The organism is uncultured Polaribacter sp. (assembly GCF_947503875.1).
Taxonomy (GTDB): domain Bacteria; phylum Bacteroidota; class Bacteroidia; order Flavobacteriales; family Flavobacteriaceae; genus Polaribacter.
In genome coordinates this window covers 345,187-402,857 of the sequence record NZ_CANNFH010000001.1, presented here as the reverse complement: position 1 = coordinate 402,857, position 57,671 = coordinate 345,187, and the positions used below count along the sequence as shown (strand labels likewise).

General features: G+C 30.6%; 48 protein-coding genes (2 of these 48 only partly in view). 25 read left to right on the top strand and 23 right to left on the bottom strand.

Annotation, left to right across the window (positions count from 1 at the left end; all coding sequences use genetic code 11):
- Positions 1 to 331 carry the 3' portion of a molybdopterin cofactor-binding domain-containing protein gene (locus Q0684_RS01810; protein ID WP_299012317.1) on the top strand. The gene continues 1,883 nt to the left of window position 1, outside the view, so only the last 331 of its 2,214 coding nucleotides appear in the window; its start codon lies beyond the left edge, outside the window; it ends in the stop codon at positions 329 to 331.
- A 51-nt stretch (positions 332 to 382) separates the two neighbouring features.
- Here Q0684_RS01810 and Q0684_RS01805 read toward each other — a convergent pair whose 3' ends face one another.
- On the bottom strand, positions 383 to 2,044 hold the full coding sequence (locus Q0684_RS01805) for a SulP family inorganic anion transporter (protein ID WP_299012316.1): 1,662 nt from the start codon (positions 2,042 to 2,044) through the stop codon (positions 383 to 385).
- 56 nt (positions 2,045 to 2,100) lie between these two features.
- The gene (locus tag Q0684_RS01800; protein WP_299012315.1) at positions 2,101 to 2,697 is read right to left on the bottom strand and encodes an NUDIX domain-containing protein; all 597 of its coding nucleotides are present in this window, start codon (positions 2,695 to 2,697) and stop codon (positions 2,101 to 2,103) included.
- A 7-nt stretch (positions 2,698 to 2,704) separates the two neighbouring features.
- Here Q0684_RS01800 and pyrE point away from each other — a divergent pair, with 7 nt between their 5' ends.
- Positions 2,705 to 3,346 (top strand): orotate phosphoribosyltransferase, encoded by a 642-nt coding sequence (gene pyrE, locus Q0684_RS01795; protein ID WP_299012314.1) that lies wholly within the window; start codon positions 2,705 to 2,707, stop codon positions 3,344 to 3,346.
- Positions 3,347 to 3,358: 12 nt separating this feature from the next.
- On the top strand, positions 3,359 to 3,748 hold the full coding sequence (locus tag Q0684_RS01790; protein WP_299012313.1) for an SRPBCC family protein: 390 nt from the start codon (positions 3,359 to 3,361) through the stop codon (positions 3,746 to 3,748).
- Here Q0684_RS01790 and Q0684_RS01785 read toward each other — a convergent pair.
- Positions 3,745 to 4,476 (bottom strand): biotin--[acetyl-CoA-carboxylase] ligase, encoded by a 732-nt coding sequence (locus Q0684_RS01785; protein WP_299012312.1) that lies wholly within the window; start codon positions 4,474 to 4,476, stop codon positions 3,745 to 3,747. The two genes, Q0684_RS01790 and Q0684_RS01785, sit on opposite strands and share 4 nt — an antisense overlap.
- Positions 4,477 to 4,563: 87 nt before the next feature.
- Here Q0684_RS01785 and rsfS point away from each other — a divergent pair, with 87 nt between their 5' ends.
- The 9 genes from rsfS (at position 4,564) to Q0684_RS01740 (ending at position 15,014) form a co-directional block, all read left to right on the top strand.
- Positions 4,564 to 4,932, top strand: a complete 369-nt coding sequence (rsfS, locus tag Q0684_RS01780; protein ID WP_299012311.1) for a ribosome silencing factor — start codon at positions 4,564 to 4,566, stop codon at positions 4,930 to 4,932.
- A 30-nt stretch (positions 4,933 to 4,962) separates the two neighbouring features.
- Complete coding sequence (gene ftsH, locus Q0684_RS01775; RefSeq protein ID WP_299012310.1) at positions 4,963 to 6,951, top strand: ATP-dependent zinc metalloprotease FtsH; 1,989 nt, start codon at positions 4,963 to 4,965, stop codon at positions 6,949 to 6,951.
- Positions 6,952 to 6,973: 22 nt separating this feature from the next.
- Positions 6,974 to 7,558: an LUD domain-containing protein gene (locus Q0684_RS01770; protein ID WP_299012309.1), complete on the top strand. Its 585-nt coding sequence runs from the start codon at positions 6,974 to 6,976 to the stop codon at positions 7,556 to 7,558.
- A gap of 1 nt (position 7,559) precedes the next feature.
- The gene (locus Q0684_RS01765) at positions 7,560 to 8,354 is read left to right on the top strand and encodes a CDP-archaeol synthase (RefSeq protein WP_299012308.1); all 795 of its coding nucleotides are present in this window, start codon (positions 7,560 to 7,562) and stop codon (positions 8,352 to 8,354) included.
- A gap of 3 nt (positions 8,355 to 8,357) precedes the next feature.
- Positions 8,358 to 9,014 (top strand): phosphatidylserine decarboxylase family protein, encoded by a 657-nt coding sequence (locus Q0684_RS01760; protein ID WP_299012307.1) that lies wholly within the window; start codon positions 8,358 to 8,360, stop codon positions 9,012 to 9,014.
- Between the two features lie 3 nt (positions 9,015 to 9,017).
- Positions 9,018 to 9,284: an acyl-CoA-binding protein gene (locus Q0684_RS01755; protein WP_299012306.1), complete on the top strand. Its 267-nt coding sequence runs from the start codon at positions 9,018 to 9,020 to the stop codon at positions 9,282 to 9,284.
- 4 nt (positions 9,285 to 9,288) lie between these two features.
- Positions 9,289 to 9,900 carry a YceI family protein gene (locus tag Q0684_RS01750; RefSeq protein WP_299012305.1) on the top strand — a complete coding sequence of 204 codons (612 nt, stop codon included), beginning with the start codon at positions 9,289 to 9,291 and terminating at the stop codon, positions 9,898 to 9,900.
- A gap of 167 nt (positions 9,901 to 10,067) precedes the next feature.
- The gene (locus Q0684_RS01745) at positions 10,068 to 14,837 is read left to right on the top strand and encodes an Ig-like domain-containing protein (protein ID WP_299012304.1); all 4,770 of its coding nucleotides are present in this window, start codon (positions 10,068 to 10,070) and stop codon (positions 14,835 to 14,837) included.
- Between the two features lie 15 nt (positions 14,838 to 14,852).
- Positions 14,853 to 15,014: a hypothetical protein gene (locus Q0684_RS01740; RefSeq protein ID WP_299012303.1), complete on the top strand. Its 162-nt coding sequence runs from the start codon at positions 14,853 to 14,855 to the stop codon at positions 15,012 to 15,014.
- A gap of 184 nt (positions 15,015 to 15,198) precedes the next feature.
- Here the strand turns inward: Q0684_RS01740 and Q0684_RS01735 are convergent, their stop codons facing one another.
- Both Q0684_RS01735 and Q0684_RS01730 read right to left on the bottom strand, forming a co-directional pair.
- Entirely contained in the window at positions 15,199 to 16,071 is an 873-nt protein-coding gene (locus Q0684_RS01735) for a TIGR01777 family oxidoreductase (protein ID WP_299012302.1), read from the bottom strand.
- Positions 16,072 to 16,140: 69 nt separating this feature from the next.
- Complete coding sequence (locus tag Q0684_RS01730) at positions 16,141 to 18,765, bottom strand: zinc-dependent metalloprotease (protein WP_299012301.1); 2,625 nt, start codon at positions 18,763 to 18,765, stop codon at positions 16,141 to 16,143.
- Between the two features lie 211 nt (positions 18,766 to 18,976).
- Here Q0684_RS01730 and Q0684_RS01725 point away from each other — a divergent pair, with 211 nt between their 5' ends.
- Together Q0684_RS01725 and Q0684_RS01720 are read left to right on the top strand one after the other, a co-directional pair.
- Positions 18,977 to 20,101: a VWA domain-containing protein gene (locus Q0684_RS01725; protein ID WP_299012300.1), complete on the top strand. Its 1,125-nt coding sequence runs from the start codon at positions 18,977 to 18,979 to the stop codon at positions 20,099 to 20,101.
- Positions 20,102 to 20,446: 345 nt separating this feature from the next.
- Positions 20,447 to 21,910, top strand: coding sequence for a magnesium chelatase (locus tag Q0684_RS01720; RefSeq protein WP_299012299.1), 1,464 nt, complete (start codon positions 20,447 to 20,449; stop codon positions 21,908 to 21,910).
- An 81-nt stretch (positions 21,911 to 21,991) separates the two neighbouring features.
- Here the strand turns inward: Q0684_RS01720 and Q0684_RS01715 are convergent, their stop codons facing one another.
- The 4 genes from Q0684_RS01715 to Q0684_RS01700 are packed head-to-tail and all read right to left on the bottom strand — an operon-like array spanning position 21,992 to position 27,079.
- A complete protein-coding gene (locus tag Q0684_RS01715) occupies positions 21,992 to 24,184 on the bottom strand; it encodes a PepSY domain-containing protein (RefSeq protein ID WP_299012298.1) in 2,193 nt (730 codons plus the stop codon).
- Between the two features lie 10 nt (positions 24,185 to 24,194).
- A complete protein-coding gene (locus Q0684_RS01710) occupies positions 24,195 to 24,689 on the bottom strand; it encodes a DUF2271 domain-containing protein (RefSeq protein ID WP_299012297.1) in 495 nt (164 codons plus the stop codon).
- Between the two features lie 10 nt (positions 24,690 to 24,699).
- A complete protein-coding gene (locus tag Q0684_RS01705; RefSeq protein WP_299012296.1) occupies positions 24,700 to 26,172 on the bottom strand; it encodes an ankyrin repeat domain-containing protein in 1,473 nt (490 codons plus the stop codon).
- A gap of 4 nt (positions 26,173 to 26,176) precedes the next feature.
- Positions 26,177 to 27,079 (bottom strand): DUF6607 family protein, encoded by a 903-nt coding sequence (locus Q0684_RS01700; protein ID WP_299012295.1) that lies wholly within the window; start codon positions 27,077 to 27,079, stop codon positions 26,177 to 26,179.
- Between the two features lie 135 nt (positions 27,080 to 27,214).
- Between Q0684_RS01700 and Q0684_RS01695 the strand changes: the two genes are divergently transcribed.
- Together Q0684_RS01695 and Q0684_RS01690 are read left to right on the top strand one after the other, a co-directional pair.
- A complete protein-coding gene (locus Q0684_RS01695; protein ID WP_299012294.1) occupies positions 27,215 to 29,221 on the top strand; it encodes a TonB-dependent receptor in 2,007 nt (668 codons plus the stop codon).
- Positions 29,222 to 29,260: 39 nt separating this feature from the next.
- Positions 29,261 to 29,881, top strand: a complete 621-nt coding sequence (locus Q0684_RS01690) for an HmuY family protein (RefSeq protein ID WP_299012293.1) — start codon at positions 29,261 to 29,263, stop codon at positions 29,879 to 29,881.
- 170 nt (positions 29,882 to 30,051) lie between these two features.
- Here Q0684_RS01690 and Q0684_RS01685 read toward each other — a convergent pair whose 3' ends face one another.
- The 3 genes from Q0684_RS01685 to Q0684_RS01675 form a co-directional block, all read right to left on the bottom strand.
- On the bottom strand, positions 30,052 to 30,621 hold the full coding sequence (locus Q0684_RS01685) for a hypothetical protein (RefSeq protein ID WP_299012292.1): 570 nt from the start codon (positions 30,619 to 30,621) through the stop codon (positions 30,052 to 30,054).
- Between the two features lie 112 nt (positions 30,622 to 30,733).
- Positions 30,734 to 31,534 carry a M23 family metallopeptidase gene (locus Q0684_RS01680; protein WP_299012291.1) on the bottom strand — a complete coding sequence of 267 codons (801 nt, stop codon included), beginning with the start codon at positions 31,532 to 31,534 and terminating at the stop codon, positions 30,734 to 30,736.
- Between the two features lies 1 nt (position 31,535).
- Positions 31,536 to 32,861, bottom strand: coding sequence for a M28 family metallopeptidase (locus tag Q0684_RS01675; RefSeq protein ID WP_299012290.1), 1,326 nt, complete (start codon positions 32,859 to 32,861; stop codon positions 31,536 to 31,538).
- A gap of 748 nt (positions 32,862 to 33,609) precedes the next feature.
- Here Q0684_RS01675 and Q0684_RS01670 point away from each other — a divergent pair.
- Positions 33,610 to 34,350 carry a DUF6733 family protein gene (locus Q0684_RS01670; protein WP_299012289.1) on the top strand — a complete coding sequence of 247 codons (741 nt, stop codon included), beginning with the start codon at positions 33,610 to 33,612 and terminating at the stop codon, positions 34,348 to 34,350.
- 301 nt (positions 34,351 to 34,651) lie between these two features.
- Positions 34,652 to 35,410, top strand: a complete 759-nt coding sequence (gene yaaA, locus Q0684_RS01665; protein WP_299012288.1) for a peroxide stress protein YaaA — start codon at positions 34,652 to 34,654, stop codon at positions 35,408 to 35,410.
- Here yaaA and Q0684_RS01660 read toward each other — a convergent pair.
- Positions 35,407 to 36,273, bottom strand: coding sequence for a Brp/Blh family beta-carotene 15,15'-dioxygenase (locus Q0684_RS01660; protein ID WP_299012287.1), 867 nt, complete (start codon positions 36,271 to 36,273; stop codon positions 35,407 to 35,409). The two genes, yaaA and Q0684_RS01660, sit on opposite strands and share 4 nt — an antisense overlap.
- A gap of 108 nt (positions 36,274 to 36,381) precedes the next feature.
- Between Q0684_RS01660 and Q0684_RS01655 the strand changes: the two genes are divergently transcribed.
- Positions 36,382 to 37,122, top strand: coding sequence for a bacteriorhodopsin (locus Q0684_RS01655; protein ID WP_299012286.1), 741 nt, complete (start codon positions 36,382 to 36,384; stop codon positions 37,120 to 37,122).
- Positions 37,123 to 37,252: 130 nt separating this feature from the next.
- Here the strand turns inward: Q0684_RS01655 and Q0684_RS01650 are convergent, their stop codons facing one another.
- The 3 genes from Q0684_RS01650 to Q0684_RS01640 form a co-directional block, all read right to left on the bottom strand.
- Positions 37,253 to 38,560, bottom strand: a complete 1,308-nt coding sequence (locus Q0684_RS01650) for a hypothetical protein (RefSeq protein WP_299012285.1) — start codon at positions 38,558 to 38,560, stop codon at positions 37,253 to 37,255.
- Positions 38,561 to 38,773: 213 nt separating this feature from the next.
- Positions 38,774 to 40,198, bottom strand: a complete 1,425-nt coding sequence (locus Q0684_RS01645) for an L-serine ammonia-lyase (RefSeq protein WP_299012284.1) — start codon at positions 40,196 to 40,198, stop codon at positions 38,774 to 38,776.
- Between the two features lie 92 nt (positions 40,199 to 40,290).
- Positions 40,291 to 40,632: a DUF2853 family protein gene (locus Q0684_RS01640; protein WP_299012283.1), complete on the bottom strand. Its 342-nt coding sequence runs from the start codon at positions 40,630 to 40,632 to the stop codon at positions 40,291 to 40,293.
- 247 nt (positions 40,633 to 40,879) lie between these two features.
- Here Q0684_RS01640 and dnaK point away from each other — a divergent pair, with 247 nt between their 5' ends.
- The 4 genes from dnaK (at position 40,880) to Q0684_RS01620 (ending at position 46,721) form a co-directional block, all read left to right on the top strand.
- Complete coding sequence (gene dnaK, locus Q0684_RS01635; protein ID WP_299012282.1) at positions 40,880 to 42,787, top strand: molecular chaperone DnaK; 1,908 nt, start codon at positions 40,880 to 40,882, stop codon at positions 42,785 to 42,787.
- 838 nt (positions 42,788 to 43,625) lie between these two features.
- On the top strand, positions 43,626 to 44,909 hold the full coding sequence (locus Q0684_RS01630) for an NAD(P)/FAD-dependent oxidoreductase (RefSeq protein WP_299012281.1): 1,284 nt from the start codon (positions 43,626 to 43,628) through the stop codon (positions 44,907 to 44,909).
- Positions 44,910 to 45,580: 671 nt separating this feature from the next.
- Positions 45,581 to 46,045 carry a GyrI-like domain-containing protein gene (locus Q0684_RS01625; protein WP_299012280.1) on the top strand — a complete coding sequence of 155 codons (465 nt, stop codon included), beginning with the start codon at positions 45,581 to 45,583 and terminating at the stop codon, positions 46,043 to 46,045.
- A 253-nt stretch (positions 46,046 to 46,298) separates the two neighbouring features.
- Positions 46,299 to 46,721: a DUF2141 domain-containing protein gene (locus Q0684_RS01620; RefSeq protein ID WP_299012279.1), complete on the top strand. Its 423-nt coding sequence runs from the start codon at positions 46,299 to 46,301 to the stop codon at positions 46,719 to 46,721.
- A 61-nt stretch (positions 46,722 to 46,782) separates the two neighbouring features.
- Here the strand turns inward: Q0684_RS01620 and Q0684_RS01615 are convergent, their stop codons facing one another.
- The 5 genes from Q0684_RS01615 to kynU form a co-directional block, all read right to left on the bottom strand.
- A complete protein-coding gene (locus Q0684_RS01615; RefSeq protein ID WP_299012278.1) occupies positions 46,783 to 47,871 on the bottom strand; it encodes an amidohydrolase family protein in 1,089 nt (362 codons plus the stop codon).
- Between the two features lie 87 nt (positions 47,872 to 47,958).
- Entirely contained in the window at positions 47,959 to 48,486 is a 528-nt protein-coding gene (locus tag Q0684_RS01610; protein WP_299012277.1) for a 3-hydroxyanthranilate 3,4-dioxygenase, read from the bottom strand.
- A gap of 335 nt (positions 48,487 to 48,821) precedes the next feature.
- Positions 48,822 to 50,228: an NAD(P)/FAD-dependent oxidoreductase gene (locus tag Q0684_RS01605; protein ID WP_299012471.1), complete on the bottom strand. Its 1,407-nt coding sequence runs from the start codon at positions 50,226 to 50,228 to the stop codon at positions 48,822 to 48,824.
- Positions 50,229 to 50,500: 272 nt separating this feature from the next.
- Positions 50,501 to 50,839: a hypothetical protein gene (locus tag Q0684_RS01600; RefSeq protein WP_299012276.1), complete on the bottom strand. Its 339-nt coding sequence runs from the start codon at positions 50,837 to 50,839 to the stop codon at positions 50,501 to 50,503.
- A gap of 334 nt (positions 50,840 to 51,173) precedes the next feature.
- Positions 51,174 to 52,463 (bottom strand): kynureninase, encoded by a 1,290-nt coding sequence (gene kynU / locus Q0684_RS01595; protein ID WP_299012275.1) that lies wholly within the window; start codon positions 52,461 to 52,463, stop codon positions 51,174 to 51,176.
- 91 nt (positions 52,464 to 52,554) lie between these two features.
- Here kynU and Q0684_RS01590 point away from each other — a divergent pair, with 91 nt between their 5' ends.
- Positions 52,555 to 53,745 (top strand): SH3 domain-containing C40 family peptidase, encoded by a 1,191-nt coding sequence (locus Q0684_RS01590; protein WP_299012274.1) that lies wholly within the window; start codon positions 52,555 to 52,557, stop codon positions 53,743 to 53,745.
- 291 nt (positions 53,746 to 54,036) lie between these two features.
- Here the strand turns inward: Q0684_RS01590 and serA are convergent, their stop codons facing one another.
- Both serA and Q0684_RS01580 read right to left on the bottom strand, forming a co-directional pair.
- Complete coding sequence (serA, locus tag Q0684_RS01585) at positions 54,037 to 55,929, bottom strand: phosphoglycerate dehydrogenase (protein ID WP_299012470.1); 1,893 nt, start codon at positions 55,927 to 55,929, stop codon at positions 54,037 to 54,039.
- A gap of 136 nt (positions 55,930 to 56,065) precedes the next feature.
- Complete coding sequence (locus Q0684_RS01580) at positions 56,066 to 56,890, bottom strand: hypothetical protein (protein WP_299012273.1); 825 nt, start codon at positions 56,888 to 56,890, stop codon at positions 56,066 to 56,068.
- 187 nt (positions 56,891 to 57,077) lie between these two features.
- Here Q0684_RS01580 and gcvP point away from each other — a divergent pair, with 187 nt between their 5' ends.
- On the top strand, positions 57,078 to 57,671 hold the 5' end (the start) of the coding sequence (gene gcvP, locus Q0684_RS01575) for an aminomethyl-transferring glycine dehydrogenase (RefSeq protein WP_299012272.1). It continues 2,292 nt past the right edge of the window; the window shows 594 of its 2,886 coding nt (coding positions 1-594); its start codon is at positions 57,078 to 57,080; the stop codon falls past the right edge of the window.

The window sequence follows — 57,671 nt, the reverse complement described above, 5'->3', positions numbered from 1 at the left end:
GAGTATAGACTGTGGTTTGGCATTAAATAAAGACAATATTAAAAATCAGTTAGAAGGAGCCGCAATTTTTGGAATGTCTTTAGCTTTGTTTGGTAAAATTTCTACAGAAAACGGTGCTGTGCAACAAAACAACTTCTATGATTACCAAATGACACGCATGAAAGACGCACCAAACATTCATGTAAATATTTTAGATAAAATGCAAGAACCACCAACAGGAGTTGGCGAGCCTGGTGTACCTGTAATTGCACCTGCCATTTGTAACGCTATTTTTAATGCAACTGGCAAACGCTACAGAAGTTTACCTTTAATCGATGAAGGTTTGGTATAAACAAAAAAATCCAAGATTTTCATCTTGGATTTTTAGTATATCTAAATTAATTTAAAACTTGTATTCTCCCAAAGGTTTTGGAAATTCTTCTGGATTTGCTGCCAAATGATAACGAGGATCGTCAATATCCTCTACAATAATATCTTTAAAAATAGGACTAGATTTATATAACAACAATTTACAGTCTTCACTTAAATGTTTTAAAGTGATTTTTTTTCCTGCTTCATGGTATTTACCTACCAAACCAAAAATAGCTTCTATTGCAGAATGATCTGAAATACGCGCCTCTACAAAATCAATTTCCACATTTTCTGGATCTGTTTTTACATCAAATTTTTCGTTAAAAGCAGTAATACTTCCAAAGAAAAGTGGTCCCCAAATTTCATAAATTTTAGTTCCGTCTGCTTTGTAACGTTTTCTAGCTCTAATTTTCTTAGCATTTTCCCAGGCAAAAGCTAAAGCAGAAATAATTACACCCACAAAAACAGCAATTGCTAAATCGTAAATTACAGTAACCGAAGAAACCACAATTAAAACAAAAGCATCTGATTTTGGTATTTTCTTTAAAATTCTAAAACTAGACCAAGCAAACGTTTCTATAACCATCATAAACATTACGCCAACCAAAGCTGCAATAGGTACTTGCTCTATTAATTTATCTGTAAAAAGAATAAAGGTTAATAAAGTTAAAGCCATCATTATTCCAGATAAACGTCCTCTACCACCAGCATTAATATTAATTACGGTTTGTCCAATCATTCCACAACCACCTGTACCTCCAAAAAGACCGCTTAAAATATTTCCTGCACCTTGTGCAACACATTCTCTATTTCCGTTTCCTCTAGTTTCTGTAAGTTCATCTACTAAATTCATAGTCATTAAAGACTCTATTAAACCAACAGAAGCTGCTAAAAATGCATAGGGTAAAATAAACATTAAAGTATCCATATTAAATGGCAAATTACTCCAAAGATCTGTGTTTGGTGTTGGAAATTCGCCTTTTAAACCTGTACCACCACCTTCAATAATATAAGAACCAACTGTTGAAACCTCTATACCGGAAAAAACAACAACTAAAGTTGTAACTAAAATTGCCGTTAAAGCAGCAGGTATTTTTTTTGTAAGTTTTGGTAGTAACCAAATAATTGCCATAGTTAACCCTACTAAACCTAACATAATATACAATTCTGTACCTTGCATAAATGTACTTACATACTCTTTTACACCTTCTGAAGAAACTTGTAAGCTCTTGTGTGAAAACATTTTTACTTGTGCCCAAAAAATAACGATTGCTAATCCGTTTACGAAGCCCATCATAACAGAATGAGGAATTAAACGAACAAACTTTCCTATTTTTAAAACTCCGGCTAAAATCTGTATCACTCCCATTAAAATAACGCACGCCATTAAATAAAAGAAACCCATATTGTCTATTGGTGTATCAAAAAGCATCCCTTTTGTGTGGCCTTCTGCAATCATCGTTACAAAAATAACAGCTACAGCACCTGCCGCACCAGATATTAAACCTGGTCTACCACCAAAAACAGCTGTAATTAAACCGATGATAAACGCACCCGAAAGCGCCATTAATGGATCTATTTGTGCCACAAAAGCAAAGGCAACTACTTCTGGAATCATAGCTAATGATACTGTAATACCTGCTAAGACATCATCTTTTGCGTTGGGTGTAATTTTTTTAATAAACTCAGTCATAATATTTTGGTGATCTTTTTTACAAGTCGGCAAAGATAGAATGTTTTTCGAGAAAACTACATTTTTAGGTAAGTATCATAAACCAATTCTATGTTCTTGTAAGAATTTTGCAAAGCTTTTGTAATTTCTGCTGTACTTTTAAAACCAACTTCTGTAATACCTTCCTCTAACTGAGGAATTAATTTACCTTTAAAATTAGAACTCATTAAAAACCAAAAGGTTTCTTTCAATTTAATTTTCTCTTCAAAATAAACGTGATAAGTAGTTATTAAAGACGCTATTAATTTTAAATTCTGAATACCACACTCCTCTTCTACTTCCCTAACCGCTGTTTCTTCTATTGCTTCTCCTTTTTCGATTCTTCCTTTAGGTAAATCCCAAGTACCATTTCTAAAAATAAAAAGGACTTCTTTTTTATCATTTAGCACCAAACCACCAGCAGCAGAAACAACTTTTATATTCTGTAACAACTGTTGCCAACCTGCATCCAAATCTTGCACATACAAGTTTACTCCTTCTAATAAATTATTCTTTAATTTATATACAATTTCTTCGAATACAATATTTTTAAGAATATAAACAGGAAAGTTATTATCTTTTTGTTGAGAAGAAGTAACAATTATTGGTTTATCATTTACAAAAACTTTATACATTTGCGCTATGATTTTGAACAAAGATACTGCAAAAAAAACTGCTGAACTTTTACTGCAAGTAAAAGCGATTAAGTTGAACCCTAGTGAGCCTTTTAATTGGGCTTCTGGATGGAAATCTCCCATTTATTGCGACAATAGAGTTACACTTTCTTACCCACCTGTGCGTGTTTTCTTAAAAGAAGAAATGGCTAAAATAGTAGAAAAAGAATATGGCAAACCAGACGTTATTGCTGGTGTTGCAACTGGTGCAATTGCTATTGGTGTATTAGTGGCGCAAGAATTAGGCGTACCTTTTATATATGTAAGGCCAGAACCAAAAAAACACGGACGTAAAAACCAGATTGAAGGTCATTTAGAAAGTGGACAAAATGTGGTTGTTATAGAAGATTTAATTAGCACAGGAAATAGTAGTTTAAATGCAGTTGATGCATTAAAAGAAGCGGGCGCAGTTGTTAAAGGTATGGTGGCTATCTTTTCATATGGTTTTGATATTGCTAGAGAGAATTTTAAAACTAAAAATTTAGATTTAGTTACATTAAGCAACTACAACAACCTACTAGAACAAGCTTTAGATAGCAACTACATTTCTGAGAAAGAAGTTTTGTTATTACAAGAATGGCGAGAAAGCCCAAGCACTTGGCAACAATAAAAATAGATAAAAATGAATATTGAAGGAAGTACAGTTACTCTGCATAAAACGCAGGAAGAAACATTTAATTTTTTTAGTGATTTAAATAATTTTGGAAAAATTATGCCCGAAAACATCAATAAATTTGAAGTTGATGGCGACTCTTTTCTTTTTGGACTGCCAGGTATGCCAGAAATTAGATTGGTATTAAAAGACAAAACACCTTTTTCTAGTATTATCTTAGGTGCTGCTAGTAGCAAATTACCTTTTACTTTGGCTGCAGATTTTAATGCAATAGAAACGAATAAAACAAGTGTTACTTTAAAGTTTGATGGTGAGTTTAATGCAATGATGGCAATGATGATTAAAAAACCATTAACCAAATTTGTAACTACATTAACAGAAAATATTGAAAAAATTTAAAGGAAGGCGATTTCCTTAATTCCGTATTCTTTTATCATACCATTCTCTAACTCTATTTGAAGTTTTCCTGAATGGGATACACCAACAATTATCCCCATAAACACAACATTGTTGCTATCTTTAAACATAGTGGCAGTGTTTTTTTTATATAGATTGTTCATGTATTTATTTTCTAACAACTTAAACCTTTTAGCATTTAATAAAGTTATATTTTCTTGTATTTTTTTTATCAATTTATGTAAAAGTAAATCCAAATTAAATTCTTTATTAGCAATTAACTTTAAAGAACTTACTTTATTTAATTTTTTTGAAAATCCTGTTTGGTTTACATTTAAGCCAATACCAACAACAGACGATCGTATTTTTACACCCTTAAAATTATTTTCTAGTAATACTCCGCATATTTTTTGATTTGCTGACAGAATGTCGTTAGGCCATTTAATTTTTAAATTAGGTATATTTTCTTTCTCTAAAACATCAAAAATAGCAGCGGAAATGGCAAAATTTAAAAAATTTGCATTTCGTAATAATAGATCTGAGAAATAAATTAAAACACTAAATGTTAAGTTTTTATAAGGTTCAGAAAGCCAAACACTGTCTTGTTGCCCTTTGCCTTTTAGTTGCATATCTGTAACTATAACCGTAAAGTTTTCTAAGGTCATATTCTTTTCTAATTTCTTTAAAAAAGAATTAGTAGAATCCGTGGCATTAAGTTTGATTATTTTCAACTGTTAAATAAAGTGTAAAGTAGTTTAATAATACGCAAAATAATGATAAAAAAACAATAACTTTGCGTTTAAATTAGAATTAAATTAATGATTAATAAACAAGTAAGCTCAGACGATTTAATCGCTGTTATTATTCAAGGAATTGAAGAAGTTAAAGGAGAAGATATTCAATTACTAGACTTACGAGAAATAGAAAATACCGTGTGTGATTATTTTATAATTTGCTCTGGTAATTCTAACACACAGGTAAACGCAATTTCTGGTTCTGTACAAAAGTTGGTAAGTAAGCAACTTAAAGACAAGCCATGGCATATAGAAGGGCAAGGAAATTCTGAATGGATTTTAATGGATTATGTAAACATTGCAGTGCATGTTTTTCAGAAACACATTAGAGAATTTTATGACATCGAAAGCCTTTGGGGTGATGCAAAAATTACACAGATTACACCAGCTTAAACAATTATTTAAAAAAGTTATTGATTAAAAATGAACAAATCTAATAAAGAAAATAGCAACAACAATATACCTAAATTTAAATTTAATGCGTATTGGATTTACGGCGCAATATTTTTATTAATAATTGGTTTTCAGTTTTTTAGCAGTGGAGACTTAGCAACTAAAAGCATTTCTAAAAATGAATTTGCTGAAGTGTTAAGAGAAAATGATATTCAAAAAATTATTGTTGTAAATAAAAACATAGCACAGATTTTTATTAAAGATGAGGCTATGAAAAAAGCCAAATATCAAAAACTTAAAAACTCTGCTTTTTACAGACCAGGAGCTTCTCTTTATGAATATAATTTTGGAGATCTTCAAAACTTTGAAAATGATTTAGAGAAAGCTAGAGCTGAAAACGATTTAAGCTTCGATTTAAAAAACGAGAGTCAAACCAGCATGTTTGACACTATCTTAGGACTTTTACCATTCATCATACTTATTGCTATTTGGTTGTTCTTTATGAGAAGAATGTCTGGTGGTGGCGCTGGTGCAGGAGGTGGTGGACAAATATTTAGCATTGGAAAATCTAAAGCTAAATTATTTGATAAAGACACTAAAGTAAAAACAACTTTTGAAAACGTAGCCGGTTTAGAGGGTGCAAAAGAAGAAGTACAAGAAATTGTAGATTTCTTAAAAAATCCAGAGAAATATACATCTTTAGGAGGTAAAATACCAAAAGGCGCATTATTAGTAGGTCCTCCAGGAACTGGTAAAACTTTATTAGCCAAAGCAGTAGCAGGAGAAGCTGGTGTTCCTTTTTTCTCTTTATCTGGTTCAGATTTTGTAGAGATGTTTGTAGGTGTAGGTGCTTCTAGAGTTAGAGATTTATTTAAACAAGCAGCACAAAAATCACCTTCTATTATTTTTATTGATGAAATTGATGCTATTGGTAGAGCAAGAGGTAAAAATAGCATGACAGGTGGAAACGATGAACGTGAAAACACGTTAAACCAATTGTTAACGGAAATGGACGGTTTTGGCACAGATACCAATGTAATTGTTATTGCTGCAACAAACAGAGCAGATGTTTTAGATAGTGCTTTAATGCGTGCAGGTAGATTTGACAGACAAATTTATGTAGACCTTCCTAATATTAACGAAAGAAAACAAATTTTTGAAGTTCACATTAAACCTCTTAAATTGGCTGATGATGTTAATTTAGAATTCTTAGCACAACAAACTCCTGGTTTTTCTGGGGCAGATATTGCAAATATGTGTAACGAGTCTGCACTTATTGCGGCAAGACAAAGTAAAAAATCTATACATCACCAAGATTTTTTAGATGCTGTAGATAGAATTGTAGGTGGTTTAGAAAAGAAAAATAAAGTAATTACACCTAAAGAAAAAAAGGTAATTGCTTTTCATGAAGCAGGTCATGCTACCATAAGTTGGATGTTAGAACATGCTGCACCTTTGGTAAAAGTTACTATTGTACCTAGAGGACAATCTTTAGGAGCTGCTTGGTATTTGCCAGCAGAAAGAATGATTGTACAAACAGAACAAATGTTAGATGAAATGTGTGCTACTTTAGGAGGTAGAGCCGCAGAAAAAATTATCTTTAATAAAATTTCTACAGGAGCGTTAAGTGATTTAGAAAAAGTTACAAAACAAGCAAGAGCTATGGTAACCGTTTACGGTTTAAATGATGAGGTTGGAAACATAACCTACTATGACTCTTCTGGTAATGATGCTTTTGTAAAACCTTATAGTGACGATACTGCAAAGAAAATAGATTCTGAGATTTCTAAAATGATAGAAGCGCAATATGACAGAGCCATACAAATATTAGAAGAAAACAAAGAAAAATTAACAACCTTGGCAGAGCTATTGCTAGAAAAAGAAGTTATTTTTAAGGATGATCTTTTAAAAATATTTGGTAAAAGACCTTTTGAAGAACTGGAAATCGAAGTAAAGGAGGACAAAAAAGTTGAAGAAGAAATAAGCGCTACAGCAGTTGATAAAAAATCTGGAGAATAATTAGTGCTTTTTAATCAATAAAATGGATTTTTTAAAAAAACTTTTCAATTTACCTATTAAGGAAACTCAAGAAATTCAAAGACAAGAAGTAAAGCTTTCTTTAGATGACCTTTTTGTTCATAATTTTATCGACAAAGGAGGAAAATTCTTGTATTGCCAAAAGCAAGCGGAAGTTAAAGAAAATATTGCAAAAATTTTAATAGAAAATAATTGGAAAGAGTTATTTGTAAGAAATGATGATTTACTTAAATTTATAAACAGTAAAAACATAAAAACTACAAAAACAAACTCCAAATCATTACCATTTTTAACAACTTGTGAACACTTAATTTCAGATCATGGAGATATATTATTCTCTTCCAATCAGTTAAAAAGCACAAAATTATCAGAGTTATCAGAAAACTTTATTGTTTTTGCAACCACGAGCCAGTTAGTTAAAAATACAGGTGAAGGCTTAACAGGAATTAAAACCAACGCTAAAAACAACTTACCAACCAATATTTCTGCTGTAAAAAACTATAGTACTCAGAAAAATGAGGATAATTTTTTAAACTACGGAAACAGTAACACAAAAAACCTATATTTGCTGCTATTAGAAGATTTGTAATATGCGTAACCTTTTTAAAAGGAGTTTTTCTGGAGTTATCTATGTTACCCTATTTGTAGGCGCCATTCTTTTTTCAAAAGAATCTTACATAGTATTAGTGTCTATTTTCGGGCTTTTAGCAATATGGGAGCTTTCGAAAATGATTCAGTTTAAAAATATAATAGCATACTTACTATTTGGAATAACACTTTTTTTAATTTTAAAGCGAACTAATACTTATGCTACCTTACTTGTTTTAGGTATAAATATAATTTCATCCATATTCTTAATATATCAACTTTTTACCAAAAAGACAATTACATTTTCAACCGAAAGAGAAAAGCTAAGTTTAATACTAAGATATATTGTTTTTTCGTTTTGTTTTTTAATTTTATTACCATTTCAAAATGAGGAATACCACCCATATATAATGATTTGCTTCTTAATACTAATTTGGGTAAATGATAGTTTTGCTTTTTTAATGGGCAAAAACTTTGGCAAAACAAAACTTTTTGAAGCGGTTTCCCCTAAAAAAACACAAGAAGGCTTCCTTGGTGGATTAATTTTTGCATTAATAACCGCCTACATTATAAGTACTTTAAATAGCACTTTTAGCTTAATAGAGTGGCTAATTATTGCGATAATAATCTCTGTAATTGGGACAATTGGTGATTTGGTTGAATCTAAATTTAAAAGACAAGCCAAAGTAAAAGATAGCGGAAATATTATGCCAGGTCATGGTGGAATTTTAGATAGGCTAGATAGCTTGTTATTTGCTGCTCCGTTCGTATATTTGTATATAAATTATATTATTTAAAGAATGATTCGTTTCCACAAAGAAGGGTATAAAATTATTGTAATTACGTTTATTTTAGCCATAACAAGTATTTTATTAGCAGATAGGTTTATTGAAATATTCTGGCTACAAAAAATAGTACAAGTATTCATATTGGTTTTATTGGTAACTGTTCTTCAGTTTTTTAGAAACCCAACAAGAAAAACTGTTTTAGATGAAAATACTGTAGTAGCACCAGTAGATGGTAAAGTTGTTGTTATTGAAGAAGTAGAAGAACCTGAATATTTTAAAGACAAAAGATTACAGGTATCTATTTTTATGTCTCCTATAAATGTGCATGTAACTAGGTATGCAATGGGCGGAACAGTAAAATATAGTAAATATCATCCTGGTAAATATTTAGTTGCTTGGCATCCCAAAGCTTCCACAGAAAACGAAAGAACTACGGTGGTTTTAAATAATAGTTCCTTTGGAGAAGTATTGTATAGACAAATTGCAGGTGCCCTGGCAAAAAGAATTGTGAATTACGCCAAAAAAGATGACAAAGTTATTCAAGGTACAGATGCAGGTTTTATTAAATTTGGCTCTAGAGTAGATTTATATTTTCCCTTAGGAACAGAATTAACCATTAAGCTGGGAGATAAAGTTAAAGGAGGAACGCAAGTAATTGCTAAAAAATAAAAAATGTCAAAAGAGCTAGACCTAGCATTTAAAGAAGCATTTGATAAAATTTCTGATTTAAAAAAAGAAATTGCTCCCGATATAAAATTAAAATTCTACGCTTACTATAAAAAGGCAAATTATGGCAATAATTTTTCCTTAACAAAAACACCAAGTGTAAGAAACGCTTTTAAAATGAATGCATGGATGCAAGTAAAAAACATGTCTTCTGAAGAAGCCAAGAATGAATATATAAAATTAGCAAATTCAATTTTAAACAAAAAACAATAATATTATGAAAAAAGCACTTTTATTATTAGCCTTAATCTGTGTAGGATTCACATCTTGTAAGTCAGATTCAAAAAAAGAAAGTAAAACGAATGAAAATGAAAAAACAGCTGCGTTTTCATTAGAAAAAGCTGAAAATGAAATTAACTTTACTGCCTATAAATACACTGAAAAAACTCCAGTTGGTGGCCAGTTTAGACAAGTAAAAATTACTTCAGGCGGTAAAGGAAACACTATTAAAGAAGCGATTAACAATACAGAATTCTCTATTCCTATTAGCAGTTTATTTACTAAAAATTCAAGTAGAGATTATAAAATACAAAAATTCTTTTTTGGTGTTATGTCAAACACAAAATTATTATCTGGTAAATTAAATTTAGACACAGATACTACAGGAACAGCAACTATTTTAATGAATGACGTTTCTTACAAAGTTCCTTTTACATATACTATTTCAAACAAAACATTTACAATGAATGGTACTATGGATGTAAGCAATTGGAATGCATTAGATGCCCTAGCTTCTTTAAATAAAGTTTGTGAAGTTTTACATACAGGAACTGATGGAATATCTAAAACTTGGAGCGAAGTTGGTTTAAACATTACTTCAAAGTTTTAAACTTAAAACTTTAAGTTAAAAAAAAATACTATATTTGGCTATCAGTTATTTAATTGATAGCCATTTTTTGGCTACAATAAGTAGCTAAAACTTTTTTTACCCCTAAAATAATGACTAAAAAAATTACCCCTAATTTTTTAAGGCATATACTTGTCTTAATTATTTTTTTGCAATCATTTAATTTCTTTGCACAAAATAGTGTTTCCTTAAATGTAAACCGGCCGAAGTACTCAGGAGAGAATAAAATGGAAATTTTAAACCCTGCTGGCACCGTTGTTTTATCTATAACAGATAATTATGAAAATGCTACAGATAGCGCATTTTTAGATGAAGATGCTAATATAGTACCCTTGCCTGATGGCAGTTATACAACTGGAGTATACGATAATTATGTTGATGATTGGAATAGAACTGCCCCGCATGATAAAGTTTTTATAAACGGAAATGAAGAGTTTAATTTTGACGGAAACATCACTAACCATACCACTGTTAATGAAGAAATCACTTTAGATTTCCCTTTATTAATAGAGACTCCAGATAATGCATCTTTCAGTTATGATACTAACTCTTATCCAATTTCAGGAAGTGATCCAACACCAATAATTACAGGTGAATCTGGTGGAACATTTTCATCAACCTCTGGTTTAAGCATAAATAGTTCAACGGGATTAATAGATGTTTCAAACTCTAGCTTAGGTAGCTACACTGTAACGTATACTACAAATGCACCTGGACAAAATTCATCACAAGAAAATATAACTATTTCATTTGCAACTTCTCAATATTTTGACAGTTCTAAAAAATATATAGAATACATTCCTGGTACAATGCCAGTTATTATATCTGCACCTCATGGTGGAGTTTTACAGTCTGGCAGAAGTTTTGGTGGAATTTCTTATCCAGATAACGACAGGAGTTTGCCAGATAGAAGGTGTGGTACAAACGAACAAGATGACAATACAGATGTATTAATTAAAGAAATTCAAAAAAGGTGTTTTGAACAATTTGGTGAATACCCATATATTATTGTGAGTAATCTGCATAGAAGCAAACTAGATCCAAATAGAAATAAAAGTGTTGCTACATGTAATAATAGCACTGCTGGTCAATATTTTGATGCTTATCACAATTTTATAGACCAAGCAAGTGCAGATGTAACCACGAAGTTTGGTAAAGGTCTTTATATCGATTTACATGGACAAAGTCACTCTATACCAAGAGTGGAAGCTGGATATAATTTAACAAGGAATTCTTTTGACGAAAATTTGAATAACACAAGGACTAACGCAGTTGAATTATCACGAGTAACTATTAAAAATTTAATTGAAAATAATATTCAAAACTTAACTTTTGAAGATTTAATAAGAGGTTCTCAGAGTTTTGGTGGACTATTACAAACCACTGGAGGTGCGGAATATGCTGCTTTAGGACATTCAGGTTGTAGCAGAAATGTTGGTTACAGAACAGTACCTAGTCATATTTCTTCTGGTAATAGTCAAGGTAATTGTGATGATACAAACCCAGGTAACAATCCTTACTTTGCTGGCGATTACTACAGTAACATAAGGCATGGTTCTGGAGATACAAATAGAGCAAATACAGTTGTACAAGGTGGAGGAACTGTAAACGGTGGTGGTGGAACTATTGATGGTATAATGACAGAAGTAAATAGAAGAGTAAGAGATATGGGTACTCTTTTAACTGCATATGATGGCAGACAAGATTCAAGATCTTCTACCATACCATTTTTTGCTAGAGACTATGCACAGGTTATAGAAAAATACATCGACTTGCATTACAACGATTTTTCAAATTTTAGTTATGCATCTTCTAGTTACGATGTTTCTGACACCAACCCAACTCCCACAATTAATGGAATTTCTGGAGGTATTTTTACCGCTAATTCAGGATTAGTCATAAATGCGAATACTGGAGAAATAGATTTATCAAATTCTAATGCAGGCAATTATATTGTTACTTATAATGCCCCAAATATAACTAAATATTATAGTAAAGAATTCAATATTAGCATTACAGGCACTGTTTTAGATGATGCTAGTTTTCTTTATCCTATCAAAGAAACTTGTACAACCGAATTAAATTTAACTCCTACAATTACAGGTGAATCTGGCGGATTATTTTCATCAACTGTTGGCTTGGTTATCGATTTTTCAACAGGTGTTATTGACGTTTCTAATTCCATTCCAGGAACATATACTGTAACCTATACTACACAAAACCCTGGCTCAAATTCGGAAACAGATACTATTACCATATATCAAAGCCCGGTTTTAGAAATTAATAATCCTGCTGCTGTTTGTAGTCCTTCAAATATAGATTTAACTGCCAATGCAATTACAAACGGAAGTTCTGCAGGAACTTTGTCTTATTTTCTAGATGCAAATGCAACCTCTAGCTTAGCAAACCCAAATCAAGTAAATACTTCTGGAACTTATTTTATAAAACTTACAAATGATCTTACTGGCTGCGAAACTGTTAAGCCTGTTGAAGTTATTATTAACGAAAGTCCAGTTTTAGAAATTAATAATCCTGCTGCTGTTTGTAGTCCTTCATCTGTAGATTTAACTGCTAATGCAATTACAAACGGAAGTTCTGCAGGAACTTTGTCTTATTATTCAGATGCAAATGCAACTTCTAGCTTAGCAAATCCAAATCGAGTAAATACTTCTGGAACTTATTTTATTAAACTTACAAATGATCTTACTGGTTGCGAAACTGTTAAGCCTGTTGAAGTTCTTATTAACGAAAGTCCGGTTTTAGAAATTAATAATCCTGCTGCTGTTTGTAGTCCTTCATCTGTAGATTTAACGGCTAATGCAATTACAAACGGAAGTTCTACAGGAACTTTGTCTTATTTTTCAGATGCAAATGCAACTTCTAGCTTAGCAAATCCAAATCGAGTAAATACATCTGGAACTTATTTTATCAAACTTACAAATGATCTTACAGGTTGTGAAACTGTTAAGCCTGTTGAAGTTATTATTAACGAAAGTCCGGTTATTACAGATAATTTTCCTGCTAACAACGCCTTAGATATCGCTATTAATGGCAATTTAACAATTACTTTTTCTGAAAATATTTTAGCAGCTAATGGAAGTTTATCTATAATAAATGCCGCTAATAACAATATTGTAGAAACCATTTCAGCAACAGCTACATCTATTACAAACAACATTGTTAGTATTGCGCCAAACACTAATTTAACTTTAAATACATCTTATTATATTGAAATATCTAGTACGGCGTTTACCAATTTGTCTGGTTGTTTCTTTAGTGGTATTGATAACACTGTTTGGAATTTCACAACAGTTAAAAATCAAAACAACAGTTTTTTACCTATTAATGGATTTTGGTCCTTAGATTCTAACTGGAGTTTAGGAAGGAAACCTATTGCAACAGATAATGTAGAAATAGCAAATGGAAGAAACGTCACATTAGAAAATAGCTCTGCTGTTGTAAACAATTTAAATGTTGAGGGAATTTTTAACTTGTCTAAAAACAAAGGATTAACCATTAATGGAGACGTTAATAATACTGGTGCTTTTACTATAAATTCTGGAGCTTCGCTAATAATATTAGGAAATGCCAATGGTAATTTCACCTATAAAAGAACCTTAGAAGCTAATAAATGGTATTTGGTTGGTTCACCTGTATCTGGACAAAGTGTAGTGGATTTTATAAACGCAAATCCTAATATTTCAAGAGGTTCTGGCACAGGAAATGATCAAAATATCGCGTTTGCACCTTATAACAACAATACAGCAAATATAAATGAAAAATGGACCTATTATAAAGTAGGACAAGTTGATCCTTTAAACGAAACAAATACTTCAGATATAATAGCTGCTGGAAAAGGTTATAGCATAAGGTTATCTTCCCCTAGTGATATTACCTTTGTAGGAACATTAGATACACAAAATATTACGGAGGCAACTACGAGCAACATCAGTGCCTATAATTTAATAGCAAACCCATACCCTAGTTACATTAATAGTGCAGATTTTTTATTAGCAAATAGTGGTGTAGCCAAAAGTTTAAAATCACAAACACTTTGGGTTTGGAATAATGAATTGAATAATGGTTTAGGTGCTTATGAAACAAAAATTACATTAGATAATTTTAGCATTGCACCTGGGCAGGCCTTTTTTGTTGAAGTAGATAATAATTTAAGCACTAATTTTAGCAACTCAAATCAAAATCATTTGGAAACCGATACTTTCTTAAAGACTGAAAAATCAGAAATTAAGATAAACGTATCTGACACTACAAATGAAAAGTATGCACAAGTTTATTTTGTAGATGGTGCTACAACTGATTATGATAATGGTTACGATGGTGAAGTTTTTAATGGTATTTCTTCTAATTTTGAAGTATATACAAGTTTAACTTCTAAGGATTCTGATAAAAGATTAAGCATACAATCTTTGCCAAGTAATAGTGTGTATGATGCTGTAATTCCATTAAAAATTAATGCATCTTCAGAAAAAGAGGTTACTATTTCTGTGTCACAAACTAATTTACCTAACGGGATTTCAATTTATGTTGAAGATAAGCTAAACAACAAGTTTATAAAGCTATATGGTAAAAACAATAGTTATCAATTTGTTTATACTACAGAAATGAAAAACAGTGAAAACTTTTTTATTCATACTAGTGGCAAGGCATTAAATGCAACAATTGATGCTTTTGAAAATGCGCAAATTTTTAATGTAAATAATACGCTGTTTGTAAACGGAATAAACGCAGATTACATTAAACTAGAGTTATATTCTCTTTTAGGTAAAGTCGTTTATTCTAAATTATTTAACTCTAATGGCACTTACAACACTAAATTGCCAAACTTACCAGCAGGAGTTTATCTAGTTAAAATAAAAAAAGATTTTAAAGAGATTACAAAAAAAATTATTCTAGAATAAACACAAATTATAGAAATGAATCCCAATAAAGAAAAGAAAATAACAAGAGAAGAAGCCATAAAAAAAATTGGTAATTATGGCAAATATGCTGTGCTAACTGCATTAGGCACCTATCTAATTTTAAATCCGCAAAAAGCACAAGCACAATCTCCTGCTAGACCAGGTGCAAATTTTTAAAATTAACTATGACGCTAACTTTTTTTTAGTAGAATTGTTAAAACAAATAGTATAAGGCTAAAAACATGAGAAAAAGATAATGTTTTACCCTATATTAAAATATCTTACAGTTTTTAAAGTAAAAATCCCCAGATGCTTTAAAATGTAAGTGTAAAAGACGAATCTTAAGTGATTCGTCTTTTTCTTATAAACTTTTTAAAGCTTCTTTTAATGTTGGATAATTAAAAGTATATGTCTTTTCTATTTTTTTAGAAGACAATTTGCTACCTTCTAATAAAATTACAGCCAACTCTCCAAAAACTAATTTTAATAAAAAACCAGGCACAGCAATTGGTAAAAAAGGTCTTTTAATTACGTTTGCCAATATCTTAGAAAAAGTTTTACTTGTATGAAATTCAGGAGCAACTGTATTATATGTGCCATTAAACTCCTCTTCTACTGCTTTTACATAAATACCGCACAAATCGTCAATATGAATCCAAGATAAATATTGATTACCAGAACCTAAAGGGGAAACTATTGGGGTTTTCATTTTTTCTAATGCGCCACCTTTTTGAGACAACACAATACCTGTTCTTAAAATGGTTACAGGTATCTCTAATTTAGAAAACTGATTTGCGGCAGCTTCCCATTTTACACAAACATCTCCTAAAAAATCTTCGCCAGCATTGTGTTCTTCTGTATAAATAGTATCCGTAGTTTTTGCTCCATAAAAATTACTTCCAGAAGCAGAAATAAATCCTTTTAAAGCAATATTATGTTCTTTAATTTTATCAAACAATAAATTTGCAGTTGCCACTCTACTGTCTATTATTACTTTTTTACGATCTGCTGTCCAGCGTTTATCTGCAATTCCTGCACCCGCTAAATGAATAATATAATCTATATTTTCAAGTGCTTTTTCATCAACATAACTTTTAGAATAATCCCAGTGAAACTCGTTTTTTGCATTTGGGTTTCTTGTAAGAATTCTTACTTCGTGATTTTTCTCTAAAAGTAACGCTGTTAAACGGGTACCAACTAAACCTGTACCTCCTGTAATTAGTATTTTAGCCATAGTGTAAAGATAAAAAACCGTAATCTTAACAGATTACGGTTTTACTTAAAAATAAGTTAAGATAATTATTTATTTCACCTCTTTTAACGTATTTGTAATTAGTGTTTTTAAGTGAGTTTTATGTGCTTTTGTAGCAACATTACCTCTATTATTACTCACCCAAGTTTTAATAGTATTTAAATTATAAATAGCCATAGATTTTGCAGCTACAGAATATCTACTACTTGTTCTGCCAGAAATAACGCTAATTAAACCTTTGGTATAGGCAGCTTGTAAATTTTGTCTGAATGAATTTACACTGCCATAAATATCTTGTTTAAACATAGCGTTGTTTAAATCTGTCATGTAAGTAGACAATTTGTATTCATTCCCATATAATTCAGAATTTGTAATTCTCTGTAAGGTATTTGGATGCATAATATGCGCCAAAACTCTAGTTTGATAACTTAAAACTTGTTCGTGAATTTTAGGATCTTCTGGACCACCAAAGAAATTGTAACCTCTTCTTTGTCTTGCCAAATAATTATACAAATCTTTTGGAGCTGTAAAAGCATCTGGCGCAAAAACATATTTTTTTAAGGCATTCATTGCTCTTTTTTGATCTTGTAAACTTACAGGTGTATAAGGTTGTGTTGCACCTTTTTGATTTGGCTGAGCTCTATCTACATAAACACCACCAATAAATCTAGAAATAACACCTGCAGCCGTTGCTGCTTGACCGCTTAAAATATAATAAGCTTGCCTTAATTGCTCATAAGACTCTCCTTTATTTGCAAAACGAAGTTTCACATCTTTCATCATTTTATTTACCAACTCTATTCTATCTACAGAATATCTAATTTGGTCATTAGACAAATCTCCAATCATAACTCTTGGATCAATTGCTTTACCAGGAGCACGCATATCATCTGCATCATTACCAAAAATTAATTGTGGCTCTGTAGACCTTTCTAATAATGTGTTCTTTTCTGCATCGTTTTTAAAAGGTGTGTAGCCAAATTGAATTGCCCAAATATCATAAGGACCAACAGCCATGTCATAATATTGGCCTTGCTTGCTTCTATCTGTTGTTAAATTAATTCCTGCATAATCCATTACAGAACCTGTTAACGCTTTTCCTTTAATAAAATTAGCATCTGCTAATTGCTCTGGAGAAAATAACTGACTGGCCTTCATATTATGATTCAACCCTAAAGTATGCCCTACTTCATGCATTATTAAAGATTTCATACCTTCTTTTTTCATGCCTTCCATTTCTAAATCTGATGCACCTGCAGCAGCCAATACTGCTTGACCAAATAACGTATTTTCATGCATTAAATGCCCTTTAGAACAATACAAATGATTGTTCTTATTTTTAAAAAAGTTCGCTTTCTCCTCTTCTTCTGTTAAAATGTTTAAGCTTAACGCAGCTGCATTATTAAAAATTCTATCATAATACACTCTATTTGTAAAATGTACATATTCTAACATAATGTCAGATCCTAAAATTTCTCCAGTTCTTGGGTTTACAAAACTTGGTCCATAACCACCAAAAGGTGGGTTTGGAGAAGATGTCCATCTTAACACATTATAACGTACATCTCCAGCATCCCAAGTTGCAGTATCTGATTGTACTTTTACCTCCATTGCATTTTTAAAACCAGCTTTTTCAAAAGCTTCATTCCAAGCTAAAACACCTTCTTTTATGGTTTCTCTAAACTCTAAAGGCGTTGAGTTTTCTATCCACCAGGTTATGGGTTTCACAGGTTCAGAAATTACTGCATTTGGGTTTTTCTTCACCAATTTCCAACGGTGAATAAAATCTCTATAATTTACAACATCTGTAGAAGTCATATCATTAGTTTCTGTTGTAAAGTAACCAACTCTAGCATCATCCAAACGCGTTTCATAATCATCTTCTGGCATATTCATAAAGGTGTGAAACACTTTTATAGAAACATTTCTGCCATCTGTAACTGCTTTTCCTCCACCATTTACTACAGAAGGATTGCTATACACATATTCTGTTTTAACATTGGTGTTTTCTGGGTAATTCTTAATTTCTTCAATTTTAGATTTACTTTTATCTAGTCTTCCTAAAGAAAAACTAAATGGTGATTGCCCTGGAAATCTAGGACTTTTTACTCTTGTAAAGGTTTCTGATAAAAATAAACCGTCTGCCGCAATCAAAAATTCTCCTGTTTTTTCATCTTCTGCTAAAATTTTACCTGCAGCAATTACAGCGTCACTAATGTTTGCCTTTGATGATTTAGAAATTGGATTATTTTCATCGAAATAAAAGGCCGTATTTGGAGCCACAAACTCTAAACGGTTAAAGTATTTTTTCAAATGAAAAACAGAAGAACCATTGTAAGAACCTCTAAATTGACCTGCCTCTGTAACACCATCTGCAATCTGAGAAAAATAAATAAAATCTTTATTTAGTTGTTCTTTTTTAATTAGCAGTTTTGTTGCTCCTGTTACTGTATCTTGATAAATGGTAAATAAACCCGTAATTTTTTTACTACTTTTTGTTAAATCTTTTATAGATTTCCCTTTCTTTTTAGACGTTGGTTTTTTTACTGCTGTCTTTTTAACTGCTTCTTTTTTCTTTTTCCAAAATTGTGCGCTTGTCTCTTGAACTCCTAAAAAAGAAAATGTTAGAAATAATATTCCTATTATTTTTACTGAATTAAATGGCTTTGATTTCATAATGAATTTTGTCTGGTTAAATAATTTACCAAATTAATTATACTGATTTTACTTCTTGTTAATTAAATAATAAAATTATGCTCTTCAATAAATTCAACTTAATTATTTAAGAAAGTACAAATCAGGAGAAATAAAATTTCATAATCTTAAGAAATATTAAAGCTATGTTAATGTTTTCTAACGTACTTAATAAAGCCGTATTTTTATACTGATGAAAAATAAAAGCAATAGAAAAGGGTTTGTTTTTAAAACCTATGAAGCCGCAAATGTTTCCCCTTTTGAAAAACTTTTCGAAATTTTTAAGGAACTAATTACGCACACTTCTGGCGATTTTGATGAAGCCATAGATTGGTTGCGTTCTTTGGACAAAGAATATAGTTTAACCGACGAAAATTATACCATTGACGATTTTATTGAAGACTTAAAAAAGAAAGGTTATATAAAAGAAGAGATTAAAGGAGATGGAACTGGAGGTACAAAAATTACTCCTAAAACAGAACGTGCTATTCGTCAACAGGCATTAAACGCAATTTTTGGTAAGATTAAAAGAAGTGGCGCTGGAAACCATAAGAGTAAATCTCCTGGTATTGGTGATGAACATACTGGAGATTTTAGAGCTTATCAATTTGGTGATGCATTAGACAAAGTTTCTGTAACAGAAAGCATAAGAAACGCACAAATTAATAATGGAATTGATAATTTTAATTTAACTGAAAACGATTTGGTGGTTGAAGAAACACTTCACAAAAGCCAAATGAGTACCGTTTTAATGATTGATATTAGTCATTCTATGATTTTGTATGGTGAAGATAGAATTACACCTGCCAAAAAAGTAGCTATGGCTTTGGCAGAATTAATTACAACACGTTACCCAAAAGACACCTTAGATATTATTGTTTTTGGTAATGATGCTTGGTCTATTAAAATTAAAGATTTGCCTTATTTACAAGTTGGTCCTTACCATACAAATACAGTGGCTGGTTTAAATTTAGCTATGGATCTACTGCGTAGAAAAAGAAATACCAACAAACAAATTTTTATGATTACAGATGGTAAACCAAGTTGTTTGCGTTTGCCAGATGGACAATATTACAAAAACAGTAATGGTTTAGACAAACACATTGTAAATAAGTGTTATGCAATGGCGCAACAAGCCAGAAAGTTGCATATACCCATTACTACTTTTATGATTGCACAAGACCCATATTTAATGCAATTTGTAAGAGCTTTTACACAAGCAAACCAAGGAAAAGCATTTTACACAGGCTTAAAGGGTTTAGGTGAAATGATTTTTGAAGATTATGAAACAAATAGAAAGAAGAGAATTAAGGGGTAAAATCCCATCCAACCTTCCCAAAGAGAAGGGTTTTAGTTAGTTCCCATCTGCCCTAAAGGGCATCTTCCCAAAGGGAAGAGTTGAGCAAGTTTGGAAAAAATCTTAACCTAATATTTAAAATGAAAATATTTCATAAAGATAAACATAACAGTTCCCTTTCCTTCGGAAAGGGTTAGGGATAGGATTAAATCCCATCTGCCCTTTAGAGCATCTTCCCAAAGGGAAGAACTGAGCAAGTTTGCTAATGAAGTATTAAAAAAAAGAACATACAAATAAACACAACAGTTTCCTTTCTAAGCCTGTATTGAGCGCAGTCGAAATGGAAAGGACTAAGGACAGGAAAAAATGATAGAAAACATTAAAACGTTAGGAGAATTAAAAAAGGCAGGTTATATCTCAAAATCTATTAAAGACGAATTGCGTGAAAACTTAATCAGTAAAATGATGAGTAAAGAAACTGTCTTTAAAGGAGTTCATGGTTATGAAAACACCGTAATTCCTGAATTAGAAAGAGCCATTTTAAGTAAACATAATATTAACTTATTAGGTTTACGTGGCCAAGCAAAAACACGTTTGGCCAGATTAATGGTTACACTTTTAGATGAGTACATTCCTGTTGTAAAAGGTTCAGAAATTAATGACGATCCATTACACCCAATTTCTAGATTTGCAACAGAATTAATTGCAGAAAAAGGAGATGAAACACCAATTAGTTGGTTACACAGAGATGACCGTTTTGCAGAAAAATTAGCCACACCAGATGTTACTGTAGCAGATATTATTGGTGATGTAGATCCCATAAAAGCCGCAAATTTAAAATTATCTTATGCAGATGATCGTGTTATTCACTATGGAATGATTCCAAGAGCAAACCGCTGTATTTTTGTAATTAACGAATTGCCAGATTTACAAGCGAGAATACAGGTTGCGTTATTTAATATTCTGCAAGAAGGCGATATTCAAATTAGAGGCTTTAAATTACGCCTGCCTTTAGATATGCAATTTGTGTTTACTGCAAATCCAGAAGATTATACCAACAGAGGTAGTATTGTAACCCCTTTAAAAGACAGAATTGGTTCGCAAATTTTAACGCATTATCCTGAAAATATAGAAACTGCCAAAATTATTACCCAACAAGAAACTAGTAAAGCAAGTGCACAAAAAGAGTTTATAAAAGTGCCAGAATTGGCTAAAGATTTGTTAGAACAAGTTGTTTTTGAGGCTAGAGAAAGCGAATATATTGATGCAAAAAGTGGGGTTAGTGCACGTTTAAGTATTACTGCTTTTGAAAATCTATTAAGTACTGCAGAACGCAGAGCTTTACTTTCTGGCGATGCAGAAACCATGATTCGCTTAAATGATTTTGATGGAATTATCCCTGCAATTACAGGAAAAGTAGAATTGGTTTACGAGGGTGAGCAAGAAGGTGCACATGTTGTTGCAGAAACATTAATTAAAAAAGCAATTACCACCTTATTTCCTCAATATTTTACTGAAATAAAGAAATTAGAAAAGCAAGGTGAAGAAACACCTTATGATGAAATTGTATCTTGGTTTTTTAACGCAGAAGAAGATTTTGAGTTATTAGATGATTATACAGAAATGCAGTATAAAGCAGAATTGGATAAAATTACACCTTTAGATAAATTTATAAAAGAACAACAACCCAATCTTAATGAAACCGATTCTTATTTTATGAAAGAATTTGTATTATGGGCTTTGGTTGAATTTAAAAAATTAAGCAAACAAAGGTTTACAGAAGGTACTCAATTTAAAGATCCTTATGGTAGTTTTATGAGTGGATTATAAAATTTTATTTTCCATTTCATTCAATCAAATAATTAGCTATTCATTTTACCTTTAAGGATTGTAAACACTTAAAGGTAAAATTTAGTAGCAATCTGTTTTTATTTGTCCATTCTCTAGAAATTTATCTAAATCGGTATTTAGATTCTCTTTAATCATTTCTCTTAAAACTTCAAAAACCCCTTTTTGCATGGCTAAAGAGCCACATATTAAAATACTACTCTTTTGTTGTAATGCTTTAATTATAAAACTTTTTTGAGTTTTTAAAACATCTTGCACATAAACTGTAGCTTCTTCTTCCCTAGAATAAGCAGAATATAAAGAAGTTAACTGTTCTTTTTTAATAGCAGTTTCTATACTATTTTTATAAATTTCAAAAGATTTTTTTGCTCTTCCTCCCCAAAACAAATGAATTTTAGTCTTCTTATTTTCATTAATCATGCCTAAAAAAGGAGCTATTCCTGTGCCGTTTGCAATTAAAATAACCTCTTTTGCTTTTTTGGGAAAATGAAATTCTTTATTAACTTGAACTGCCGCCAAAACCTCATCTCCTTTATTTAAGCTACTTAAATAGCTTGAACAAACACCAAATTGATGTTTTTTAATACTCAATAAAATATGTTTATTTACTTTTGCTATGGAATAAAAACGCTTATTAGTTTCATTTTGTGGCACTAAACCAAGTAAATCTCCAGAAGAAAACTTTACCTTTTCTGTTGGTTTTAGCTCCATTAAAAAAGTATCATCTTCATTTATTTTTGATTTACTAATTACTTTAAACACAACTTTCTTTTCGGTTGTAATTGTTGTATTTTTTTCCGGCACTTCTAACGCCAACTTATAAATTGCGCTCCATTTTAAAACCCAAGCATTAAATTCAGCATAAGATTGATTATTTATTTTATACAAAGGCAACATTGCTATAAATTGAGTTACCAATTGTAAATTAGCTTGTACCAATATTGCAAACTTGCAAAATTCAGGATAATTGGTAGAACCAAAACCAACAACTGCAAATTTAAGCGGATTTACGGGTTTAATTTCTTGTAGTTTTTTAATGAATTTATTTGCATTAGCAGGCGCAACTCCATCACCATAAGTAGCCGTAAAAACAAGAAGACTTGTAGCTTTTTTATAAGTTGAATAACTATTTAAATCTGCCATAAAAACCTTTTTATTTATCTTTAATAATGCCCGTGTAAAAGCTATAGCAAATTGATTTGTACTGCCTGTTTCTGAACCTACTAACACTATAAATTCAGCTTCATCTTTTGTAAACAGATTTTTAAAATGATCTGTATTTTTTCTTCGTTTTAAAGTCATATAAAACCCAGAGTAGATAAAAAATAAAATTGCCAAGCAAGAAATTAATAATACAAGAGACCAAATTATATTGCCTTGCCCAGTATGCAAACTAAAACTGTAGCTAGAAAATAGACTAAGCAAACCCATTTTTTTCTCACTTACCAACTGCCCTGTATGTTGGTTTATTGCAATTTCTTTATCATCAAATTTTACAAAAAAATAATCTTCTTCATCTGTAGAAAAAGGAAATTCGATATAATTAATTTGATGAAGCGTAGTGTTTTTAAAAATAACAAAATCTGTAATAGGCTTTTTCTCCTTTTTTTCTGATGAATTTATTTTTTGATGTTTCGCCTGCTCTTTTGGCAAAACAGCAAAGCGTTCTAAAGAAAGGTAAACGCCTGTTAAGGTTATAATTATAATTGGAATTAAAAACCACCTACCTAAAACGATATGATAGTATTGATTAAAATTTTCTTTTACAATTTTAGAAAAAATCTTAGTAAAACCACCTTGCCTTTTTGCTATTAAAGTAGTGCCTGTAATGGTAATAAGAAAAAGTAATAACGAGAAGAAACCTACCAAAAAACGTCCTGTAGACTTCAAAAATAAAGAACGGTGTAAATTTGTAGCAAATTCAAAAATTGGCTTTTTAGTTAGTATATCGCCAACTTTTTTGCCTGTAAAAGGGTTTATATAAAACTGTTCACTATTGCCATCTTTAGTAATAACATCTGCAATAACGTTCTTATTGGCATCTATTTCTACCTTAATTACCTCTTCATACTTTTCTTTTAACGGGACTAAAGTTTGCGCAATTGTAACTTCCTCTAAATTAAACGTGTTGGATTTTAACTGATTTGAAATTGGTTCAAAAGCTAAAATTATTCCCGTAAGAGAAGCAATTATAATAAATAATGCAGAAGATATAGCCAGTGTTAAATGGCTATATCTCCATATAGAAATTGTCATATTTACTATTTTATTTTGGCATCATTCTTATATAACGAATAAACCCTTTTCCTTCTATTTTAGATTTTACATTGGTAGATGTTAATTCAAATTCTACATCGTCTTTATAATATTCTTGATCTTCTACTGCAGATTCAAAACGAATTTTATAGCCTTTATCTAATTTGTCATCTGGTATATTAATTACACTAATATTACGTTGCCCGCCACTAATAGTTGCCCCAGTTATTGCATCTATATCAGCTCGTTTTTTTCCTTGAAAATTCCACCATTCTGTAATGTCAAAATACCATTCATCATCATCTCCTTGCACATATAAAGTTTCTTCATATTTACCTTCTGGGTTTAATAATGAAATCACAATATAAGCACCTTCGCCTGTATAATTCTTCATCTGAATCATACATTTGTAAGGGCTGCTTTCTGCATATTTTTTAAAGCTGAATAATGCGAATTTCATCAGTAAAAAAACTGGAATTATTAAAACTAATCTTTTTGTTTTCATTGTAAATGTTTTATTTCAAAAAAGAAATATTAATGTTTTGTTTTTGTAACAATTCATTTTCAGAAGCTAAATCGTAAACAGTTTCGTCAAAATCTGTTTTTACATTTTTATCTGCACCTATACTTAATAAATAATTTATTATGGCAGTGTCATTAGCTTTCATAGCAGCAATTTGTAACGCAGTTAAACCTTGTTTATTTTTGGCATTTACATCTATTTTAAAACTAGCCAATCTTTTTAAAAGAGCCAAATTATTTCTTTCTACAGCAATGTGTAGTAATGTATTTCCTGCGTTTTGAGGTTTATTTACAACCAAACCATTTTTTTCTAACAATTTTAATTTTGCTTCAAAAGCGGTTGTATTTTTTGATTTAAAATTATTTATCAAATAGTAAGAAAGCGTATTTCCTTTTTTATCTACCGTGTTTATGTTTGCATTATTGGCCAATAAAAACTCAACTACATTTAATGTATTTTTGTTAACAGCCATTGCTAAAGCAGAACGTCCGTTTTCATCTTTTACATTAATATCTTTAATATATTTTAGTAAAAACTGCACTACTTCTAAAGTATTACTATTTGCTGCATTCATAAAAGGCGAATCACCACCTTTGTCTTGTAAATCTGCAGAAACTCCTTTTTTAATAAAATAAGTATAAGTTTCTAAATCTTTACTATTGTATGCGATAGCGTGTAAAGGGTTTCTACCTCTGTGATTTACAACATTTACAGCAGCACCTAATTTTTCTAAAGCCTTATAAGTTGCCAAGGTATTTTTTTGTCTACGTAAACCTTGACTTGCAAAAACCATTGCATTTTTACCAATAGAAACATTTTTTGCAAGCAACGTCTTTAAAAATGAAATATTTCCGCTTTTGGCAGCATATTCAAATAGTCCATTTCCATTAGAATCTTTATCATTTAAAGAAGCCCCATTTGATATAAACAAATCTATAAGTTCAAAATCTTTTACATAAGGCGCAATTAATAACAAAGCATTTGCACCATCGTGATTTTTCTCTTTGGAAATAGCAGCACCAATTTTAAAAGCATAGTTGTAAACTTCTTTATTTAATTGGCCAGTAGTAGCTGCAAAATTCAGAAATGTATTTCCGTTTGTATCTATTATATCTGTTTTTGCGCCTTTATTATAAACATATTTCATTATGTCTACATTGCCATTATAACCTGCCCAGAAAATATAGGTTCTTCCATCGTGTGTTTTTTTGTTAACCTCATTACCAGGTTTAGAAAGCAAGTACTTAATTGTTTTATTGTCTACATTTTCTAATATTGCATAAATTGTACCATCAAAAGCATTGCTGTTTAAAGCGGCAATATTATTCCCTTCAGCAATTTTTTTGTTTATGGTTTTTATACTTGGATTGGTTTTCCAAAAATCTCTTTTAAGGAAAATGTTATTTTCCTGAGAAAATAACATTTGCCCTAAAAGTATTGTACATAAAAATACTAACTTCTTCATCTAATTATTTTTTTACAAAAGCTTCAATAATTGCATTCATTTCTTTTTCTTCGGTAACTTCTTCAGCGAATAAATGCTTGTATAGTGGTTTGTTTTCTACTTTAGTTTCTAAAGTTAAGTTGGTGTTTCTGTTAAAAACATTTTCCCATTTACTTCTTACTTTTTGCCATTTGTCATTGTTCGCAAGCCACCAATCTTGTGCAGCCTTACATCTACTGTCAGCAACTTTTTTATAGGTATTGTAGCCTTTTTCATTGGCTAGAATTACATCTTCTTTACCAACTTCTCTAATAATTTTACTGTTGTCTTGATCGTGCACCCAACCAAAATCTGTAATTTCGTGTCTGTTACCTCTTAAGGTAATGTTATAATCGCTTCTTTTGGTGTATTCTCTTCTTGGTAAAGGTGCAGTAGTTGTATTTTCCCAATAACTCTTACCATCTGCGTGAACCCAAGAGCCAGAACCTTCATAACGCGGACTATCATCTACTTGATACACTTTTTGTGTCCACTGTTTTTTAACATCCTTTTTATCTTTTTGGGTAAAAGTCCAATTATTGTCGCCATTGTACACATAAAAATCGGTGTTTTCATACATCCAATCTTGTCTCCAATGTTTAACAATCATGGGTTTTGCAGGGTTACCTACTTGCAAAATATGCTGTATTGAAATTTTATTGTTACTATCTGTAACCAAACCAGCCCACTCTAAACCTTTACTTACCTTATTTTTAGACGGTCTATAAGTACTGTCTTTACTGTAATTAAACGTTTCTGCGAAATTAAAAGTAACTTCAAAACAGCCACACATTTCTTTAATTGCCTTTTTGTCTTTTGCCTTTTTACTTTGAGCATTAAATGAAACTGCAACAAAAAACAACAAACTTCCTAATACTAATTTTTTCATGTTATGAATTATTTTGGTTTAAAATTATTTTCTGCAAAAATATAAAATTTATTTAGAATAAATAAAAATAGGTTATATATTTGCAAAAAATTATTAAGAATGTTTCTAAATAGATTTTTAAAAATCTTTTTTTTATTGATAGCTTTCGCTAATTACGGTCAGAAAAAAACCAAAGATTCTGTAACCATAAATAAATTAGATGAAGTTATAATAACAGCAACAAGAACAATTAGGCAATTGTCTTCTTTACCTATGCCAGTTACGCTAATCTCTAAAAAGCAAATTCAGCAAGCAGGGTCTACTAGGCTTAGTAATATTTTATTAGAGCAAACAGGTGTTAATTTTGTAACCGATCAAAGTGGTTTTACTGGAGTGCAAATGCAAGGTTTATCTGCAGAATACACCATGATTTTAATTGATGGTGTTCCCTTAGTAGGCAGAAGTTCTGGAAATTTAGATTTGAACAGAATAACTGTAAATAATATCAAACAAATAGAAATTGTTAAAGGCCCTTCATCTTCTTTATATGGTTCAGAGGCTTTGGGTGGCGTTATTAATATCATCACAGAAAAGCCTAAAAGAAATACTTTAAAAGGAGATTTTGCAACTTTTGTTAGAGGAGGCGCACGAGATGAATTGGATTTAAATACCAATCTTGTTTACAGAAAAGAAAAGCTAGGGTTTGTTGCTGGTTTCAACTCAAATTCGAGTGGTGGTTTCGATTTAAGTCCAGAAACTCCCTTTGTAACTACAGAAGCTTATCAAAACTATACAAGTAGTTTGCAATTAACGTATACGTTTTCTGAAGCCTTAAAACTATTGGTTTCACAACGCTATTTTTATGAAGAACAAGGCGAATTTAACACCCAAAAAGACTGGAATTCTAATATAGAAGTAAATCATAAAATAAATGATACTTGGGAAATAGATTATACGTTTTACAACACAAGATTTACTGCGAATAGTCAAATTAATGGCAGTCCTTCCCTATTTGATCAAACCTTAATAAGACCAGAAATTAGAGCAATAGCTAAATTTAAAAATAGCACCCTAAATTTAGGTACAGGAATTAATTTTGATGCATTAGACAGAACTTTTTTTGACAAAAGAGAAACGTTTGAAGCAAAATATATTTTTGCACAATACGACTTTAGTCCTTTTGAAGAAATGAATACTGTTATTGGTGCAAGATTTGATAGCCATAACAAATACGAGTCTGCTTTTAGCCCCAAAATATCTACAAATTATCGCATAAACGATTGGTTATCTGCAAAAGCATCTGTTGGTTATGGCTTTAAAGCACCAGATTTTAGGCAATTATTTTTCAATTTTAATAACGCTACAGGTGGTTACCTTGTTTTAGGAACAAATACTTTACAAGAGTTGTATGGCAATGAACCTAATGTTCAATTACTAGTTAGAGATTTAAAACCAGAAAATTCTATTGGATACAATTTTGGCTTTGACGCTAAACCTGCAGACGGTTTAAAAATAAATGTGAATTTTTTTAGAAATAATATTAACGATCTAATTAATACAGTGGTTTTACCTGGTGGTCTTCCAGGCATAGGTACTGGCACTAATGTGTTTTATTATGAAAATAGAAATCGGGTATTTACGCAAGGTATAGAAACCGATTTTAATTATAAAATCTCTAAAAACTTACGATTTTTAGGAGGTTACCAGTATTTAGAAGCAAAAGATAATGAGGATCTTAACAAAATTGAGTCTGGCACTGTATTCTTTAGAAGATCACCAAATGCATCAGCAGAAATTTTAGAGAAATCAGATTATTTTGGCTTGCCTAATCGCTCTAAACATACTGCAAATGTAAAATTATTTTACAATAATCTAACACATGACTTTTCTGCAAATATTAGAGCTATTTATAGAAGTAAATACGCTTTGTTCGACACTAACAATAGCCAAAATATTATAGACAAATACGATGCTTTTGTAGCTGGAAACACGCAGATAAATATAGCTTTTGAAAAAACATTTTTCGAAATGATGAACATGCAATTAGGTGTTGATAACCTTTTAAATGAAAAAGGTTTAGAAAATCAATCTCTATTTCCTAACAATGATGCTGTATTGCTATTAGGGAGAAGTTTTTATGCACGATTACAATTTAATTTTTAATAAAAAACGAATAATAATAATCAATTTAATTAATTAGTCATGAGAAATCTAAAATCAATTTTAATAATAGCTTTTTTAAGCTTAACAGTAACTTCTTGTAACGAGAGTGAAGAAACTATGTTAACACCCGTAACTGCTAATAAAGTAGAAAATTTTGCGGCGCCACAAATAGGGAATACAGGAAGAGGAGCTGTTTCCGGAGAATTTTCAAAATTTAGTTTTAAAACGGGCACGCAAGTTACAGATGACAACTGGGATATTGCCTTTAGAGGTCTAACTATTTTAGTTAATGGAGGTGGTAAAGTGGGTATAGCCGATGAACCTGAGCGAACGGGAGAAGCAGGCCTTCTTTTAGTAAATGACACTTTTAGTAATGTAATAGATGTACCAGAAAATGCAATATTTAAACAAGATGCAACAGATAGCTATGCATTGCCTATTGGTAGTAATAATGGTTGGTATAGTTACGATTTTATTAATAATGTAATTAACCCAATTGCTGGCGTTATTTTAATTATTAAAACAAATGATGGCCATTATGCGAAAATGGAAATCTTAAACTATTACAAAAATAACGATTCTTCAAATCCTGAAAATGGCAGACATTATACTTTCAACTATATATACAACCCTAATGTTGGCGAAACAAGTTTTGAGTAACAGATAAAAACTAATACAATCTATAAAGTATCCTTAAGTATATCTTACAACTTAAAAGTGTTTTATAATAACTAGTATGTTATTTTATCTAAATAAAAAATTGACATTGGTTACCCAATGTCAATTTTCCAAATAACAAACAAACTTAACTAATCAACTCAGAAAATATGCTAAAAATTGAACGTTAAAAGGTTTAAACTACTGTCTAAAGTTTTATCTATTTCTGTTTTAAATAATTTGTTTATAGACTGATAAATATTATTCCCTAACTCTACAGCAGTATATTCACCTTTGTAAATTAATATATTTAACTTATCCTTTAAGTCGTAAGTTTTATAAAAAGCGTTATAGTTATCATCACTTACAACTTGGCTTAAAACCTCATTCTTTATAAACTTTTGGAGTAAAATTTTATGTATTAGATCCAAATTCACATCTACCGCTAAACTATTAGATGTTAAAAGTTGAATAATTTTTTTATCTGTTTTTACTATACTCTCCTTTTCTTTTACAAAAGATTGGTCAATTTCTTTATAAAAAGCAAATTTACCCTCAGAGTTGTTTATTGGTTTTAAATCTTGAATAAAAAAAAGTTCTTTATTTAAATCTTGTATTCCGTTTGTTTTAAATTGACCTTGTTCTATGCCAGATACAGAAATGTTTTTAACAAGAACCTCTGTATGTTGCGCAAAAGATAAATTAACAATTAAAAGCGCTGATAAAATTAATACACTTCTCATAACTAAAAGTTTTATATTCAAATATAATAGTATTACTTTTACCGTACTAAAGAAAATGATTGGTTTATACTATAAATGCATCAGCAACCTCTATATGAACTAAAAGAGTGTTTTACTTATTTTTAGCGTAGTTTCCTTTTTTATATTCTTGTGATGGTACACTATTTAAAATAAAAGGCACAGAAACTAATCCTTCTTTTGAAGATGCATATAACACAAAATGCAAATGTGGCTCAGAAGAAAAACCGGTATTCCCAGAGTAACCAATAAGTTGTCCCTTTTTAATAGAATCTCCCTTTTTTACCAACACACCATCTTGCTTAAAATGGGCATACTGCACAAACGTACCATCTTTATGCACTACTAATATTTTATTTGCTTTATCCATGTATTTTTTGGTGGTTCCGCCTTCATTAGAATCGCTTTTGGTTTGTATAACCAATCCATCTCTAACAGCACAAACTCCCTCGCCTACATTCATTTTAAAATCTATAGCGTATTTAGAGGTTATTTTTCTATGACTATAACTTCCATTATTTCCCTGTAAAACCTTGTAACGTTTGCCCTTTAAGAAGGGAAGACCATAGTTATACAAAGTATCATAAGGTTTTGCATAAGAACTACCATATTGTAATTTAAACCTGTAATTTTTATCAATAGCAATGGTATCTGTTTCAGATTCATGAAATTTTAAAATTGTAAATTCTTTCGGACTATTAAAGTCTACAAAGACAGTTTTATTTTTTTTTAAATCTTCTATTGTTAAAAAAGTAGGTGCTAATATTGAATTGTTTAGTATTACAAAAATAGAATCGTTAACCTGCTCAAAATTAATATAGTTAGGTCTTTTGTATTCTTTTTTGGTTACACAAGATGTAACGAGTAGACCAAATAAAATTATTCTAAAAAACATACTATCTCATAATTTTATTTGGAAAAACTACTACACTTTCGTGTCCATTTTGCCCAACAGCAGCTACTCCAAAGAAGAAATTATCAATTACAATACCCTCTAACGTAAACTCTGTATCTTCTACATATCTAGAATTGTCCCATGTTGGAGAAGTTGTATCTCTCCAATAAATTTTATAACCTTTGGCACCAGTCACATTACTCCATTTTAGTTTTGCTGAAGCTTCCACAATTCCGCCAATAGCAACTTCTTTTGGAGCTTCTGGCGCCCAGGCCAAACTTGCTAGGTTAATTGCATTTACAGCTGTTAATTTTTTTGCATATGGAAAATTAACATGCTCAAAGGTATCACCATACTTAATCCCATTTTCTGTTCTTATATCTTGGTGCTGTTGTGTGTAATTTTCATGAGCTTCCATTATTCTTACACCAGCAAAACCTAAATCGTTAAAAGGTCTGTGGTGCCCACCTCTTCCAAAACGATCTAATCTGTAAATCATCATTGGATTCATTTCTGGCATATAAATTTTTACATTTTTATAGATATATCTTGCCAATTGTCTTGAGATACCATCTACTTCACCTCCATAAAATCTGCGCAATCTGCGCTGTCTTTCTGTTTCGTTTGCGGGCACAGGCTCAGAAAATATTCTAAATGTTCTATTATCTATTACACCATCTACTCCTTTAATATTCCCAATCATATCATTATTAAGAATACCTATAATGTCCCATTTGTTATCTTTTGCATATTTAGCTAAACCTGCGCCGCCAAATAAACCTTGTTCTTCCCCAGATAAACCCACATAAATAATACTGCTTTCAAATTTATATTTGCTTAAGACTCTTGCAGCCTCAATAGTACCTGCCATACCAGATGCATTATCATTTGCTCCAGGTGCATCTGTAGTAAAATCCATAGTATCACTGGCTCTAGAATCTATATCACCACTCATTATAATGTACTTATTTGGGTATTTTGTTCCTTTTTGAATAGCAACTACATTTACAACATACGCATCATGTGGTACTCTTGAGCCCATATCTGTTGTTACCAAATCTTTTTGATAAAAGGTATTTAAGCAATTATTACAATCTGAAGAAATTTTATCGAATTCCGCTTTTATCCAACGTCTTGCTGCTCCAATTCCTCTTGTTTTAGAAATGGTATCAGAAAAGGTATTTCTTGTTCCGAAATCTGTTAACTTTTTTACGTCTTTTTTAATTCTATCAGCAGAAATTGCATTAATAATATCGTATAACTTAAGATCTGTTTGTGCAAACGATATGGTTGTAAATAAAATAAATACTAATGTAATTGTTTTCATAAATGTTTATTTATCCTGAAGCCCAATTTCTAAATTACACATTAATAGGAATGATCATAGTTTAGAAAAGACTTTTATTTATAATTCTTTCAAATATAATAAAAGAATAATTCAAAAGAAATAAGATACTAAAAAATAGAAGGTATGCCATTACAATTACTCTGTGTTATAATTGGTTCATTTTAAATGAAACAATTTATTAGTTCAAAAAACATATTTTTTTTTAAATCGATAGCAACACAACTATAAATGAAATTAAACACATCAATAAAAAAACCTATAGTATTAAATTACACTTTTTCACCTTAAATGCGATTTTTAATGAATAAAATTTAACAATTAATCCATTTTATCTCTTTTAACTCTAAAAAAAACACCAAAACACAAATTTAATACAATGTAAATTAATAAAATTTAACACGATTTAATGCGATATTATAAATATAAAGTTTTGATTTTGTCAGATACATAAAAATACCGAAAGTTATACTATTAATTTGGAACTTAAAGCTAATCTATTATAACTTTGTCACTCTGATAATTGATACTCATACTAGTAAAATATTAATTTCAGAGAGATTACAATAGTGAAAATAAAAAAAATCTAATAGCAATTTATTTTCAATATTTAATTAAAATAATATTTAAAGCAGTATTGCAAGCAAAGTGTTTCACCTTTTTAACTGTTTGTAATCTGTAGAGAATTAAAAAGGGGGAACAATTAATTTTAAACTTTTAAACAAAAATTATGACACTAAAAAAACTTTCAATTGGTTTTACATTTTTAATGCTATTTTCCTTTACGACAGCAAACGCACAAACAGACGACAAGTTAAGTATTGGACTTAGTCTTAATCAAGATGCATTTTTTGGATTCAACCCTATGATGACAGGTGCATATGAATTATCTGACACTAGCGCTTTCACTTTTTATGGTATCCAATGGGGAGGTGGTTCTGCTGGTGCTTCTTGGGGACAGTGGACAGAATTTGGTCTTGGTTACAATTTTACTGTAGGAGATTTTGACATTAATCCACAATTAGGTTTTACCATGGGTAGCTTGCTATCTAGTGGTGCACAAGGTCCTGGGGTTATTGGAGATGGTATTGTACCAAATTTAACTGTAAATCACGGATCAGACAAATTAGAAGGACAATTTTATATTGGATATTATGCAGCACTTGCTGATGAAACAACTGCAGGGCAAGCAACTAACAACTATGTGCACTACTGGGCAAATTTAGGTTATAAAGTAAGCCCATTCTTTTCTTTTGGTGCCCATATTGAGGAATTATTTTTATCTGGAGGTGATGTAAATGGTGGTGGTTCTTTAGATAGAGTAGATGGCTACTTCTGGGCTGGACCATATGTTCAATTCCAAAAGAATAATGCAGGTTTAAGATTCTCTTTTGGAGGGAATTTAGCAGATGAAGATGAAAGATTTGCAACTAACGATTTCTATAGATTAACGTTTTTTATTAGTTTGTAATTTATTTGTTCTTGAACTCAACATAGAAGATTATTACTAAAATTAGACTTTTAATTTTATTAGAAATTTTATAATCGCCACTAACTTGTTTAGTGGTGATTTTTTTTTATCCAATAAAAACATTGGTACTATTTTTACTATTACAAAAATTTATACACACCAATTACTAACCACCTGTAAGGTATTAGAATTACCAATAGTTGTATCAATTAAAATTGTGCCTTACAATTAGAAAAATTTTAATAGTAATTGTATTTTTATACTCTTTAAGAATGCAATACTAATTTTTCAATTTCAACAAATGAAAATAATTATTTCTCCGGCAAAATCTCTAGATTTCGAAACCAAAGTACCTACTGAAACATATACACAACCACGTTTTCTAGAACAATCTAGTGCATTAAACAAAAAACTTAGAACACTTTCCAAAAAGAAATTATCAGAATTAATGAAAATTTCTGATGATTTATCTGCTTTAAATTACGAAAGAAATCAATCTTGGGAAACACCATTTACAAAAGCAAATGCTAAACAAGCCATTTACTCTTTTACTGGCGCTGTTTTTCAAGGAATTGATGTAAACTCTTTATCTGAAGAAAAAATAGCGATTTTACAAGAAAAACTAAGAATATTGTCCGGCTTATATGGCTTATTGAAACCTCTTGATCTTATACAACCTTACCGTTTAGAAATGGGAACTCGTTTAAAAGTAGGCAAAACCGAAAACTTATATAAGTTTTGGAATACAGACTTAGCAGATTCTTTAAATGAAGAGTTAACAGATAATGAATTACTAGTAAATCTTGCGAGTACAGAATACTTTAAAGCATTACCTAAAAAGACTTTAAAAGTACCAATGATTACACCTGTTTTTAAAGACTTTAAAAATGGCGAATACAAAACCATTATGACCTATGCGAAAATGGCACGCGGTTATATGGTGCGTTATATTATAGAAAATAACGCAGAAACTATAGAAGATTTAAAAGGCTTTAATATAGAAAACTATCGTTTTTCTGAAGAATTATCTTCTGGAAACGATTTAGTATTTACGCGCTAATTTTTCATTTTATACATAACCCAAACATGCGGGAGTGTTACTGCAAATAATACTAGAAAAATAACAGAAATAAAATAACTCTTATCTACTAAAATATAGGTTAATACCAAACCTAAAATACTGAATAACCAAATTAAACCTGCAGATTTTAAATACTTTAATATATTTAATTTATTTGCCTCACCAGATAGATATTTGGTTTGATCTATTATAGAAGGTATACTATGCCATAGTACAAAGTAAATAGCAAAACCATACATTAAAGAACCACTTTTAAAGATTAAGTATAACAACACAATATAAAAGAGCTCTTTTACAAAATTTATATTTTTAGTACACTTGTTTACATATAAATAGAGCATAATTAATACTGTTAAGGTACTTGAACTAATTAGTGTAACTGTTATAACATTTTCTGTAAAAAAATTACCCGTTAAATCATTAACGATTTTATCTACACCTGCTAAGTTTTCTAAAAAAATAAGAGAAAATATTATTGTACCGTAAGCAATATAGAGTAACAATGCTAAAAAATAAGGCCCTTTAATTTTAGCTTCTAAATGCTGCTCTCCAAAATGATAAGCACTTAACACTATAAAAAGTATTAGCGACACAAATGGTGTTAACACAAAAAACACAACACATAAAATTATTAAAAGTGTATAATACAAAATAGACAAAACATATACTTTCTGTTTTATTGCTTTGCGTTTTAATATTAGCAAATCGTTAGAACCATGAATTATTCCTACACTTAACACTAAAAAATAAGCAATAGTATCTTCTATTAATTGGCCAAATTGTAAACCTAGCCAAAATAGAAAAAATGTAAAAAAAATCTTAAAGTTTTGATAATTAAGCATTTTGATAACCTATTTACTGTAAAAGTAAGAAAATTTTCTTTAATTTTGTTTAAGGTTTACTTAAAAGAGGTAGACAAAAAAGTATTTACTAATTCTAAATTATACTCTATGTTTTACATTACAAAATTTTTAGCAGTAGCAAAAATGGCAACAGACGATTACGTTGGTTTCACCTTTTTTGTAGGTTGTATGGCCATGATGGCCGCAGCAGCATTTTTCTTTTTATCAATGAACGGTTTTGATAAAAAATGGCGTACTTCAATACTTGTATCGGGTTTAATTACATTTATTGCAGCAGTACATTATTGGTATATGAGAGATTATTGGGCTTCCAATGCAGAATCACCTACATTTTTTAGATATGTAGATTGGGTTTTAACTGTACCATTAATGTGCGTTGAATTCTACTTAATTTTAAAAGTGGCAGGAGCCAAAAAATCATTAATGTGGAGAATGATCTTTTTCTCTATAATAATGTTAGTAACAGGTTACCTTGGTGAAGCAGTTGACAGAGATAATGCTTGGTTATGGGGTCTCTTCTCTGGAGCAGCCTACTTTGTAATTGTATATGATATTTGGCTAGGAAAGGCAAGAAAATTAGCAGAGGCTGCAGGAGGTTCTGTCTTATCTGCTCACAAGACATTATGTTGGTTTGTTTTAGTTGGATGGGCAATTTATCCTTTAGGTTATATGGCAGGAACACCTGGCTGGTATGACGCTATTGGAGGATGGGGATTGAATATGGACGTGATTTACAATATTGGAGACGCTATTAACAAAATAGGTTTCGGACTTGTAATTTATGGGTTAGCTGTAAGTCAATCTGACAAAACTCCTTTAAAAGTTTAAATACATACTAAAGATGCGAAAGTGATCTCACTTTCGCATCTTTTTATATTCTTATCATTTAAAAGACTTAGGTAAGGCTTATAAATTCCTAGGTGAACACGTTTAGCTACAAAACAATAGTTAATGATTATTAGTTTTTAAGATACCAAAACGGAATTTCTACAATATCTTTTAGCGACGTCTTTTTTGTTTTCTGATCTCTGTGAAGACTTTTTACGGTTAACAAATGCCTTCCTTCTTCTAAATTTTTTATTAATTGAATATGCTCGAAACCCAATTGTGTATTAGTTTCAGTTATTAAAAAATCTGATTTTATAGGTTTACCATCAATTTTTAGTTTGAAAATATTATTAACAGCACTTAAATAATTAGTTTGCAAGCTGTCTGCAATAGTATACTTAGACGTAAAAAAATTACTACCAAAACCTCTTACATCCTCTACCATTTTTAAATCTGGATACTGTTCAAAAACAACGTCTTCTATTTTACTTCTAAACGGAATAAATATATTTAAATACGGCTCTGAAACAATTTTACTTTGTATTGCTGCATTTTTTATAAACTGGTTTTTTTCTAAGCTTTTAAGGTAATTATTTTTATAACTGTAGTTTTTAGAGGAATACGATTTTACCAAAATAAAACTAGAACGCACATTATTTACAGTAGATAAATAAAATGCAGAAAGATAAACCGGAAATAATACAAGCAATAACCTACGCCCAAATTTATTGTCTAGAAAATTATAAACCAGTGCTCTATATAAAAACGATAGTGTTAAAACACTAAAAACTTTATATAAAGGAAAATACAAAAAAGAAATCCATTCCACTTTTTTTAAGTAACCTTGCGTTATAAAATCAATAAAAATAAGTAATGCTAAAAAGAAATAACCCAATGCGAAGAAACCTAATAACGTAAAACCTACTATTTCAGAAAAATAGCCGCTTTCTATAAAAAAAGCACCTACTAAAACCACTACACCCATTACCATAAAAAATGAAATGATGTAAAATAGATAAAGAAACGTTACTGCAAATAAAACACTACAGTAATTTTCTAAGGTTCCTATATACTTATCAAAAGAACCTACCTTCTTTTTTAAGTAATTTGTAAAACGTTTTTTGTATTTTAAAGCGTCATAATCTATATCATCAGAAACATATCTAAGGCCAATAGCACCAATCCATAAACCCCTTAAAATTACATGAATAATTAGGTTTACAATTAAAACCTTACAAGAAATACCAGCTACAACATAAAGGAATTTGGTATAACTTTCATTAGCCACAGCTGCTAATCTGTTATATTCTATGGGATCTAAAGCCTGAAACAAACCAAAAATTGCAAAACCAGAAATTAACAACTCTAATTGCCAGCTTTCTTGTTGTAGTTTCTCTAATAACTCTTGAAATTTTTTGTTGGTATAGTCGTTTTTCATAAATAAAAAGTTGAAACAATGTACAAACTTTATCACTCAGAAAAAAGACAATTTTACATAGATAATTCAGGTAAATTGTTTTTACCAAATTAGTATTATATAAAACAAACTTTTTCAACCTAGAAACCTCAAAACCCAAAAACTTTGAAACTTTGAAACTTTGAAACTTTATAACCTTATAACTTTATCACTTTTAAAACTAATTAAAAAAAATCAACAATCTGCCATTCCAACACTAATTGCTAAACCACCTTCTGAAGTTTCTTTGTAGTTTTCATGCATATCTTGCGCTGTTTTCCACATGGTATCTATTACCTTATCTAAAGGCACTTTTACTTCTTTAGGGTCTGTTTCTAAAGCAATTTCTGCAGCATTTATAGCCTTAATTGCTCCCATAGAATTGCGTTCTATACACGGTATTTGCACCAAACCTCCAATAGGATCGCAGGTTAAACCTAAATGATGTTCCATTGCAATTTCTGCTGCCACCAAACATTGTGCAGGTGAGCCACCTAACAACTCTGTTAAAGCTGCTGCTGCCATTGCTGAAGATACGCCAATTTCTGCCTGGCAACCACCCATTGCTGCAGAAATTGTAGCATTTTTCTTAAAAATACTGCCTATTTCTCCAGCTACCAATAAAAATCGTTTAATATGATTAAAATCTGCATCGTGATTCTCTATCACCAGATAATACATTAAAACAGCAGGAATTACACCTGCACTGCCATTTGTTGGTGCAGTAACTACTCTTCCTAAAGATGCATTTACTTCATTTACAGATAAAGCAAAGCAACTTACCCATTTTAAAATTTCTCTAAATTTTACTTCAGAGCTCCTTATTGCAGCAACCCACTCTTTAGGATCTGTATAATGTGCATCTTTTATTAGTTTTTCTTGAATACCAAAAGCACGCCTTTTCACATTCAAACCTCCAGGTAGTTTTCCTTCTGTATGGCAACCAATATACATGCACTCTAACATGGTTTCCCAAATTCTATTTAATTCAAAATCTATTTCTTTCGCGGTTCTCAACTCTAACTCGTTCATTAAAACAATATCAGAAATGCGCAAATCATGTTTATCACAATACTTTTCTAGTTCTACTGCCCTATTTATTGGAAAAGGAAAATTTTTAGTATTAATCTCAATTTCTTCTTCTAAATGATTTTTTTCTTGAACAATAAAACCCCCACCTATAGAAAAATAGGTATCCGCAGTAACTTCTTCACCTTTTAAAAAACCCCTAAACGTAACAGCATTTGCATGAAAAGGTAAAAACTCTCTATTAAAAACAATAGAATCTTTAAAAAAAGGAATTGTTTTACCACCTTTAAATAAAATTTCTTCTTGTGTATTTATTCGTTCTACGATAATTAAAATATCTTCAATGGGTATATATTCTGGATCTGCTTCACTTAAACCCAATAATATAGCCAAGTCTGTAGCATGACCTTTTCCTGTTAAAGATAAAGAACCGTATAAATCTACTTTTATAGCATCAATTTTATCAAATAAAGCAGTATTTTTTAGTTTAGACACCCATTGCTTCGCAGCCCTCCAAGGACCCAAAGTATGCGAACTAGATGGCCCAACCCCTATTTTGAGCATATCAAAAACACTAATAAATTGTGACATCCGTAAAAAATTTAACCATATATATGTAAAAATAAAAAAATTCAACCTAAATAAGTTGAATTTTTAAATAAATAATAAAATAATTTAGATTTCTAGAAACCGTAAACCGCTTCTTTATCAAATTTTTTCATAAGCATATAGTATACTACTGCTCTATATTTTTTTCTTTCAGACTTACCAATTCTTTCAATTACCTCCTCAATTGCCTCATCCAACTCTGCACTATCTGCTAAACCTAGCTTTTTGATTAGAAAGTTATTCTTTACAGTTGCTAATTCCTTAGCATCAGAACCAGAAACAGTTTCTGCATCTGCTTTGTAAATAGATGGCCCTAAACCTTTTGTTACTGCCGCCAATAATTCTGTGTTAGAACGTAAATTTCTATCGTCCATAAACTGCTTGTATAAAGCTACTTTTTCGTCAAATTTGCTCATTGTTATTTAATTTAGTTATATAATTTATTCTTTGGTGAATTAAGGATTATCCAAATATAGGGAATTATTTTAGCTTTTCAAACAAGGATATTTCTCAAGTATTAGACACCATAATATGTCACGATGTCACATTTTTATCAAAAGAAAAACAAAAAAACTGACATTTTCTTAGTAAAAAACTGTTGGCATACACTTTGCCTAAGGTAAAGCGTAAAATTGAATTAAAAATATTATTAAAATAAATATTATGAGTAAAATAATTGGAATCGATTTAGGTACAACTAACTCTTGTGTTTCTGTAATGGAAGGTAATGAGCCAGTAGTAATACCTAATGCAGAAGGAAAAAGAACTACACCATCTATAGTAGCATTTGTAGAAGGTGGCGAACGTAAAATTGGTGATCCTGCAAAAAGACAAGCAGTAACTAACCCTACTAAAACAGTTTATTCTATTAAACGTTTTATGGGAAATAAATTCTCAGATTCTTCTCAAGAAGTAAAAAGAGTACCTTACAAAGTAGTTAAAGGAGATAATGATACGCCTAGAGTAGATATTGATGGTCGTTTATACACACCACAAGAAATATCTGCTATGATATTACAAAAAATGAAAAAAACGGCTGAAGACTATTTAGGAACAGACGTTACAGGAGCAGTAGTTACTGTACCTGCATACTTTAACGATGCGCAAAGACAAGCTACAAAAGAAGCTGGTGAAATTGCTGGTTTAAAAGTAGAAAGAATCATTAACGAGCCAACTGCCGCAGCTTTAGCTTATGGTTTAGACAAAGCTAATGACGATAAAAAAATTGTTGTTTTTGACTTTGGTGGTGGTACACATGATGTTTCTATCTTAGAATTAGGTGATGGTGTTTTTGAGGTATTAGCAACAGACGGTGATACACATTTAGGTGGAGATGATGTTGATGAAAAAATTATCAATTGGTTAGCAGAAGAGTTTAAAGCTGATGAAAATATGGATTTAAGAGAAGATCCTATGGCTTTACAACGTTTAAAGGAAGCTGCAGAAAAAGCGAAGATAGAATTGTCTTCTTCTTCTTCTACAGAAATTAACTTACCTTATGTAACAGCTACCGCTAGTGGCCCAAAGCACTTGGTAAGAACTTTATCTCGTTCTAAATTTGAGCAATTAATAGACGATTTAGTTAAGAGAACAATAGAGCCTTGCCAAAAAGCATTAAAAAATGCAGATTTATCAACTTCAGAAATTGATGAGATTATTTTAGTTGGTGGTTCTACAAGAATACCTGCAATACAAGAAGCAGTAGAAAAATTCTTTGGTAAAGCGCCAAGTAAAGGTGTAAACCCAGATGAAGTTGTTTCTTTAGGTGCTGCAATACAAGGTGGTGTATTAACTGGAGATGTAAAAGATGTATTATTATTAGATGTTACACCTTTATCTTTAGGAATAGAAACTATGGGGAATGTTTTCACTAAATTAATTGATGCAAACACTACAATTCCTACAAAGAAATCTCAAGTATTTTCTACTGCTGTAGACAATCAACCTTCTGTAGACATTCATGTTTTACAAGGTGAAAGAGCAATGGCTGCAGACAACAATACAATTGGTCGTTTTCAGTTAACAGACATTCCACCAGCACAAAGAGGTGTACCACAAATTGAGGTAACTTTTGATATTGATGCAAACGGAATTATTAAAGTATCTGCTGCAGATAAAGCTACAGGAAAATCTCAAGACATTAGAATTGAAGCTTCTTCTGGTTTATCTGAAGAAGAAATTGAGAAAATGAAGCAAGAAGCAGAAGCAAATGCTGATGCTGATAAAGCTGCTAAAGAAACTGCAGAAAAAGTAAATGGGGCAGATTCTATGATTTTCCAAACAGAAAAGCAATTAAAAGAATTTGGCGATAAGTTATCTGCTGATAAAAAAGAGCCTATTGAAGCTGCTTTAGTTGAATTAAAAGCTGCACATGGGTCTAAAGATTTAGCTCAAATTGATGCTGCAATGGAAAAGATTAACGAAGCTTGGAAAGCAGCTAGCGAAGAAATGTACGCTGCAGAACAAGCTGCTGGAGGTGCTAACCCAGGTGCAGAAGCACAAGGGCAACCAGAAGGTAGTGCAGATCAAGGAGATAATGTAGAAGATGTAGATTTTGAAGAAGTAAAGTAAGCAGAGAACTAAAATTTCAATAGAAATTTTGTGTGAATCGCTTATACCTGTGAAAACAGGTATCTTTTATAGCAGTCCTTCTGAAATATTACACCGCGATTATTAAAGTGTAATTTCAGAGTCTATATATACCCAAAACGCAATCATTAATTTGATTGCGTTTTTTTATTCATAAAAAGAAGAAGAACAAAATCAATTTAATGCTTTTATCAAATAGCTTTCTTATTTTTGATAAAAATAAGACCCACTGAAAACCTACAACCAAACCAACTTCTTTAAACATACTTTTTGTGAATTTATACAAGTTGATGATTTCAATTTACTAGAAAACACAACTTATAAAAGTAAATCTGAAAGTGAATATTTCTACACCAAAGAAGGTGTTTACAGAAAATCGAATCATTGGGGCAGAGTTGCCAACTGCCGTTGGAAATTAGTTGCCAATGAACATTATAAAAACCAACAAATAACCATTGGTTTTGCAAAATGGCAAGACTTCTACCCTATTCATTCTTCAGAAAAAAACTTTGTTATTCATATCAATTTTAAAGAAAAAGCAGCTAAACTTCAACCTAAAAATAACACTACAGAGTTTTTATTTACATTTTCTGAAGCTCAAAAACGTATAAAACAAATCAATCATTTATTTAAAGATGATAAGTGGGCCAAATATTACAATTTAGCGCCTGATGAATTATATTTTAAAGTAATTACTGCGTTTATATCTTCAAGTAAAAGTTTACAAGAAATAAAACAAGGTTTCAAATAAAGAAATTATTCATTTTCAGTAAATTTGTAATTCTATGCATCTAAAAATCCAAACATCTAATCATCTCAAATGAATATTCCACAAACAAGTTTTCCTAGAGTTGTAATTATTGGAGGTGGTTTTGCAGGTTTAGCAGCTGCAAGAGGTTTAGAAAAGCAAGAATTACAGGTTGTTTTATTAGATAAGCATAATTATCACACATTTCAACCACTACTCTACCAAGTTGCTACTGGTGGTTTAGAGCCAGATTCTATTGCTTTTCCATTAAGAAAAAGATTTAATGATGTTGCTAATTTTTACTTTAGACTAGCAGAAGTTTCTAAAATAAATCCTGCTAAAAACGAAATAAAAACTAATATTGGAAATTTAGCGTATGATGAATTAATCATTGCCACTGGATCTACAACTAATTATTTCGGAAATAAAAATGTAGAAAAATATGCCATGGAAATGAAATCTATACCACAGGCGCTAAATATTAGAAGCTTGGTTTTAGAAAATTTTGAAGAAGCATTACTCACATCAAATTTTGAAGAAAGAAAAGCATTAATGAATTTTGTAATTGTTGGTGGTGGTCCAACAGGAGTAGAATTGGCAGGTGCTTTAGCAGAAATGAAAAAAGGTATTTTGCCAAAAGATTATCCTGATTTAGATATAAGGCAAATGCAAATTAACTTAATACAAAGTTCTGGTTGTTTGTTAAAAGGGATGAGTGCTAAAGCTTCAGAAAAAGCAGAAGATTTTTTAATTAATTTAGGTGTAAATGTTTGGAAAAACTTACGTGTTTTAGATTACGATGGAAAAATAGTTACTACCAAAGGAGAAGACCATTTTAAAGCAGCCACCGTTATTTGGGCTGCAGGTGTAAAAGGAGAAACAATAGACGGTTTAGAGGCAGATTGCATTGTAGAACGTGCAGAAAGAATTAAAGTAGATACTTTTAATAAAGTAAAAAACTACACAAATATTTATGCTGTGGGAGACGTTGCTTGTATGACTTCTGACAAAACTCCATATGGGCACCCAATGATGGCTCAACCTGCGCTGCAACAAGGTAAATTAGTGGCTAAAAACATTTTAGCCAAATTGCAAAACCAAAAAGAAACTCCCTTTGTTTATAATGATAAAGGAGCTATGGCAACTATAGGAAGAAATAAAGCTGTTGTAGATTTAAAAAAATGGAAATTTCAAGGAATATTTGCATGGTTTGTATGGATGTTTGTACACCTTTTTTCTTTAATTGGGTTTAGAAACAAAGCCATTGTGTTTTTAAATTGGGTGTACAATTACATTCGATTTGACAGAGAAACGCGTTTAATTATTAGGCCTTACAAAAAGAAAGCATCACTTTAAAAAAAAGAAATGGCGAATAAAAGCATGATAAAATGTGCCAATTGTGGACTTTTTAATACAGATACTAAAATCTGTAAAAACTGTAATTCTTTATTAAACCCTAGAGAAAAGGAATTAACTTAAAAAAAAGAAGCGGTTAAAAAAGCAGAAATTGCTAGAGTTATTTATGATAAAGAAAATCCTAATTTTGCAGAACGTTTAAAAAAACACCCATTCTTTTTGTATAGAATTATTGGTTGGATTTTGTATTCTGCTTTTATGGTTGTTAGTATTATTGGTTCTGGTTTGGCTTGGTTAATTGCAATGATAGCAGCTGGTTAACATGAAAAACATATTAAGCAAATACATAGCATTCTCTTACTTTTTAGGAAGTTTTATTTATTTGTCTGCATATTTTAATTTTCAATTACCCAGATTTTTTCGCTTTTACACAAACGATTTTTTAATTATTCCTATTGTTCTTTTTATTTCTTTACAAGTATTAAAAAAGAGCAAAAACAATGCAAACTATAAAATTAGCCTTCCAATTATTCTATATATCTGTTTCTTATATAGTGTATTATTTGAATTTGTTTTCCCAAACTATTTAGCAAGGTACACCAAAGATTACATTGATGTTTTATTGTATTTTATTAGTGGTTTTGTGTTTTATTATCTTCAAAAATTAAATCATGAAAATTAATCCAGTAATAAAAACAACACCTCATTTAGATTTGGCATACATCGCTTACAAAGGTAAGATGGAAGGAATTGCCAGTATTTACAACAGATTGGTAAAATGGGCCACACCAAAAGGAGTGATAAATGAAAATACGAAAATGGTTACTATTTATCACAATAGTCCTAAAAATACAGCGCCAAATAATTTAAGAATGAGTGCTTGTATTGTGCTAAATGATATTGTAGCAATTGATGGTGAAGTAAGTTTAAGCGTTTTATCACCAACAAAATGTATTATTTCTCGTTTAGAAATTACACCTTTTCAATTTCAACAAGCATGGAAAGCTTGTTTTGCTTTTATGTTAGAAAATGGTTATCAAAAATCTGAAACTGCTCCTTTTGCAATCTATTATAATAATGCAGCAGAGCATGCAGAAAATAAGTTTATTGTAGATCTATGTATTCCTATATTGTAGCTTATTGATAAAAAGTATGGTAACAGAAAAAAAAGACTTGCAAAGAAATTTTAATTTCTGATAACAGGACCTAAAATTTTATTCAGAGAAAAACAAGTATAACTTGACAAATAGTATTGGAAAAACATTAAAGTAACCTGTATTTTTTTTAAGTACTGAAAACCTAATTTTCTTAAAAAAAACAATTCGGTATACTTCTTGATTTGTTTAAAGAAAACTATCGATATTTGAATTATTATTAAAAACCAAACATATGAAAAGTATACTTTTAACAATTACTTTTATTTTTTTTGGACTTGCTAGTACTTTAGCTCAAAATGAAGAAACACTTACTTTAACAGTGAATATTAAAGGTTTAAAATCAGACAAAGGAGTTGTTTTAGTTGGGCTATACAATAACAAAAACACTTTTTTAAAAGAAATTTATAAGGGAGCTACCCGTAAAATAAGTAATAAAAAATCTACAGTAATTTTTACTAATCTACCAAAAGGAGAATATGCAGTTTCCTTTGTGCATGATAAAAACAATAATGGTAAAATGGACACTAATATTGTAGGAATACCAAAAGAAGACTATGGTTGTTCTAATAATGCAACTGGTTTTATGGGACCTCCTGCTTATGATAACGCAAAGTTTGTACTATCAAAAAACAAAAGCATAAACATTAGCCTTTAGCAAGCAATTTAAAATAATTGATTGTACAAAAGTAAAAAAATCATAATTTTTTACAGTAAAACTAAATCTTCAAAATTTTGTTTACCAAATTCTGCTTTGCAACCTCATCATTACCAAACAACCATTGCAATACATTATCTTCCCAAATTTCTCCTTTTTCAATTTCTGTTATAATATTTTTTTCAATAGCCAAGTCTAAAATTTTTCCTGGATAAGAAGATTGTCTGTCACTTTCCATTTCTCCTAAAGGATAAGGATCATCTAAACCCATTAAAACCTGACTTGTACCTTGTCTTTTAAACATTAAATGTAAAGAATCTGTGTCGTGTACTAATGTATCAAAAAAGATGTTTTTATGTCCAATTGCTTTTCTTGGATGCGTTTTTCCTTCAAATAAATCAGGTCTGCCATCAAAACCTTGTATGCGTCTTCCCAAATTCATTTGTGCCAATTGACCTCCGTGAGCAAAACAAGTTCTAATATTTTTATACCTTTCTTGCATCCCATTTAAAGTGTAATAATGGTAAGCATCTCCACATTGTGCCAACATCCAAATAAGATGAAATCGCCAATTGGTGTTTTCTAGCTTTATCATTTTATCTCCATCATAAGGATGAATTTCAATAGCCAATTTATAGTTGTCTGCCAACTCAAAAATCCGATCATTCTCTTTATCAAAAACACAACGCCATTGCCCAATAGAATCCATAAAATGTGTGGGTAAACAGAGAACTTTTAAATCTAATTCTTCTACACAACGTTTCATTTCATCTAAAGCTCCATAAATAAAACCAGGATGCACCACAAAACCACAAGTAAATTTATCTGGATGATTTTTTTGCACTTTTGCATTAAAATCGTTCTGAAAACGCAATGCTTTTTTCATTTCCTCTAAACGCAAACCATTACCATACAATTGCGATAAATTTAAAACTACAGCATGGTCTATTTTGTTGCGTTCCATCCATTTTAGTTTTTCATCTAAAAAAAAACTAGAATGTGTTACAGGTCTTTTCCATCCTTTTTGCAACATATGCTTACGTTCATCATCTACCCAAAAAATTTCCTTTTCCTTCATAAATTGAGGAATTTCTTCTGGATAAGGCAACAAATGCGAATGCCCGTTTATTCTAAGTTTTTTATGTTCCATATTTCTGTTATTCTTACGTTGGCGAGAATCTATTTCATATTAAACTATTTTATTGTGGATTCCTGCCTTCGCAGGAATGACAAACTATTAAACATTCTTAGGAGATTCCATCACAGAACCACAATTTGTACAAGTACATTTTTCTTTATCTGAGTAAAACTTGTTAAAAATTACTGGCAAATCTTTCTCTATATTTTCTAGTGGAAATTCTTCTCTATACAATTGATTTTCACAATTCTCACAATACCATTCTAACGCATCTAACATGCCTTTAGCACGCGGATACTCTATTACCAAACCAACCGTATTTACCTTTCTTTGTGGTGAATGTGGTACTTTCCCTGGCAACAAATAAATATCACCTTCGTTAATTGCTACATCAACTTGTTTGCCTTTATCATCTATAATTTTTAAAATCATATCACCTTCAACCTGATAGAAAAATTCTGGCGTTTCATTATAATGATAATCTTTTCTGCTATTTGGCCCACCAACTACCATTACAATATACTCACCATTATCCCAAACTTGTTTGTTACCAACAGGCGGTTTTAATAAATGACGGTGTTCATCTATCCACTTTTTAAAATTTAAAGGTTGTACTAAATTGCTCATTTGTTTTAGATTTTTAGATTGTTGGATTGTTGGATATTAAGAATTTCAGACTTTATTAGTTTTTTCTAAGATAAATTGTTTTATTTTCTTCCTTAAAAGTATCGCTTTTTTTGAGTCTTTATTATCAACTTGATTATCTAATATTCTAAATTTAGATTCATTATTTTGTAAAATATTGCTACAGTACAAAATTTAATCCAAAGCTTTCTCTCTTTGTTTTTACTTTAACTATTTTAGGCTTTACTTTTATTTTAAAAATTGGAACTTTTGTTTCTATTGTTAATTGAACTTATAGTATTAAAAATTAGTGTATAATTGACTTTAAATTGTAATTTTTACAAACCCGCAATTTTATCTTCTTGTAAAATCGTATTGGTTTCTGTAATTACTTTATCTAAAATAACTTGCAACTCTTCTTTTGTCATTTCTAAATGTGTGTGAACCTCATCTCCAGAAATTAAATTCAATAAAGCTTTGTCTTGTGCTCTTCCTCGTTTCATAGCTTCATTATAACCAATATCCTCATTAAAAGTTACTAAAGAATATTTAGACATATATTGTTTTGGAAATGTTTTCTCTAAATCCATTTCTATTTTACGTTTTTCTTTAAAAAGCGGATTTGCAACATGATCTCTCATTTCAAAAAAATTATCTATCGCTAAATCTGCAATAGCATCTGTATCTTTTTTTCGTTTTTTCTGGTAAGCTTTAAAAACAGTTTCCCAATCAAAGTTTTCTTCACTTTTTTCAAAATAAGAAAGTATTTCATCCAATACAAAAACATCTTCAAAAGAAGCGTTCATTCCTTGTCCATAAAAGGGTACAATGGCGTGAGATGAATCTCCCATTAACAAGGTTTTATTTTGATAACTCCAAGGATTGCATTTTATAGTGCCCAAAGGACCTGTTGGATTGTTTGTAAATTCCTCTAAAATATTAGGAATTAATTCCAACGCATCTGGAAATTCTTTTTCAAAAAAGGCCGTAATTTTTTCTTCTGATGTTAAGTTTTCGAAATTAAATTCGCCTTCATTATAACTTAAAAATAAAGTAACTGTAAAACTACCATCCATATTTGGTAAGGCAATTAGCATAAAATCGCCACGTGGCCAAATGTGCAAATGCTCTTTACTTATTTGATGATTTCCATTTGTATCAGCAGGAATTTCTAATTCTTTATACCCATGATTTAAATAATTTTGAGAATAGCTGAACAAGAATTTTCGTTCGGACAAATAACTTTTTCTTAAAGAAGAACCTGCGCCATCTGCTCCAAAAATAACATCTGCAATTACAGGAAATTCTTCTTTGGTTTTATAATCTATAAAATGTGCAATATTTTTTTCAATAGCTACTTTTTTGCATTTTTTATTAAAGTGCAGCGTTACGTTTTCGTGCTTTTCTGCTTCGTCTAACAAAATGGCATTTAAATCTCCTCTAGAAATTGAGTTGATGTACTCATTTGCGCTACCTGAATAGTTAGATGAAAACGTATTCCCTTCTCTATCGTGCATTAATCTGCCAAACATAGGTATGCAAATTTCTCTAGCTTTTTCTTCCATTCCGCATAAACGTAAAGCTTTTAAACCTCTGTCTGACAATGCTAAATTTATAGATCTACCTGCAGAAATATCTACTTTTCTTAAATCTGGTCTGCTTTCGTAAACCTCAACTTTATAGCCTCTTTGTGCCAAACGAAGTGCTAATAATGAACCACACAAACCTGCGCCTATTATTAGAATCCTATCCCAACCCTTTCCTAAGGAAAGGGCTTTTTTACTCTTACGATTTTCTATAAAATTATTTTTATTCACTTTAACTTTATTTTTAAATTAGATTTCGGCAAAAGTTCTCTTTGCTTAGGAAAATACTTTCTTTTAAATAGTTCCTTTTCTAATTTTTATAATTAAATTAATGATGATAACAATAAATAAAATCATACCTGGATAAAACAAATAATCCCAAAAACTTTTTTTATTATCGCTTTTCATTCTTTTACGTTTGAATTAATCACTTAAAATTTACTCTTTAAATATTGATAATCGTCATATTCTAGTTTAATAGCAGCTAAAGAAATCTTCTTTACTTTATTATTTTGATCTTGAAAACTTAAAATATCACTTTTTGTGTTGATGTTAATTTTAGAAAAATCATTGTATACTGCGTTTACTTTAATTTCATCTTTAACACTTAAAATAATTCTTTTATCAGTAATTATAAAATAATCGTTTCCGTTTTCTATAAATAAGCTTAAAATTCCTAACAATTGATATTGCCAAAAACCTGTATCTCTTTTAGCTTTTACCTTAACTAAAATATCTTCTCCTTTAATGTGTTTAAAAATAGTGTTCATTTACATTTATAGATTTAAAAAAAATGCAATTAAAATTTGGCTTTAGTTCTCTTTACTTGGATTCCCATCCCAACCCTTCCCAAAGGGAAGGGCTTTTTTACTCTTATGATTTAATTCTAAATTATGATTTTTCACTTTACAACTTTAAAACTTATTTCAAAATTAAACCTCAACATAAGTTCCCTTTCCTTGCAATCCCATCCCAACCCTTCCCAAAGGGAAGGGCTTTTTACTCTTATGATTTACTTCTAAATTATTCTTATTCACTTTAAAACTCACGAACTTTAGAACTATAAAACTTTAAAACTTTTAAAATTTACAACTTATTTCAAAATTAAACCTCAGCATGAGTTCCCTTTACTTTGGAAAGGGCTAGGGATAGGAACTCTACAATTCTATAAACATCCTCAAAAGTATTATACATTGGCGTTGGTGCACAACGTATAACATCTGGCTCTCTCCAATCTGTAATTATATGATTGGCTGTTAATTTTTGATGTAAACTTTTATCGGCATTTTTAACTTGAATGGATAATTGGCAACCTCGCTCTTTTGGGTTTTTTGGTGTGATGATTTTAATATCTTTAGAATCAATTTGATTGATTAAAAACTCAAAATAACCCGTTAGTTTTTCTGATTTTTCTCGTAAAGCATCCATTCCTACTTCTTCAAACAAATCTAAAGACGCTTTTATAGCTGCCATGGATAAAATTGGCGGATTACTCAACTGCCAACCTTCTGCGCCTTCCATAACATCAAAAGGTTTACGCATGTTAAAACGTGTTGCTTTGTTATGATTCCACCAACCTGCAAAACGTGGTAAATCTCTATTTTTTGCATGTTTTTCATGCACAAAAACACCAGATAAACTTCCTGGACCTGAATTTAAATATTTGTAAGTACACCAAGCTGCAAAATCTACTCCAGAATCGTGTAAATTCGGTTGTATATTTCCTGCTCCGTGTGCTAAATCTATACCAACCACACAATTTTTAGAATGCCCGATTTTTGCAATTTGTTTTAAATCTAAAAACTGACCTGTGTAATAATTTACGCCGCCAATTAATAGTAAAGCAATTTCGTCTCCTTGCTCAGAAACGATGGTTTCTAAATCTTCTATATGCAATAACTCCTCTCCTGCTCTTGGTTTCCATTCTATAACATCATTTTCGGAAAAACCATGGAATTTTAATTGGCTTTGCACTGCATATCTATCTGATGGAAAAGCATCTGATTCTATTACAATTTTATATTTTGTTTTTGTAGGTCTGTAAAAACTAACCATTAGCAAATGTAAGTTGGTGGTAAGCGTATTCATTACCACAGTTTCTATAGGTTTTGCACCTACAATTTTTGCCATTTTTTCGGTTAACAATTCGTGATAATTCAGCCATGGATTTCTAGCTTCAAAATGCCCTTCTACACCTAAATTTGCCCAATCTTCTAATTCTTGATTGATATACTGCTTTGTAGATTTTGGTTGCAAACCCAAAGAATTTCCCGTAAAATATAACCAATCCTTTCCGTTTTTATCTTTTGGGATGTGAAATTTATCTCTCAAATAAGAAAGCGAATCTTCTTTGTCTAGTTGTTTGGCAAATGCCAAAGTATTCTGATAATTCATCTATAAAAATGCTTGTTATCAAATATAAAACAATCTGAATTTAGAATTAAATAAATTACTACCTTTATTTTTTATCTATTTAGAATGTAAAATGACAAAATCTCTGAAACCTATTTTCTTATTATTACTACTTATAAGTGTTGCTTGTAGCGATAATAACCAGCTAATACAACAACTAGAAAGCATAAATAATACATTTAAAAACGAATTTGCTCCTGATAAAAGAGTAGCCATTTTTGATGTGAATTTCTCTAGAGAAAATAATAAAATTATTATTAATGGTGCTACAGATACCAAAGAAGCACATCAAAAATTATTAGATAGTTTACAATCTTTAAAAATAGATTTTGCAGATAAAATAAGAGTTTTACCAGACAGTATTGTTGGCAATAAAATGTATGCAGTTGCAAAAAATTCTGTTATAAACATACGTTCTAAACCCAAACATTCTGCAGAATTAGGCACACAAGGTTTGCTAGGTATGTCTTTAAAAATACTTGATAAAGAAGGCGATTTTTATAGAATACAAACTCCAGATAATTATATTTCTTGGGTTGATAAAGGTGGTATTGCCAAAATGAATAAAAACGAAATTGAAAATTGGAATGCTTCTAAAAAGATAATTTTTACCAAGAATTTTGGATATGTTTATACTGATAAAAATGAAAAATCTAGCATTGTTTCTGATATTACATTAGGCGGAATTTTAAAATACTTATCTGAAGATTCTAATTATTACGAAGTAAAATATCCTGACAATAGAACTGGTTTTGTTAAAAAAAGTGAAGCTGTAATTTACAATAGTTGGCTAAACCATTTAGCATCAACTAAAAATGATATTGAAACCACTGCAAGAGCTATGCAAGGTTTTCCTTATTTGTGGGGTGGTACTTCTAGTAAAGGTGTAGATTGTAGTGGCTTTACTAAAATGGTGTATTTAATGAATGGTTTTGTAATTCCTAGAGATGCATCACAGCAAATAAATGCAGGAAAAACTGTTGATACCAATTTAGATTTTTCTGATTTACAAAAAGGTGATTTATTGTTTTTTGGCACAAAAGCTACGGAAGACAAAAAACAACGTATAGTGCATGTTGGTATTTGGCTAGGCAATCATAAAATGGAATTTATACACGCATCTGGCAATGTACATCTGTCTTCTATGGATAAAAACCAACCCAATTATGACGAATTTAATAAAAACAGATATTTAGGAAGTAGACGTTATTTAGGAACCAAAGATAAAATGATTGTTGATTTGAAGACACAATTGAAGTTGTAATTAAAAAAACTTCCAGGTGTTAAAACCTGAAGGGTCTTCTTTTTTATAGTCTACAACTTTATGGCACATTTATTTTAAACGATAACTTATCTGATAAAAAGCTAAAAGCAAGCAAACAAGTCTACCCCAGATAGAGGCTCTGTTTGAGCTCTCACGCTTTTGGGCGTGAAGCGAGTGCCGAAAGCTGGAAATAGGTTCAAAAAAAACACCTTTCAATTAAAAACTGAAAGGTATTTGTAATATGTAGTCTTTATAAAAAGATTGCTTCGTAACTCGCAATGACTTTAAAGGTTAATACAATACTCTAAATTTAATTGTACCTTCTACTGCTCTTAATTCTTCTAATACTTGTTTGTTGTATTCTTTATCTAAATCTGTAATTACATAACCTACTTTTGGGTCTGTAGACAAATATTGCCCGTTAATATTTAAAGAATATTTGGCTAAAATCTCATTAATTTTTGCCATTACACCTGGCACGTTTTTATGAATGTGTAAAAAACGGTGCGCATTGGTTTGTCTTGGCAAACGTATGTTTGGGAAATTTACAGCATCTACAGTGTTACCAGAATTAATGTACGCCATAATTTTGCTAGGTACAAAATCTGCAATATCTCTTTGCGCCTCTTCTGTACTTCCACCAACATGTGGCGTTAAAATTACGTTTGGTAAACCTTTTAATTCTGTATAAAATTCGCCGTTTTTTCTTGGCTCTTCTGGATATACATCTACTGCAGCACCTGCTAATTTTCCGCTTTTTAAAGCGCTTACTAATGCAGGAATATCTACTACAAAACCTCTGGCTAAATTTACTAAATGTGCGCCATCTTTCATTTGAGAGATTTCTTTTTCTCCGAAGAAATTTTTATTGGCAGAATTGTCATCTACATGTAAAGTAACTACATCTGAAATGTTAAGTAATTCTTCTAAAGTATTTAATTTGGTTGCATTACCTAGGGCTAATTTGTCTTCTACATCATAATAATAAACATCCATACCCAAAGCTTCTGCTAAAATTGATAATTGCTTACCAATGTTACCATAACCTACAATACCTAGTTTTTTACCACGTACTTCTCTAGAACCTTGTGCTGTTTTGTTCCATTGCCCATTATGAATTTCTGTACTTCTTTGAAAAACAGAACGCATTAACATAATAATTTCTCCAATTGCCAATTCTACTACAGAACGTGTATTGCTGTAAGGTGCATTAAAAACAACTACACCATTTTCTTTACAAGCGTCTAAATCTATTTGCTTGGTACCAATACAAAATGCACTAACTACCATTAGTTTTTCTGCTGCTGCAACTACTTTTGCAGTTACTTGTGTTTTAGAACGAATTCCTAAAACATGTACATCTTTAATTTTTGCTATCAGTTCTTCTTCTGATAAACTTTTAGATACTGTTTCTACAGCAAAACCATCTGAAGATAGTTTTGTAAATGCATCTTGGTGCACGTTTTCTAAAAGTAAAATTTTAATTCTGTTCTTTGGGTAACTTATATTTCTTGGCAAATCGTTTATGTATAAAAATTCGTCTAAATTTGGTGCTATATGGTCTGCGTTTTCTGTTGTTTTTTGTCGCGAAACGTTTTCTGTATAAGCAAAAAACTTGTCTGCAATACCTGCTTCACGCGTAACATAATCACTATAACCATCTCCAATTACTTGTATTTCTCCGTTTAAATTCATGTCTTTTAAACATTGAATTTTTCCGTTGTGTTTTGATAGTGGATTATCGGCATCAAAACCTATAATTTCTCCTGTTTTAGAAAACTCGAAAGTATTGGCAAATACTCTTTCTGTGGGTATGTTGTATTCTTTAACTATTGGATCTATAAATTCTTTAAAACCGCAAGAAATCACATAAATATCTTCTGCAAATTCCTCAAAAAAGTTTTTATTGCTTTCTATAGATTTAGAAACTTGTTTTCTTAAAGCACTAACCAAACCTGTTAAATCTGCTTTATTGGCTTTTAACAATTTAATTCTGCGTTCTAAAGATTCTGTAAAGGATATTTCTCCATCAATACCTAAGTTGGTAATATCAATAATTTCTTGAATTATGGCTTCCTTTTTAGGATTGTCTTTTAAGGTAATTTCTGCAAGAACGTCTAACGCTTCTACTTTGGTTAATGTGCTATCGAAATCGAAAATATAGTTTCTTTTATTGGTAATCATTCCTTGTAATCTTGGTTGATTTTTAATTGGTAAAGCTACAAATATCATAGCTTACTAAAAAGTACATTTTAAGTTTTATGATATGTATTGTATTTTTCTAAAATTATCTTTAAGTTGATAAAAAAGGACTAATTTTTTACAAAAATTTATGAAATCCGAAAAGAATTACGCTCCAAATTATGGGTAATGATTCTACCCAAAACGCACTGTAATATTTAGACTGATTTATTTTGGAGCGCATTAAAAATAGGAGCGTTAAAAAAAAGAAAATCATAAATACATTTTTAGAAATGTCGTTTGCATTTATGGCATATTCAATTAAAAGGGCAATAATCATTATACCGAGTCCTAATCGTTTTGTTTTTTCTACACCAATTTTCTTTGGAATGGTTTGTAAAGAAATTGCATCATACTTTACATCTCTAATATCAAAAGGCAGTATTAAAACCACCACAATTAAAAAGCGTTGTAAAAAAAGCAAATAAACAGTGTAGTCTAGTGCTAGATTTGCATTGTATGCAGGTATTAACACTGTAAAACCTGCCCAAACCAAGGCAACTACAACAATTTTTAGATAACTAATTTGCCTTAAGTTTTTTGATAAGCCGCTTAAAAAAGGAATGGCATAAAGCACAGTAAGCAAGGTAAAAGGTATGGCCAAAAACAATACTTTAAGTGGTAAAAAGTATGCAAAATAACACAGTGCTAAAAAGCAAAAAAACGAAAATATTTGAATAACTTTTAAATTGTTTGTTAAGCTTTTATGATGCAATTTTGCGACACCTGCATATTTTACAAAATTATAGCCTGTAATGGTTCCAAAAAAAACAAAATAACCTACATTTTGCTGATATGGTATTTCTAAATATTGTTCAGTTATTCTTATAAACGCATAAACTGCTAAAGCCACGTGAATGCTAGCATTTAAATAAAAATTAAGTAAATTTTTTAAAATCTTCATTAAACAAAAATAAACTATATGTTTATAACCTGCTATTTTAGTTAATAATTAACAGGATTTTATTCAATATCTGAGTTAAAATAATTGCTGAAAGCCTTATTTTTGTTTCACCAAAAAAAGTGTGTTTTGGTCGTTAATAAAATTCATGCGAAATCGATTGAAATCAATCGTTCTAAAAACTTAATTAATGAATACAAATTCGTTTCAACTTAGACATATTGGTCCTAATAAAAAGGAACAAGAACAAATGTTAGCTACTATAAAAGCTGATAGTTTAGAGCAGTTAATTAATGAAACTGTCCCTGATAATATTCGCTTAAAAAAGGACTTAGATTTAGATCCTGCCATGAGCGAATATGAGTATTTGTCTCATATCACAGAATTAGCAAATAAAAATAAAGTATTTAAAAGTTACATTGGTTTAGGCTATCATGAAGCTATTGTACCCAGCGTTATACAACGTAATATTTTAGAAAACCCAGGTTGGTACACTGCTTACACACCTTACCAAGCAGAAATTGCACAAGGTAGATTAGAAGCGTTGTTAAATTACCAAACCATGATTTGCGATTTAACAGGAATGGAACTTGCTAATGCTTCTTTGTTAGACGAATCTACAGCTGCTGCAGAAGCTATGGCTTTATTGTTTGATGTTAGAGAACGTGCAAAAAAGAAAGCTGGTGCAAATAAGTTTTTTGTTTCTGAAGAAATTTTACCACAAACCTTATCTTTATTACAAACACGTTCTACACCAATTGGCATAGAATTAGTAGTTGGTAAT

What these genes read in the sequence shown, in the direction of transcription:
- Q0684_RS01805 (WP_299012316.1), bottom strand. Translation starts at nt 2,044, where the DNA reads ATGACTGAGTTTATTAAAAAAATTACACCCAACGCAAAAGATGATGTC.
- Q0684_RS01800 (WP_299012315.1), bottom strand. Translation starts at nt 2,697, where the DNA reads ATGTATAAAGTTTTTGTAAATGATAAACCAATAATTGTTACTTCTTCT.
- pyrE (WP_299012314.1), top strand. Translation starts at nt 2,705, where the DNA reads ATGATTTTGAACAAAGATACTGCAAAAAAAACTGCTGAACTTTTACTG.
- Q0684_RS01790 (WP_299012313.1), top strand. Translation starts at nt 3,359, where the DNA reads ATGAATATTGAAGGAAGTACAGTTACTCTGCATAAAACGCAGGAAGAA.
- rsfS (WP_299012311.1), top strand. Translation starts at nt 4,564, where the DNA reads ATGATTAATAAACAAGTAAGCTCAGACGATTTAATCGCTGTTATTATT.
- ftsH (WP_299012310.1), top strand. Translation starts at nt 4,963, where the DNA reads ATGAACAAATCTAATAAAGAAAATAGCAACAACAATATACCTAAATTT.
- Q0684_RS01770 (WP_299012309.1), top strand. Translation starts at nt 6,974, where the DNA reads ATGGATTTTTTAAAAAAACTTTTCAATTTACCTATTAAGGAAACTCAA.
- Q0684_RS01765 (WP_299012308.1), top strand. Translation starts at nt 7,560, where the DNA reads ATGCGTAACCTTTTTAAAAGGAGTTTTTCTGGAGTTATCTATGTTACC.
- Q0684_RS01760 (WP_299012307.1), top strand. Translation starts at nt 8,358, where the DNA reads ATGATTCGTTTCCACAAAGAAGGGTATAAAATTATTGTAATTACGTTT.
- Q0684_RS01755 (WP_299012306.1), top strand. Translation starts at nt 9,018, where the DNA reads ATGTCAAAAGAGCTAGACCTAGCATTTAAAGAAGCATTTGATAAAATT.
- Q0684_RS01750 (WP_299012305.1), top strand. Translation starts at nt 9,289, where the DNA reads ATGAAAAAAGCACTTTTATTATTAGCCTTAATCTGTGTAGGATTCACA.
- Q0684_RS01740 (WP_299012303.1), top strand. Translation starts at nt 14,853, where the DNA reads ATGAATCCCAATAAAGAAAAGAAAATAACAAGAGAAGAAGCCATAAAA.
- Q0684_RS01735 (WP_299012302.1), bottom strand. Translation starts at nt 16,071, where the DNA reads ATGGCTAAAATACTAATTACAGGAGGTACAGGTTTAGTTGGTACCCGT.
- Q0684_RS01730 (WP_299012301.1), bottom strand. Translation starts at nt 18,765, where the DNA reads ATGAAATCAAAGCCATTTAATTCAGTAAAAATAATAGGAATATTATTT.
- Q0684_RS01725 (WP_299012300.1), top strand. Translation starts at nt 18,977, where the DNA reads ATGAAAAATAAAAGCAATAGAAAAGGGTTTGTTTTTAAAACCTATGAA.
- Q0684_RS01720 (WP_299012299.1), top strand. Translation starts at nt 20,447, where the DNA reads ATGATAGAAAACATTAAAACGTTAGGAGAATTAAAAAAGGCAGGTTAT.
- Q0684_RS01715 (WP_299012298.1), bottom strand. Translation starts at nt 24,184, where the DNA reads ATGACAATTTCTATATGGAGATATAGCCATTTAACACTGGCTATATCT.
- Q0684_RS01710 (WP_299012297.1), bottom strand. Translation starts at nt 24,689, where the DNA reads ATGAAAACAAAAAGATTAGTTTTAATAATTCCAGTTTTTTTACTGATG.
- Q0684_RS01705 (WP_299012296.1), bottom strand. Translation starts at nt 26,172, where the DNA reads ATGAAGAAGTTAGTATTTTTATGTACAATACTTTTAGGGCAAATGTTA.
- Q0684_RS01700 (WP_299012295.1), bottom strand. Translation starts at nt 27,079, where the DNA reads ATGAAAAAATTAGTATTAGGAAGTTTGTTGTTTTTTGTTGCAGTTTCA.
- Q0684_RS01690 (WP_299012293.1), top strand. Translation starts at nt 29,261, where the DNA reads ATGAGAAATCTAAAATCAATTTTAATAATAGCTTTTTTAAGCTTAACA.
- Q0684_RS01685 (WP_299012292.1), bottom strand. Translation starts at nt 30,621, where the DNA reads ATGAGAAGTGTATTAATTTTATCAGCGCTTTTAATTGTTAATTTATCT.
- Q0684_RS01680 (WP_299012291.1), bottom strand. Translation starts at nt 31,534, where the DNA reads ATGTTTTTTAGAATAATTTTATTTGGTCTACTCGTTACATCTTGTGTA.
- Q0684_RS01675 (WP_299012290.1), bottom strand. Translation starts at nt 32,861, where the DNA reads ATGAAAACAATTACATTAGTATTTATTTTATTTACAACCATATCGTTT.
- Q0684_RS01670 (WP_299012289.1), top strand. Translation starts at nt 33,610, where the DNA reads ATGACACTAAAAAAACTTTCAATTGGTTTTACATTTTTAATGCTATTT.
- yaaA (WP_299012288.1), top strand. Translation starts at nt 34,652, where the DNA reads ATGAAAATAATTATTTCTCCGGCAAAATCTCTAGATTTCGAAACCAAA.
- Q0684_RS01660 (WP_299012287.1), bottom strand. Translation starts at nt 36,273, where the DNA reads ATGCTTAATTATCAAAACTTTAAGATTTTTTTTACATTTTTTCTATTT.
- Q0684_RS01655 (WP_299012286.1), top strand. Translation starts at nt 36,382, where the DNA reads ATGTTTTACATTACAAAATTTTTAGCAGTAGCAAAAATGGCAACAGAC.
- Q0684_RS01650 (WP_299012285.1), bottom strand. Translation starts at nt 38,560, where the DNA reads ATGAAAAACGACTATACCAACAAAAAATTTCAAGAGTTATTAGAGAAA.
- Q0684_RS01645 (WP_299012284.1), bottom strand. Translation starts at nt 40,198, where the DNA reads ATGTCACAATTTATTAGTGTTTTTGATATGCTCAAAATAGGGGTTGGG.
- Q0684_RS01640 (WP_299012283.1), bottom strand. Translation starts at nt 40,632, where the DNA reads ATGAGCAAATTTGACGAAAAAGTAGCTTTATACAAGCAGTTTATGGAC.
- dnaK (WP_299012282.1), top strand. Translation starts at nt 40,880, where the DNA reads ATGAGTAAAATAATTGGAATCGATTTAGGTACAACTAACTCTTGTGTT.
- Q0684_RS01630 (WP_299012281.1), top strand. Translation starts at nt 43,626, where the DNA reads ATGAATATTCCACAAACAAGTTTTCCTAGAGTTGTAATTATTGGAGGT.
- Q0684_RS01625 (WP_299012280.1), top strand. Translation starts at nt 45,581, where the DNA reads ATGAAAATTAATCCAGTAATAAAAACAACACCTCATTTAGATTTGGCA.
- Q0684_RS01620 (WP_299012279.1), top strand. Translation starts at nt 46,299, where the DNA reads ATGAAAAGTATACTTTTAACAATTACTTTTATTTTTTTTGGACTTGCT.
- Q0684_RS01615 (WP_299012278.1), bottom strand. Translation starts at nt 47,871, where the DNA reads ATGGAACATAAAAAACTTAGAATAAACGGGCATTCGCATTTGTTGCCT.
- Q0684_RS01610 (WP_299012277.1), bottom strand. Translation starts at nt 48,486, where the DNA reads ATGAGCAATTTAGTACAACCTTTAAATTTTAAAAAGTGGATAGATGAA.
- Q0684_RS01600 (WP_299012276.1), bottom strand. Translation starts at nt 50,839, where the DNA reads ATGAACACTATTTTTAAACACATTAAAGGAGAAGATATTTTAGTTAAG.
- kynU (WP_299012275.1), bottom strand. Translation starts at nt 52,463, where the DNA reads ATGAATTATCAGAATACTTTGGCATTTGCCAAACAACTAGACAAAGAA.
- Q0684_RS01590 (WP_299012274.1), top strand. Translation starts at nt 52,555, where the DNA reads ATGACAAAATCTCTGAAACCTATTTTCTTATTATTACTACTTATAAGT.
- serA (WP_299012470.1), bottom strand. Translation starts at nt 55,929, where the DNA reads ATGATTACCAATAAAAGAAACTATATTTTCGATTTCGATAGCACATTA.
- Q0684_RS01580 (WP_299012273.1), bottom strand. Translation starts at nt 56,890, where the DNA reads ATGAAGATTTTAAAAAATTTACTTAATTTTTATTTAAATGCTAGCATT.